Here is a 56,022-nt window from a genome sequence, read left to right on the forward strand (position 1 = left end):
TTTATGGGTAATGGCCGAGGGTATTATCTATGACATGTTTAATGAGGACATACACAAGGTTCCTACAGTTGACAGGCCTTACACTGAATATTATGTGTCCTGTGACTATGGTACTCAAAACCCTACTACCTTTGGATTGTGGGGAAAGTATCAGGGGAAATGGTATAAGGTGAAGGAATACTACTATTCGGGAAGAGATCAGGCAAAGCAAAAAACTGATGAGGAGTTCTACCGGGACCTTGAGAAGTTTGTTGGAGACTTAAAAATAAAAGCTGTTATAGTTGACCCGAGTGCTGCATCCTTCATAGCAACTATAAAGAAACATGGTAAATTTGCAGTTAAGAAAGCAAAAAATGATGTGCTTGATGGAATAAGGAACGTTTCAACGGCGCTAAATCAAGGAATGATACTCTTTAATGATTGTTGCACAAATACATTTAAAGAGTATTTTTCTTATGTTTGGGATTCAAAGGCAGCTCAGCGCGGTGAAGATAAGCCTGTAAAAGAAAATGACCATACATGTGATAGCGATAGATACTTTGTAAATACAATTCTGTTCAAAGGCAATTCAGTATCAGTTTTAAAATAAAGGCAGGTGAGGAAGATGTTTGGATTGGTTTTCAATAATAGCATAAATATGATGACAGATGAGGAAATACTGGCCAATGAGATAAAAATATTTAACAGCTCTGAGGAAAGGCAGTGGATGCTCATAGGAGATAAGTACTATGATGCCGACAATGATATCAACGAAAGAGTCATTCTTAAGCCTCTGCCGGATGGAGGGTATGAAGAAGATAGGTCCAAGGCAAACAACAAATTAGCCCATGGATTTATGAAGAATCTTGTTGATGAGAAAATAGCTTATCTACTTACCAAGGATTATACCCTTCAGTGTGAAGATAAGACAGTTATAGAGAAGGTTAAAAAGGTCCTTGGAAAGGACTTTGGATATATTCTTGCAGGACTTGGTTATGAGGCAAGTAATAAGGGTAAGGCTTGGCTGCAGCCCTATATAGATGAAAAGGGACAATTTAAGATGATGATAATACCGGCTGAACAGTGCTGCCCGATATGGAAAGATAACAGCCATACAGAGCTTGATGGAATGCTTAGGTATTATGTTATAGAAACTTATGAGGGCAGGCAAAAGAAAGATGTAACTAAGGTTGAGTACTGGACAGCTGAAGGTGTAACTTATTATATCCTTCAGGATGATAAGCTCATCCTGGACAGTGAGAAATACTTTGAAGTTGAAGAATATGGGCATTTTACTAAAGGGGATGAACTTAAAAGCTGGGGTAAGGTACCTTTCATATGCTTTAAAAACAACCGAAGAGAGCGCCCTGACATAAGGTTTGTAAAGTCCCTAATAGATAACTATGATAAATCTAGAAGTGACGTGGCAAATTTTCTTGAGGAGGTAAAAAATCTTATTTACGTGCTTAAGAATTATGGTGGACAAGATCTGGCCGAGTTTATGAGAGACCTTAATTACTACAGGGCAATAAAGGTTGATGATGATGGCGGAGTTGATACATTAAACCCTGAACTTGATATCACAGCAGCCAAGGAGCATTATGAGCAGCTTAAGAGGGATATCATAGAGTTTGGACAGGGAACTAATAAGGACCTTGATAAATTTGGTTCTAGTCCTTCAGGTATTGCCCTTAAATTTCTTTACAGTGGCCTTGATTTAAAGTGTAACCATCTAGAAACTGAGTTTAAAAGAGGCTTTAAGGAGCTTATGTACTTTGTGAATGTTTTCCTGGCTGAAACTGGACAAGGTTCCTTTGATGTTGATGTGGAGATAATTTTTAATAGAGATGTAACCATCAACGAGACAGAAGCAATCAATAACTGTGTGGCTTCCCAGGGAGTAATATCTGATGAAACTATAGTTGCTAACCATCCATGGGTAAAGGATGTTGAGGAAGAAATGAAGAAGGTTACTGCAGAGAAAAAACAAAAGCTAAAGGAGCAGCAGGAGGCCTTTGGAATGAATATAGAGAATAACCCTGCCGGTGGCGGTATAAATGAGTAAAGGCTATTGGGCTAAAAGGGCTCTCCGGAGAATGGATGAATATCACAGAGATGCGGACAGGGTAATAGGAAAGGTACTTGAAGCTTACCAAGGTTCTATAGCTGATATAAACGAGGAAATGATGAAGATACTTAACACTTATTCAAAGAATAGTAAACTATCACCTGAGGAAGCTAAGCAGTATCTCACTAACATTGAGAGCAAAGAGTACCTAAACAGGCTTAAGGAAAGGATAAAGACAATTACTGACGAGGACTTAAAAACTGAACTACTCAGAAGGATAAATGCTCCAGCATATCGGGCAAGGCTCACAAGGCTTCAGGCATTGAAGGAAAAGCTCAACATAGAAGTAAAAAGACTTGCGGATGTTCAAATAAGGGAAATGGAGCAAGGATTATTTAATACAGCTCATAGAGCCTATTACAGTACAATATTTGATATTCAAAGACGTACTGGTATAGGCTTTAGTTTTGCTGAAATACCTGCAAAGCAGATAGAGGAAATATTAAAGAATCCCTGGAGTGGAAAGCATTTCAGTAAAAGAATATGGGGCAACACTGATAAGCTAGCAGTGGAGCTTGAGCATATACTCACTAAGGGTTTTATGTCAGGGGCAAGCATTCAAAAAATGTCTAAGGAAATAGCTGACACAATGCAAGTTGGTGAATTTGCTGCTACAAGGCTTATAAGGACAGAGACAACATACGTAGCTAATATGGCAGAACTTGCAGCATACAAAGAGGCTGGGGTTGAAAAGCTTATGTTCTTAGCCACGTTGGATTCAAGGACCTCGGAGATATGCAGGAGCAATGATGGGAATATAATACCGGTAGATAAGGCGATTCCAGGTGAGAATATACCTCCTCTTCATCCTAATTGTAGAAGTACTACAATAGAAGTCTTTGAAGATGATGATTTAAGTAAACTTAAAAGAAGGGCAAGAGACCCTGTAACCGGGGAGAGCAAGACTGTACCTGCAAACATAACTTATAAAGAGTGGTATGAGGAGAATGTGGCCAATAACCCTAAAGCTCAGGCAGAGGAAAAGAAATTTAAGAATAGGGCATCGGATAAAAAGCAGTATAGTATGTATAGAGAAGTTTTAGGAGAAGATTTACCTGTAAAAGATTTTGCAGAGTTCCAGGATTTGAAGTATAATGATAATGAGGAATGGGAAAAGTTAAAGAGTGATTATAGATATAAAAACATGCTAAACAAAAGAAAAATAGTAAATGAGGATAAAAATAATCGTTCATTGCCATTAGAAAGCGAGCCTAACTCTATAACTGATTTAATTTATGACGGGAAGGTAAAACAACGTAGAATTTATGATGATAATGGAAAAGCTGTAAAAGATATAGACACCACTGATCATAATAAGCCTAAATATCATCCTATGGGAGCGCATAAACATGAGTATAACTACAATGATAAAAATCCTCGTGGTAAACCAGAATATTTTACAGAGGACGAGTTAAGGCAAAATAAAGATATTATTAAAGAAGGAGAGAATTATAATGGCAATAAATCTAAATGATTTTAAAAAAGCTATAGAGTTTGGTAGTGATATAGAGTTTAGATACAAAAATAAAGATTATACAATATTGCCGTGGACTGATGAAGGAATTGTAATTGGGCCTCAAAATACAGATGATGATACTATTTATAAAACAGCGGATGAATTAATTAATAATCATAAAATTGATGGGAAATATATCAAAGATATCATAAATGATATAGAAGTTTTATTAATGTAAAGGCACTTACTAAGTGAAAATAGTAGGTGCTTTTATTATGCCTGAAAGTGAGGTAAGAATAATGAGTGATAATTGGAAGCATAGAAGTGAGAGCATGAGATGTAAAACTTGTATATGGTTCTGCCCGAAAGAGAGTCTGGACGGGGTTACACATTTGGGGAGGTGTAGAAGACATGCTCCTACAATGAATGGATACCCTGTAGTATTTGTAAATGATTGGTGCGGTGACCATAAGCTAAATGAAAATAACTTTATAGAACCAAATGAATGAAAGTAAGTCTTAGCAATAAGGCTTTTTTATTTTCGCCTTTTTACAGTAGTTAATTGCAGGCGTAAAAGAACAAAGGCTACAAACTATCTCGTGGACACAACCACGGTAAAAAGTGAAGATAGGAGGTTTTGAAATATGGAGTGGTTAATTAAATTGCTTGAAAAGCATGGTGCCTCTGCTGAACTTATTGCAGCAATAAAAGAGGACACCAAGAATCAAAACTATATTCCCAAGGAGAGATTTGACGAGGTTAATAACTCCCTTAAGGAGCTCAAGGGGCAGTTAGCAGAACGAGACAAACAGCTCAAGGAACTTGGGGAGAAGGTAAAGGACAACGAGGAACTGACAAAACAGATTCAGGCCCTTCAGGAAGCTAATAAAAAGGCTGCTGCAGATTATGAGGCTAAGATTAGAAACATTACCCTGGACAATGCCATAAAGCAGAAGCTTACAGAGGGGAAGGCAAAATACACTGACCTTCTCATGAGTAAGTTTGACAGGGAAAAGCTTAAGATCAAGGATGATGGCAGCATAGAGGGGCTTGAAGAGCAATTTAACGCTATCAAGGAGAGTTACAAGGACCTATTTGAACAACCTATCAGTGGTAAAACACCAATCAATTCAGGTGGTTCACCACAGGGAGAGGAGCTTATAAGAACTCAAATAGCAAACGCTATAAACGGCAAATTTTAATTAAAGGAAAAGGAGATGTTAAATTATGCCTAACGTATTAGAGTATGCAAAGATATTTCAACAGGAACTAGACAAGCAGGTTGTTGCAGAGGCAACCTCAGGATGGATGGAAACTAATGCAGGTTTGGTTAAGTATAACGGAGGAAACGAAGTCAAGATTCCTAAGATGGTTATGGATGGACTTGGTAATTATGACAGGACCAATGGTTTCGTTGAAGGTTCTGTAACACTTGAATATGAAACCAGGACTCTTACTCAGGACAGAGGTAGGACATTCCAGCTTGATAGGATGGATGTTGATGAGACAAATTTCGTAGCAACCGCTGCAGCTGTAATGGGTGAATTCCAGAGAACAAAAGTTATACCTGAAATAGATGCATACAGATATTCTTCTATAGCATCTCAGGCAATAGCTAAGGGAAGGGCAGTTGGAGGATATACTGCTTCTGAGTCTGATATCATCAAGAAGCTTAAGTATGACATTGCAGAAATATATGATGTGGCTGGGGAAATACCTCTGGTAATCATACTGAGTGGAGCTATAGCTCAAATCCTAGATACATCTACCGAACTAACTAAGCAGCTTGGAGTTGTTGAGTTTACCAAGGGAACAATCAACACCAAGGTAAAAGCTATTGATGAAGTACCTATCCTAAAGGTTCCATCAGCAAGAATGAAGACAGCTTATGTGTTCAATGATGGTAAAACTACCGGACAAACAGCTGGAGGATTCGTTCCTGCAGCCGGTGCAAAGAATATCAACTGGATCATCTGTCCAAGAACAGCGCCTATAGCAGTATCAAAGACCGATAAGATTAGAATATTTGAACCTGATACCAACCAAAAGGCTGACGCTTGGAAAATCGACTACAGAAAGTACCATGACCTTTGGATACTTGATAACCAGTTTGACAACATCAAGGTTAACATCAAAGAAGCTCTTGCATAGGAGGGGATTCTGATTGTTTACGTTGCAAAGACTTAATGTAGTTAGAATAGTGGCTACTGAAGAAGAAAAGAAAAGGTTAATCGCGGAGGGTTTCAAAGAAGTAGCTTTGCAGGAGGAAGCAGAAGAAACTAAAAATAACAAAAAGGGTGGCAAATAGTCACCCTTTTCTATTTAAGGGGTGATTAATTTGACACAAATTGAAAGGTTAAAGTGCAAGCTTGGTATTGCGATTGATGATAATTCCCAAGACAACCTGTTGAATATTTATCTGGAGGATGCAGCGGATTTCATAACCTCTATTACAAATACTGATGAGGTTCCAGCTAAGCTGCTATCTACACAAGAGGATTTAGCTGTAATGGCTTACAATAAACAGGGCATAGAAGGGCAGACATCCCACTCAGAAGGCGGTATAAGCAGGAGTTTTAGTGATATACCTGAAAGTATGATGAAGAAGATAAGGTCCTTTAGAAAGCTTCCGAGGTGACAGTATGAGGCTTAGAAAAAGGGATTTAAGAACAGTGTATGTAAGGCCTAGGGTGTCGGTTAAGGATATTGAAGGAGATATCGCTAACGATTATGGTCAAGCTTATAGGGTGGATGCCTCTATACAACCTTTGAGCGGTCAGGTGGCTGCTGCTGAATATGGAGAAACTCTTAAATATATGCTTTCAATGAGGGTGGAGAGTATAGGAACCATTAAAGAGAAAGATGGCGTGTGTGTTTACGTTGCCCCTACTGAAAAGCCTGACTATGAGGTTGTAAGTATTAAGCCCTGGACTATTCCTGTATTGGAGCTTAAGAAACGAGGTGTTTAATTATGGCCAGGACAAGTATAGAAGGACTTGACGGGCTTCTTTTAAAACTTGAAAGTCTTGGAGGAAATACAGAAAAGGCTCTTGAGAAAGGCATAGATAAGGCTGTAAGGAGAGTTAAAAGAGATGCGAAGCTATTAGCTCCTGTTGATACTGGAAGGCTTAGAAATAGCATACAACATAAAACAACAAATGATTCAGGGAAAATAGAGGGGATTGTATCCACTAATGTTAAGTATGCTCCGTATGTTGAGTTTGGTACAGGTCAGCGCGGAGAAAATGCACAAATAGATAGACCTGAGGGAATATCATACAGGCAGGATTGGACAGGGCAAGATCCGCAGCCTTTTCTTTTTCCAGCACTGGTGCAAAATCAAAGCAATATCAAGAAGGATATCATAAGCGAAGTGAAAAAGGCTATAAAGGAGGTTTGTGAGAAGTGATTAACATAAAACCTCTGATTTTAAGTGCATTAGAAACAATATCCGGCATTGCTCAGATATGTAAAGATTTCCCCAAAGACTTTGCAAAGATGCCTACAATAACCTATAAGATAGAAGATAATAGCACTCACACCAGGGTAGACGGGAAAGAAGTGCTTTCAAACATTCGATTTCAGATTGATGTGTGGGCTGAAAGAGCAAGTGAAGGTTCGGCAATCTGTAGTAAGGTTGATGAAATTTTCTCTGGAATGGGTTTTGAAAGGAACTTTTATCAAGATATCGAGGATGGAGAACTAAATCACTCCATCATGAAATATCATGGCATTGTTGACAGTGAAATGAAATACGTATATCAAGAATAAGGAGGGAAAAAGATGTTAGCAAATGGAATAAAGCTTGGATATAAAGTTGGGGCTGAAACTACTTATACAAATTTAACTGGACTTCAGGAAGTCCCTGAATTCGGTATGGAACCTGAAAAGGTTGATGTAACTACACTTGATGATACTGTAAAGCAATATGAGTTTGGTATAGGTGATTACGGAGATCTAGAATTTACATTTAAATATGAAAATTCATCAGCTAACAGTCCTTATAGGATATTAAGGGAACTAGCTGATAATAAAACAGTAGCTGACTTTGAAATGACATTGCCAGATGGTACTAAGTTTAACTGGAAAGCCATGGTCAATGTTAAATTAAGCGGTGGAGGTGTAAATGCACCAATAACTTTTAAATTAACAATGGCTTTACAGAGCGAAATAACTGTAACAGATCCAGCATAATAGAGAGGGATATTCCTCTCTTTTTTATTTTTAATTAAGGAGGAATTAAAGTATGAAATATCATGTTATAAACATGGCAGGTAGAGAATTGAAATGCAGGTTAAACACACAAAATACTATAGCTGTTGAGAAAAAGCTTGGTGGAAAGAACATACTTAAGATTCTTATGGATGATCAGATTCCAAGTCTTGATATGGTTTTAAATATACTTCATGCTTCACTACAGGCGTTGGAGCATGGATATACTCTTGAAAAGGTTTATGAATTGTATGATGAGTACGTTGATGAGGGGAAGACCTATATTGACCTGGTTCCGGAACTTATCAATGTGCTTGAGGTAAGCGGTTTTTTCAAAAGACCTCCACAGGAGGAACAGAAGGATCAGGAGAACTAGAGGTAAATGAGAGTCAAAGAAAGCAATATAACAGTTTAACAGAAGCTATAGAAGATGTTTACCCAATAGCATTAGAGTGTGGTATATCTGCATTAGATTTTTGGATAATGACCTATGGAGAGGTACTGGATACTATAAGTGCCTATGTCAAAAAGGAGAAACAAAGGCAAAAGGAAGTAGCATCAAACATTTATACCCTAGCCTCTTTGATAAAGCTAGGAATAGGAAGCTTACTTGGCAAGGATGTACAGTATCCTTCTATAAATGAATTGTATCCTGGAATGTTTGATGAGGAAATAAAAAAGGCTCAGGAACAACAGGCAGAGAAAGAGCTTATCATCTGGAAGCAAAGGATGATTGAATATGCAGAATGGCACAATAACAATAGAAAGTGGGGTGAGAAGAAGTGACACTGGAAGAGTTGAAAGTAGTTATATCTGCTGAGACAGAACCCTTAAAACAACAGCTTAGCAAAATAAAGGATCAGATGAGCGGGCTTGAGAAAAGTACCAACCAAATAACATCAGGGATTAAAGGGGCTTTTAAAAAACTTTTAGCTGGAGTTATAGCCTTAAAAATAGGTCAGAAGATTGGACAAGCCATTACAAGCGGTGTAAGAGAGTCCTTAAAAGTTGAAGCAGCGATTCAGCAGATAAAAAGGATCATGGGGGAAAGCAGCAACCAGTTCTTAAAATGGGCTGAAACGCAGGCATTAGCATTTAATATGTCACAGGGGCAGGCTATAAGATATGGAGCAGTGTTTGGAAACTTAGTAAGTGGTTTTGCAAAGAATTCTCAGGAAGCTATGACCTATACGACTGACTTACTCAAAGCATCTTCCATAATTGCATCAAGCACAGGTAGATCTATGGAAGACGTTATGGAGCGTATCCGTTCCGGATTGCTTGGAAATACAGAGGCAATTGAGGACCTTGGCGTAAATGTAAATGTGGCCATGATAGAAAGCACAGAGGCCTTCAGAAAGTTTGCTAACGGCAAGTCATGGCAGCAATTAGATTTCCAAACACAGCAACAAATAAGGCTTATGGCAATTCTTGAGCAGACTACAAAGAAATATGGGGATACTGTTGCTCAAAATACAAGTTCACAGCTTCAGCAACTTGTTGCAATACTAGATAATGTAAGACTAAAACTTGGGCAGGCATTTACTCCGATACTTCAGATAATCCTTCCTGCTCTTACAGCTCTAGCTCAGAAACTTTATTATGTTACGGACATCATAGCTCAATTTTCTCAGGCCTTGTTTGGTAAGACAAATAACCAGGGTGGAGTGACACAAAAGCAGATACAAAACACAAATAATCAAGCTAAAGCAATGACCAAGCTTGGAAATGCTACCGAGAAGGCTGGTAAACAGGCAAAGGGGGCACTGGCTGGATTTGATGAAATAAATAGCCTTAGTAAAGGTTCATCCAGTGCGGGAGATGAAGGTACTGCTGGCCCAGTAGGAGGTGTAGCGAGTGCAGTTCCTGGCTTTGATACAGGGGGCTTTGCAAGTGCAACTACAGAGGTATCTGAAAAAGTAAAAAATATGGCTGATTCTATTAAAAAGGCTTTCAAGGATATTAGCAACACACTTAAGAAAAATAAAAATCAAATAGTATCTTCACTTTCTGGAATTGGAGCAGGTATAGGTACTTATCTGATAGGTACACATTGGGACGATATCATGAAGATAGTTCCTAAGGCTATGGAGGTAGCTAAAAAGGCATTAACATCAATCAATGGTCCTATTTTAGTTGCGTCAGTATTTGTAGCGTTATTCACTAAGGCTGTAATCGAACTATGGCAAGAAAATGAGGAATTTAGAGATAACATTATAAAGGCTTGGAACGGGATTAAAGATACTCTAAACAACATATGGAATATTGTTTTAAAGCCTATCTTTGACGCATTTGTTGATATGCTACTTGATATATACAACGAAGGTATAAAACCACTATGGGACAAGTGGAAAGAGTTTGTTAATCAGATTGTATTGTTAATGACAGATTTATGGAATAATGGCATGAAGCCTGTGGTTGATTGGATAGTAAAAACATTTGGACCTAATATTGTTGATACTTTTAAATGGTTATTTAACGAAATAAAAAGAGTTGTATTATTGATAATTGATATAGTATCAAATATTTTAGGCACATTTTCAGGTGTAATAAGTGGTGTTAGGCAAATATTTAATGGACTAATAGACTTCGTGGCTGGAGTATTTACAGGGAATTGGTCCCGAGCTTGGAATGGTATAAAAGAGATATTTAGTGGTGTATTCAACATCCTGAAAAGTATAGCAAGTGGCGTATTTAATTCTATAGGCGACATTATATTCTGGGTAGTAGACAGAATAAAATCTAATATTAGTGGAATTAAAAATACTTTTAGTGGTGTATTCAACAGCTTATATTCAATAATAAAAGCTCCGTTAAATAATGTGATTAGTGCTATTAATAATTCCCTTGGCAAAATTCGTATTGATATTCCTTGGTGGGTTCCAGGAATAGGCGGAAGGACATTTTCGGTTCCTAAGATTCCTTACCTTGCACAAGGTGGTTATGTAGGAGCTAACAATCCTATGTTAGCAGTAATAGGCGATAATAGGACAGAGGGTGAAATCGTTGCTCCTGAATCTAAAATATATGAACAAACGTATAGAGCTATAAAAGATGCGCTTGGTAGTAATAGCGGAGATAAAACGTTGGTTCTAAATTTAAATGTTGGTAATTCTACTATAGCAAGAATCGTAATTGATTCTCTAAGGGAATATGCAAGGCAGCATGGAGAAATACCTATACCAATATAAGGGAGTGGTAATATGCTGAAAGTGAACGGGGTGGTAATTGCCACTCCTAAAACTTTTAAGGTAACAATCAGTGATTTAGACGGAGAAAGTAACAGAAATGCAAAGGGAGAGCTTATAAGAGATAGGATTGCAGTAAAAAGAAAACTTGAATGTGAATGGCCTCCTCTTACTATGGCTGAAATATCTGCAATACTACAGGCTGTCAAGGATATATATTTTCAAGTAGAATACCCTGACCCAATGGAGGGTACCATGGTAACTAAAACCTTTTACGTAGGGGATAGGACTTCCCCAATGTATAGAAATAATAATGGGAATATACTTTGGGAAGGCTTAAGTATGAATTTTATTGAGAAATAGGGAGGAGGCATACAATGTACAACACGAGTTTAGACTTTAAAAACTATATAAAAATGCCATCACGTACCCTATCATCAAGATTAGTTGTAGGGTACAATACCTATACAGATACAGATATAGTAGATATGTCTTTAGAGAGTAACTTAGTCCCTGGGGAAGAATTTACCCTAGGGACTACTATTTGCAATAAGTTTGAAGCTACGATAATGACTAGTAATAATATATTGGCACTTAATGTAGTTGAGCCATATATAGGCTTAGATATCGGGGGCACAGTAGAGGAAGTCCCTCTAGGTGTGTTTATCGTAGATGATGTTAAGACTGTAAAAGGGACTAAACAGATAGTAGCCTATGACAACATGATTAAATTTGAAAAAGCTTATTTCAGCGATTTGGTTTATCCCGCAACTATACAAGCAGTTGCAACGGAGATATGTCAAAAAGCTGGAGTAAGCTTTAATTCTACTCTCCCAAACTATACTATAGATAAAATTGAAGGTAAAACCCTACGTGAAGCTATAGGAATAATAGCTGGTATATGTGGAGGATTTGCAAGGATAAATCGAACTGGAGCGCTTGAAATATTTGGGTTAACATCAACAGATATAAACATTACATCAGAAAACTTCTTTGGAAGTATAGAAAAGGCAGATAAGGATTTTACAATTAAAAAGATAACTGCCATACGGGAGGGCAACTCCACAATAAGCTCTGGAAGTGGTTTAGCCAGCGAAGAAGTTACTTTTAGTAACAATTTCATTACTCAGGCTCAATTAGATACTATCCTAACTACCTACAATAATTACAGCTATAGACCATTGAAATTAAACTGGCAGGGCAACCCTGCTCTTGACGTAGGCGATAAAATAACCATAACTGATATAGACAATACAGTATATACAATTCCAGTAATGCGATTAAAACTAACATATTCAGGAGGGCTAAAGAGTGAAATATCCTCCGTTGCAAAGAGTGATAGTAAAAGTGAATACAACTATAAGGGCTCTATAACTAAAAAAGTTGAAAACATAGTTACAGAGCAGGCTAATATTAAAGTACTTTTAGCAAAAAAAGCTACTATTGAAGATTTAAACGCAGTAAATGCTAGAATAGATAATCTAACAGTTAGTACTGCTATGATTGAAGATGCATCAATAACAAGCGCAAAGATACAAGATGGGGCAATTACTACCGCTAAAATAGGTGATGCTCAAATAACAGGAGCAAAAATAGCCAGTGCCACTATTGATACTGCGAATATAAAAGATGCAGCAATAACGAATGCAAAAATAGCAACAGCAGCAATAGAAACCGCAAATATAAAAGACGGTGCTATCACAAACGCTAAAATCGCAAACGGCGCAATTGACAATGCCAAAATAACCAATGCAGCGGTTGATACCGCTAATATAAAAGATGCAGCTATAACTACTGCAAAAATTGCCGTAGGTGCTATTGATACAGCACTAATCAAAGATGGTGCAATAGGCACAGCGCAGATTGCAGATGGTAGTATAACGGATGCTAAAATTGTTGGGCTTACAGCAAGCAAAATCACGGCAGGAACTATTGATGCTTCTGAAATAGAGGTTATCAATCTAAAGGCCGCAAATATAACTGTAGGCACAATAAATGGACATCAAATATCTGATGGAGCTATAACTGTGGAAAAAATAGCACAGGGAGCAGTGACAGGAGATAAAATTGCAGCTGGAGCTATAACAGCTGATAAAATTCCTGTAGGAACTATAACCGAGGAACAGGTTAATTGGAAAACACATTTATTATTCTAAGGGAGGGGTAATATGAGAAAGAAAAGAGAGCAAAGTATTGATTTTAAGCAGTTCATTAGTGATGTAATTGATGAGGCTTTAGATAAAAAATTTAAAGCGATTTTGGATGACATAACTTATAGAATTGGCGTACTATATGACGTCGCTAATGGTACAAGGGTAACCTCAACCGATTTAAATGTGGCGTTTCATGTTTTAGACGGTTTTTTGTTTGAAGATAATAAACCTACTCCAGGTTATGTACAATGGACAGACTGTAATATCGTTTACAAAGGAACAAAAGTAACTATTCAAAACGGTAATACAAATAAGAAATATATATGGTGGGATTATGATGCTAACCCAAATAACGTATTCCAGTGTTCTGATACTAAACCTACTCTAACAGATGACGACGTTTTAGTATGTGTAAATGAAGGTGGAATACATTATTTAACAATAGGTCAAGGGAAAATGAGGCATGGTGCAACTTTAGTAGATAGTTCGGTAGATTCAAATATAATTAAGGATAATGCAATAACTGCAACAAAAATATTAGATGGTGCTATAGGTGCCACAAAAATAGCATCGGGTGCTGTAGGAACAGCCCAGCTAGCAGCAAATGCAGTTGATAGCACAAAACTTGCTAATAGCGCGGTTACATCTGCGAAGTTAGCATCAGGTGCAGTCACCTCAGCTGCTATTGCTTCTGGAGCAGTAACTTCAAGCGCATTAGCATCAGGAGCAGTAACCTCTACTGCGTTGGCTTCCGGAGCAGTTAATACTACTCATTTAGCAAATAATGCTGTAGATGGTACAAAAATAGCATCGGGTGCTGTAGGAACAGCCCAATTAGCAAACAATGCGGTAGATAGTACAAAGTTAGCAGATGGTTCAGTAGTAAGTTCTAAAATTGGTGCAGGAGCAGTTGCAACAGATAAATTAAATTTAGCGCAACATCTACTATTCTAAAGGATGTGGTTTCGTGATACCTTCACTTTTTCTTAATATTAATCATCATTTAATAGATGGCTACCTTGTGCAGGATAATACCCCTGCACAAGGTTTTATTTCATGGTCAGATTTGCATATAACTTACAAAGGAATTACCTATAATATCCAAGATGGTTACACTAACTACAAATATGCCTGGTGGGATTACGATTATCCAAACAACTTAGTTGTTGGGGATACATTGCCTACATTAACAGATGATGATGTGCTGCTGTTTTTCAATAAAAATGGTATTCACATGACGATACCAAAAGCCACTGTTATTGATGGTGGTTTAATTGTATCAGAAAGCATTATGACTAATGCTATAGCTGCTAATGCTATCACCTCTGAAAAAATAGCTGCGGGTGCGGTTACTGCAAGCGAAATAGCCGCAAATGCTATACAGTCTATGCACATAGCGGCAGGTGCTATTACAGCTGATAAGATTGCGGCTAACGCTATCGGAGCGAGCGCTATAGCTGCTGGGGTAATTACTGGTGATAAATTAGTAGCAGATACAATAACCGCTAGAGAAATAGCCCCAAGAACGATTACAGCTAATGAAATAGCAACAAATACAATAACAGCGGCTAGTGGAGTAATAGCTGATGCGGCTATTACTACTGCAAAAATTGCTGATGGTGCTATAACAAATACTAAGATAGCTAATGCCTCAATAGATAACGCAAAAATAGCAAACGTAGATGCTTCAAAAATAACAACGGGAACGCTTGATGCAAATAGAATAGGTGCAGGAAGTATAACTGCTGATAAAATTTTAGTTGGAAACTTTACAAATTTAGTTGAAAATGGTGGATTTGAATTGGATAGTGCCGGTTGGTCATTACCCACAGGTGCAAGTATAGATACTACATCTCCACATACCGGAAATAAATGTTTGAAGATTACTGGTGGCGGTACAATAAGAGATGCTTTAAACAATACTAATTTAATAGAAGTTAAAGAAGGGGAAACTTATTATTTAGAAGGTTGGTATAAGTGTGATACTGGAACAAATGGAACTGGATATGTTTTGGGATTGTTTGTGTATGATAAAAATAAGTCAATAATTTCATATCAAGGTTTAGGTAGTACCACTACTATTACAACAACATGGACAAAGAAAACTGCGACATATACAATTCCAACTGGAGCTTGCTATATTAGACCTTGGTTATCTGTTCGTTCTGATTGCACTACAGGTGCATGGTATTTTGATGACTTTGTAGTTAGAAGAACGGTTGAAGGTTCTCTAGTTATTAATGGAACTTTGGATGCAAGTAAGGTGAATGTAATCAATCTTAATGCATCAAATATAACAACTGGCACTTTATCGGCGGACAGAATACAAGGTGGTACATTAGCGTTAGGTGGTGCATCAAACGCCAATGGTATTTTAAAAATCAAGGATAGTTCAGGCAATGACGTTGTTGTAGGGGATAATACCGGGATAGAGGTAAGTCATAGTGACGTAGGTACTAAAACAAGACAATCTGCCGATGGGTTTAAAATCATACGACTTTCCGATGATGAAACTATTGGCGACTTTTCACTTGATACTAATAATGATAGCAAGCTAAATATTGGGTCAATCAATGCAAAAAAGATTTATAGCCCAAATATTATAACCATTCTACCATCAACTGTAACTTACTATGTAAATGGTGACACTGGTAATGATAATAACCCAGGCACATCTTCGCAACCTTTTAAATCAATATATAAAGCATTAAGTAAAATAGATAAATTTATACCATATGGTACAACTGCTTATATCTATGTATCTGGAACATGTAACAGTGAGCCAAACGGTCTTGTTGTTATAGATGGATATATGGGTGGAGGCTCTCTCCAGATTATTGGAGACAGAAACGGGACACTTAACGGTGCAATGAAGTTATATAACAATACATGCTTTATATCTCTTGATGGCGGACGAACTTCCTATAATTCTGGTAGGGGCTTTTATGTAAGAACACAATCAAATAGTGGTTATAATACTCCCATTGATGTTCTTAGGTGTTCAGATGTGTATATAAGAGGAATATCAATGTATGGACAAGGATTGCCTACATGGTGTGCAGGAGTATATTTTGGTGGTGCTAAAGGTTATATAGAACTTTGTGATATAAGTAATACGTATGTAGCGGTTTCTGTGGATTATGAGAGTCAAGTTTTATATTACGATTGTATAGGTAGTAATAACGGTTACTCTATTCTGGTCAACCATGGTAGTTATTGTGGTATAAACAGTAATGGTGGTAATGTTTCCATTGCTCAATATTCAAATTCAGATGTATGGGTTGGAAACGGTTCAACACTTGTCAAAAATGCAACATTTACTCAATATGCTAGCCAGATTAACCCACCTGCTACACAAACTTATACAAAAACTTATACTGCAACTGCTACAAAGTCCTGGAGAGATTCTGGATATGGCTGGCGAAGTGATAACAATTATATCTATCAAGGAAACTATGGATACGGTACACACAGAGGGTTCGCATACTTTGACTGGCAGACTATTAGGAATGACCTTGCAGGAGCAACTATAAATTCTGTATCAATCTATCTACAAAGGCGAAATTCAGGTGGAAGTTCGGCGGCACAAAACATCCATATATATACGCATAATTACGGTTCTTATACTGAAGGATATGCCCTAGGAACAGATTTGGGTATAGTTGGAAGTTTGGCATGGGGTGAAGGCAAATGGTTCAATGTATCTACTACTCTAGGTACTATGCTACGAGATGGGACAGCAAAAGGATTTATGATATATAACGGAACAGACCCATACGTCATTTGTGAAACAAATGCGCAAATGTCAATAACTTATACAAAATAAATTTAACGAGGTGAATGATAATGATTAATGAAATCGTAAGACTTGAAGATAGTTTTTCCATGGCAGATATAAATGGTAATGAGTATGTAGTATTGAGAATGGATTGTACAATTACAAAGGGAAGGTCGTGCTTTATGTCATTTGATATATTGCATGAACAGGGCTACCAAAATAACAAGGATGTATGTATGCAGAAAATGGCAGAGTTCAAAGCAGTATGTGAAGCTAAAGCCAAAGAAATGGGTGTAGATATAATTTAATGCGCGGAGGTGCAGCATGGAGAGTGAAGTAATCAAATTAGCAATGTCACAAGGTTTATGGGCAGTACTCTTTGTTGTACTGCTTTTTTATGTGCTCAAAGAAAACTCAAAGCGTGAAAGTGAGTTAAGGGCCATCATTGATAAGTTGACAGATAAATTTGAGGACATCAAGAAGGAAGTTGAAGAAATCAAAATTAGAATAACAGGGAGGTAATATTATGTTCAAAGTTTGCATTGACCCCGGCCATGGTGGAAGTGACAGGAGTAACAGAGGCCCAAGCTGTTACGTTGAAGCAGATGGCGTTTTGGCCATAAGCAAATATCTAAAAGAGGAACTTGAGTCTACAGGACAATTTCAGGCGATTCTGACGAGGGACAGAGACAAGACACTCACACTCACTGAAAGAGGAAGGATAGCAGCCAGAAACAAAGTGGATCTTTTCATATCCCAGCACACCAACGCCGGTCCGAAAGGAGCTGGAGGAACAGAGGTTTACTACTCCGTTGATATTCCTGGGGACAGGGAGCTTGCTGCAAAACTATCGGCAGCAGTAGCTCAGGTACTTGGTATCCAGGATAGAGGCGCAAAGACAAGCGAAAGTACAAGGTATCCTGGAGAGGATTATTATACGGTAATAGATAAGGCCCAGGATGGCGGAGTTCCCCATGTACTCTTGATAGAATCTGCCTTTCATTCAAACCCTGATGAAGAAAGGCTCCTTCTTCAGGATGAAAACTTGAGGAAGATTGCACAGGCGCAAGCGAAGGTTATATGTGAGTTTTTTGGAGTACAATATTCACAGCAAGCAAATGTTTATATAGTTCAATCTGGAGATACTCTCTGGGGAATAGCACAGAAATTCAAAACTACCGTTGAGGAAATTGTAAAGCTAAACAGTATTAGCAATCCAAGTCTCATACATCCAGGACAAGAACTTATAGTTGGTAGTATAGAAGTTGATAAGGTTCAACCAGCTCCACAACCTGAGAATGGGGATGAGAAAGTTAGAGAACTGCAGCATATACTCAATATGCTTCATATCACTGATACAAACGGCAAGGTATTAGTAGAGGATGGATTGTATGGACCAGCTACAACATCAGCGGTTAAAAAGTTCCAGGGTATAGCTGGTATTCAGGTCGATGGTTCAGCAGGGCCTCAAACGATGGGAGTTATCAAGCAGATACTTGCAATGCCTGTAACAAAGAGAGGCTCAAAGGGGGCTGTAGTACGATACATCCAGTTTAGAGTTGGAGTCGGAATAGATGGCATCTTCGGGCCAAAGACAGAGGCAATAGTTAAGAAGTTTCAGAGTGCCAATGGACTCGTGGCAGATGGTATAGTTGGCTCAAAAACATGGAAAGAACTAATAGGTTAAGGAGGATATATTATGAATATATTATCATTAATAATTATAGCCCTTATAGGTGAAGCCGTATGGGAGACACTTAAAATGACATGGCAGCAGGGTAAGGTAAGCATAGATAGAATAGGGGCCTTAATAATTGGCCTTCTTCTTGCTCTTGGTACAGGACTTGACCTTATGGCTATGATAGGTGTCCCTATGAAGGTTCCTTATGTAGGGATGATATTAACTGGGCTTCTCATATCCAGAGGAGCAAATTTTGTGCATGATATATTGGCAAGTATCAATAACATACAGCAGAATACAAAATAATTTTAGCCCTGGGGAAACCCGGGGTTTATTTTTATTTTTTGCAACCTATGAGCAAATTTTGATAAAAAAAAGAAAAAATTACATAAAAATCATTGACATATTTTACTACATGTAGTATAATATAATTAAAGGAAGGAGGTGAGGAAATGAAGTTGGTTGACAAAATAAAAGAAGTCGGCAAAGTGATGGACGCACTTACCGACTTGGCTTTAAAAGTAGGCACCCTACTTACAGTAATAAAAATGATAGTGGATAGCCTACGATAACCGAGGGGAGGAAACTCCCCTATCTAAGATAAATATATCACTTAAACCAACTTCAATCAATATGAAAGAAATAAAAATTATATTATCAACTTTAATTAAAATAATATGGTTTTTAATTGTAGTTGTAGGCTTATTTGTATTATTTACTAAATAAGGTGGTGACACTATGGCAGAAAAATCAAAGCAGACGATAGCCAACCAAAAATGGGAAGCTAAAAATAAAGAGTATGCAAACTATTTGAAGTTAAGAACAAGTGCAAGAAGTTTTATCAGAAATAAGGCTACTCTTGAGGATATTGAAGAATTAAAGCAGCTTGTAAAAGAAAGGGAAGAGTTTTTAAAAAAAGGTGAGTAATTGTTGCCCTGGTACTGTCGAAAGGCTGGTGCCAGGGCTTTTTTATTTTTTGGAGAGAAATATAAAAAAATGTTGAAAATTATGGTAAATGGGATTAAAATAAAAAAGAAACTACTGCGACGGCTAAATCAGCAGTAGTTTTCTATGCACATGTATTTCCAAGCAACTTTACCTCCATTGTACAATAATGTGCTTGGTAATACAAGATTGAATGGAGGAAAATAATCTTATGATACCTAAAGTCGAGGTAATTTTGGGGAAAGTTGGGACTGGAGTAACTGAACCATTGCATGGAATCATTGATAATAATCACGTTATTATTAAAACTTTTAATAACGAAGAATCAAATAGGGTTTTAATAAATGAATTTGTTAGTCATAGAATGGCAAAGGCTTTAAGTTTGCCAATACCTGATGGTGGTATTTGTTTGATAGATAAACAAACAAAGATAGATGAGAGCTTATGCTTTCAAGAGGAAAGATATGGTTTAGGTTTTTACACAAAGAGACTTGATAAAGTTACAAATATTGTAAGTTCTCCTTTGTTACTAAGTAAATATATTGCTAATAAAGATGACTTTATTAAAATAATACTATTTGATAATTTAATATATAATAAAGATCGACATAAAGGTAATGTGCTTATTAATATTGGCAAAAAAGGTAATAATAAATTGTATATAATAGATCACACACATGTATTTAATATTGGAGCTCTATGGGATAAATATCAACTTAAAAGAATGATTGATAGTGAGGACTATAATTCAGATGAAGTTATGCAATATAATGAGGCAGTTTATAACTTATTGATTGAAGCAATTACTATTGATAAAGATGGAATACTTAAATTAGCAGAAAACTTTAAAACCATACTCAGTAAAGATTTTTTGCAAAATTTGGTTAGAGATATACCTGATGTATGGAATATTGACGAAGAAGAGAAAACAATGTTGTTTAATTACTTATTTTACAGGGTAAAAAATATAGAAAATATATGTAATGTAATATATAATTATATAAGAAATAGGTCCAGGAGGTGGTAAAGGTGAAAGTATTGTTTTCGGTATTAAGTTATTATCCATCATTTATAACAAATAAATCAATCAATGTTGGAATACTGTTTCATAATATTGATAATGATGTTAGAATTTTAGAAACCACTAATAACTGGGCTAGAGTTAGGAATTTTGATGATGAAGTTGATATAGAATACCTAAAGTTGATTCTAAAAGGTATAAAAGAAGAAATAAGTAATGAAAATCTTTTTAATTATAAAGAAAAGTTTAATTTAAAGAAGTATACTCACTTTTTTGTAAATGAATTAAAGTTTTCTGATATAGTATCTGTAAATACTGATAATTTTGAGAATTTTGTATCTGAAACTAAAAAAATATTTTTAAGATTCGATTATGATAAAAAAGATAGACCTACTCATCAGCAACAGTTAGCGTATATTAAGAACTTATTAAAAGACAATGAGGTTGAGTATACAAGCAGGCAAATAGAAGGTGCCTATAGAGAAAATATATCTTTTGATTATATTATTGATGGATATGCATTTAAGTTATTTACTTTTGAAAATAAAAACTTAAACAAATTGGTATCTTCTGCTAAAAGTTGGGCTTATACAGCAGAAGAAATGAAAGATGTATATAAGACTATTTTTATATACGATATTGAATTAGAGAACAACGAATACTTTGAGGCAATTTTAAAAATATTATCTAAATCTGCATACAAAGTTGTGAAAATGAATGAAGCAATAGACTTTATTTTAAAACTTAAAGCTAATGGATTTAAAAGGGATAGTTTTTTAAGACAAAATATTATAGCTGAGTCTGTAAATAAATAGTCAATTGAAGAAAAAGGTGTCCAGCTCCAGCTGGCTTCTTTTGTATCGTACATAAAAGAAATAAAGCTCCAAGAGTCCCAGCCACTACTCCTGGGCTTTATTTTTGTATTTAATTTACTCCTTTTACCCTCTTCTTGGCCAAACCCGATACCGCCTAATCGCCTCATACAGCCCGTTTTTGAACCTTAGCCAATGTATTATACCTCTCAAAAAACTTACAAGCAGGAATTTCCATATAAACATAGAATAATTCATATATTACTAATGAGGGGTGATGGGGTTGGCTGTTAAGAATAGGTTACTTGAAATACGTTTGAAGATGGGGTTTAAGAAACAAAAGGATTTTGCTGATTATTTAGAGGTTCCTAGGAATCAATATAATAGATATGAAAATAATACTAATCAACCTTCCATAGAGGTTTTATATAGAATATCCAAGAAGCTCGGTTGTACACTGGATGAGCTTGTCTACGATGAAGAAGAGCCATAGGCTCTATTTTTTTATGTTCAAAATTCCAAAAGAGTATAAAAAATAAATTAAAGTGGAATAAATTCATATAAATATTAATAAGTATATACTAAGACATACAAAATGAGGTGGTTAAGTATATAAAAATATTAAAAAGGGGGTAAAAGTATATATGATTATCGGGGTTGATGCTGGGTACTATGCAACAAAGACCAGTGAGGGTATTATATTCCCCTCTAGGATAACCACACAAGAGAGTATTATCGGAGATGGCTGCAGCATTATGATAGGAGGTAAAAAATACACAGTTGGAGAAGGAGAGGTAACAGTTGAACTTAATAAGATTAATCAAGAACTCACTAAGGTATGTATCCTATATGCCTTGGCAAAGAGTTCGGATGATAGTGAGTTTTCAATTGTAACAGGCCTCCCGGTGGGGCAATACTCAAAACAAAAAGATGCACTTAAGAATATGCTCCTAAGTAGTAGATTCAATGATGTTCAGATAGGTAACCAAAAGAGGCTTATTCTGATAAGAGATGCAGAGATATTTCCACAAGGAGCCGGGGCCTTATTTAGTACAAATATAGAAGGTGAAGCAGTCCTTGTTGATATCGGAGGACGTACAGTGGATATATGCCTCTTTGAAATGGTAAACGGAAAGAGAAAGCTCACAAAGTACAGTACAATCCTTGAAGGCACCTTAAGTCTATACAGCAAGGTTGTACACCTTATCAACAGCAAATATGAAACAGGATTGAAATTAGAAGATGGCGAGAAGATCCTTAAGAGTGGACTGGAAATATACGGAGAGAAGCAGGATTTAAGTTTTCTTAAACCTGTAATAGAAGAACATACAGAGGCGATATTTAAGGAACTCACACTTAATTATCCTATTAAGACTACAAATGTTGCTCTGGCAGGTGGTGGAGCTTACCTGCTGCAGGGAATATTCCAGAAGAGGATACCAAGTAGTAGGCTTATTCCTGATGCTCAGTTTGCGAATGCAAACGGTTTTAGGAAGGTGGGTGAAAGCTTGTGGCAAAGATTTTAGTTAGTTTCAAACAGAAGGAAATGCACTTATATGAGTTGGTTAAGGCACAAGGGGACCAATCCAACTTTGTGAAAGATGCTTTGAAATTCTATTTGGAACACAAAAACAACAGTGCCCCAGCTGTGAAAACCGAGGCAACTATAAAAAGTGATGAAATTTTAGATATTCTCAGTGGGGTGTAGTACCCCTAAGATGCTTTAGCAAATGCTTTTGCTAAAGCATATGCGAGCCTGTGAAAAAATATTCCTGTTTTATTGAAATAACATTGCTATTTTTGCCAATAATGAAGATAAGACTATAAAAATTAATCCGATACCAAAGTCAACAAGCATGCTATCAACTCCTTTATTTGGAGTATTGACATTAAAGGGGGTTTTTATTCATGTTCTTAATATTTGCAGTGTTATCATTAATCGCATTAACCACGGGTGCTTGGTTTATTCTGAGAGGAATTTATAAGGGATTTAAGGGGAGGTTTTTTGAATGAAGGGGTTTGATAATTTCTTCGATAAAATATATTCAATATTGACGACACTGGTTTATGGGATTAGCAGAATAAGTTGGATAGCCCTTGTTACTATGCTCTGTATAAGTGGAATTTTATTGTTAATCGGTAATGAACATGCGGCTAGGAAGCTGTGCAGGAACGCGCTTTACGGTTTTGGATTAATTCAACTGGCCAATATGCTCCTGTAGGTGATGCTATGAAACTCCAGATAATACCGGATATTAATATTGATAATACTAAAGTCTTAGGCATGATTGAAAATATACATTTCTATAGACCACTTTTACAAAGAATTCAAAGAATGAAGGGTTCAATCACAATAGAAAAGCAGTATTACTTTGCATATGAAATTCTCATTTCAAAAGATAACGTTTCATTCTATCTGATCTTCGATGATAAACTTAAGGATAATATAGAAACAGAGTTGAATATATGCTGGAAGAATGCAACATATAAGCCTACGAAAGATGTATTTTGTTTTCAATATATTAGAGAATTGGAGTTAGCTGAGCATTATTTCTTATCACTAAAGACAGATTTACGTGGGGAGTATCCTTTATCGAACATCATTGAAACACAAACAATATTAAGAAATGATGAAAAGATATTAATTAGGCTTGAACTACATCCCGTAAGCTATACATGGTACCGGGAAGTAGAAGAGTGTATTAAAGACTTTGAAAAGGGTAAAATGACTTTAAAATCAACATTAACACCAAAGGAGATAGGTTTTAAACTTGCTGAGGCAGCTCTGGATGTTTTATATTTTGCAATGGATTTCGTAAACGACTTAATAACAGATATACCACTTCAGCATGAAAAAATAACGAATAGTAAGTATTCAAAGTTATTCAGAACAGGGTTAAGTAAAGATACTAAAACAAAATCTAAATACAATGGATACTTAACACGCATAATTGTAAGTACAAATTCAATTAGGAAAGAAATGCTGTTTAGAAACATTGAAAAAGCTTTCAATTCAATGGCCGGAGATAATAAGTTTATAATGGTTGATAAAAGTAACTATGACAATATATTGTGTTCAAAGGAAATAGCACAAATCATGCAAATGCCAACTAAGCATTACCAGACTATATATAAAATAAATAACATTGATAACAGAGAAGTAGATATTCCGAAGGAGCTCCAGGGAGGGGTTATCCCTGTGGGTACTGCAGAACAGAAAGGTAAAACGATATCCGTCTCCTGGCCACAGGATAAAAATATATGTGCGCTACCTAAAATAATCATTGGTCCTCAAAATGCTGGCAAATCAAGTTATACAGAAAATTTTGTAGTAGGTACCCACAAAGCTGGTGATGCAAATATCGTCCTGGATTATATCCAAGACTGTGAACTATCTAAATCTATAGAAAAGTATATACCAGCTAACGATATCAAAATTATAGATATATCGGACCAGACTAAATTATTTGCCCTGGCATATACCGAAGCTTCAAAACAAATAACAGAAGAATCTTCAGCATGGGATAGGCTTAGAATCGCAAACTTATTAAGCAGCCAAGTTGAGTATCTTATCAATTCAATTACAGATGAAACTACAGGAGAACTTACAGCCCCTATGCTCAGGTATTTGTATGCTGCCGCCATGGTTGTATTTATCCACCCGAGCAAAACTATCGACGCTGTATTTCAGACCCTGCGGAAATGGCAGGTAAGGAATGAATATATCAGACAGGCAAAATATTCAGGGTGTTTCCGGGATGATGACGAGATATTTTACGACTTAGATGAGTTACATGAGCGAGATAAAAACGGAAAAATTATAGGTACCAGGGAGAGTCTTATAATCGGCATACTGAACAGGATAACTGCATTGAATAAAAACATCTATGTCAAGGCAATGCTTAAAGCGGCACCAAACAATGACATTGATTTTATAAAGTATATTGAAGAAGGCAAAACAGTTCTGGTGAGGATTCCCCAGACAGTATTCCCCGATGTGAAAATAAGAGACACCTTAACAACCTACTTTATGAGTCGTATATGGCTTGCAGTACAGTTGAGGAAACAGAAAGATAATAGATTGTGTCACGTAATCATTGATGAAGTACATCAGATACCTACATGTGCTAATTTTATTAAAAATCATATTACTGAATTTAGAAGGCACCGGTTAGGTACTTTGTTTACAGTACATTACCTAAAACAGTTTAGGTCCTTAATGGATGCTGTCAAATCCGTCGGGACCTCATATATGCTTCTAGCCGGAACAGAAAAAGAAAACCTCAAAGCACTTGAAGAAGAGTTAAAACCATTTACGATAGAGGAAGGGCTAAACCTTAAATCATTTTACAGCTTAAATATTATTAACTATGGGAATCAGTATGCAAAGTTTATATCAAAACTTCCACCGCCGATAAAATAGGAGCTAGAGAGCTCCTTTTTTTATGTTGACAACATAATGACAACGCACGAACTTCAACGATATGATATGAAATGATACGAAATAGTATATTAAGATTGTGAAAAGCATTGAAAAATCTAACTCACTGATATAAGAAAATATGACATGATACAAGCTGATATATAGGAAATATGGTTCGGGACCATGAGGTCGCAGGTTCGAGCCCTGTCACCCCGACCAGTAAAGGAAGATGGCTTCGCTTTGCGAAGCCATCTTCCTTTATATATGTCTTTCTCTTCTTCTGTAGCTATATATCAAAAATCCTATCCAGCCGATAATACCTGCAAGGCTTACAAGCTGAGCAGCTCTCAGGGGACCCACCATAAGGCTGTCGGTTCTTAGGCCTTCTATAAAGAATCTTCCAATTGAATAAAGGCCTATATAGGAAAAGAGAACCGTTCCATCCCTTTTAGACCTTCTTAATATGATGAGAAGTATGAAGAATACAACAAGGTTCCATAGGGACTCGTACAAAAACGTAGGATGCCAGTACTGGCCTTCTATAAACATTCCTTTTTGTATAAACTCGGGAAAATGACTTATGAATTCACTGGACACAGGATCGCCGTGGGCTTCCTGGTTAAAGAAGTTTCCCCATCTTCCGATGGCCTGGGCGATTATTATAGATGGAGCAGCCACATCAGCATATTTAATAAGGTTTATGTTTTTATATCTCGTATACAGATAGGCAGCCAATATGCCAAATATAAGCCCTCCATGTATTGCAAGGCCTCCCTGCCTTATGTTGAATATGTCAGCAAGGTTATCCCTGTACAGGTCGAATTTGAATATTACATAATACAACCTTGCCCCTATAATGCCTGCAGGTATAGATATGAGAAGGATATCTAAAAGCCTATCATAGCTTATACCCTTTATCCTGGATGTATGGGAAGCTATAAGAATTCCTATAAGCATTCCTGAAGCTATAAGTATTCCATACCATCTTATACCAATACCAAATATAGAGAAAGCAATGGGATTCATATTCAGCACTCCTTTTTAACTTGTTTTGGGCTATTTAAACATAACTATACAATATATTATAAACGTATGGATTGTATATTGAAATATAAAATATATGTTAATTTATTTTGTAGGTTTTATCCTCTAAAAACGCTGCGATAAAAAATATATTTCATTCACCAGTATGCTAAGCAAAGAAGTTCTAAGGCTTGAGATTTGAAAAATCAAGAACTTTCGTTAAACTTGCCTCTCTTAAGTCACGAAAGTTCTAGGATTTTTCTGCATCCCTTCGCCTGGAACTTCTAATTGCCCGCTTTATGTGAATTTCATATATTTTTTATCTCCGCTTTCTTGGCAGAAAAAGCAAAATATTGTCAAATTAATTGCGACATTATTATATGCAAAAAATAAAATGGCTCCATGGAGAGGGATTGAACCTCCAACCCGACCTTTGAACTGTCGGTTTGCGATAAAAAAAAATTTAAAATTAAAACGCTGCTGGCTTTCCAGCAGCGTTTAACTAGGCCTTGTTTAAATACATTTCCCCTATTCTGTAAACGTCCCCTGCGCCCATGGTAATTAAGAGGTCGCCGGGCTTTAGATTTTCCTCAAGATAATCAACTATTTCTTCAAAGCTCTTTATATAAATTGAATCAATACCCTTCGCAGCTATGGCATCATTAAGCATTGATGAATTTACAATTCCATTATCCCTTTCCCTGGCAGCGTATATGTCAGCTAAAATAAGCTTATCAACACCATAGAAGGCTTCGGTAAATTCATTAAAGAGGGTTATAGTTCTGCTGTAGGTATGGGGCTGAAATACGCAGTAGAGTTTTCCTGTGTGGCTAAAGTTCTGTGCTGCCTTTATCGTAGCCTTAATTTCCGTTGGATGGTGTGCGTAGTCGTCTATAACTGTAACTCCATTTTTTTCACCCAGCTTGTCAAACCTTCTGTGGGTTCCCACAAATTCCAAAAGGCTTGAAGCTATAATGCCCTTATCCACTCCGAGAAAATGTGCAGCAGCAATTGAAGCGAGGGCATTTAAAATGTTATGCTCTCCCGGAACTTTGAGGGCGAAATCACCGAAAACTTTCCCATTATAGAGAACGGTAAAGGAGGCACAACCTCTAGAGTCATATTTAATATTTCCTGCAGTATAATTTCCCTTATTGATTCCATAGCTTATTGTATTACAATTTACCTCATCCATTATTTTAGCAGCCCTCTCGTCCTCAGCACAGCCTATTAGAAGACCATTTTCAGGTATGAGGTTAGCAAACCTTAAAAAAGTATCGTATATATCATCTATATCCCTGTAATAATCGAGATGATCTGCATCAACATTAAGAATTATTCCTATGTATGGATAGAATTTTAAAAAGCTTCCCTTATATTCGCAGGCTTCGGTGATAAAGTATGGGCTTTTTCCAGGCCTTGCGTTTCCTCCAATTGCATCAACTTCTCCACCAACGAGTATAGTAGGATCAAGTCCTGCCTTTAGAAGTATCAAGGAAAGCATTGATGTGGTAGTTGTTTTTCCGTGGGTTCCAGCAACTGCAATGCTTTTAGAATATTCTTTCATTATATATCCTAAAAATTCTGCCCTGTCGTAGGTAGGAAGGTTTAGCCTTTTAGCCTCCTGATATTCTGGATTATCCTCCCTAATGGCGGCGGTATAAACTACAATATCTGCACCGTGTACATTTTCAGCATTATGGCCTATATGAACCTCTGCTCCCATTCCCTTTAGTTTATTTGTTATCCTGGATTCAGATCTATCCGAGCCTGAAACTTTATATCCATATATTAAAAGTATTTCTGCAAGGCCGCTCATGCTTATTCCGCCAATTCCTATAAAGTGAACCCTTTTACCTGCGTCTTTGTGTAGATTGAACATATTATCACTCCTACAAAATGCTTATTAACATTATAGACAAAAATATTATAACATAATACATAAGCTGTCAGGTAAAAATATAAACTTATATTTAATAGTAGATGCGGTGTTTTGTATTTTAAATAAAACGGGAGCTTGCCATATAGTGGTTGAAAATAAATCATTTTTAAACTAGAATGAATATTAAAGGGAAAAAATATGATAAATATTCGTATTTTTAACATTATATTTTAGAATATGTATAAAATTTTACTAATATGACAAATATATTAAATAATGGATAGGAGTGGTATTTTGGAACGCCTGCAGAGAAAAGAAAGAGTAGCAGCCATAGTTAAAATACTATCAGACAACCCTAACAAGGTTATTAGCCTTGGATATTTTTCTGAGCTTTTTTCAGCTGCAAGATCTACCCTTAGTGAGGATATAGCTATAGTTAAAAGGGTTATTGAAACACTTGAGAGCGGCAGAATTGAAACTTTAGCAGGGGCCTCAGGAGGAGTAAAGTATATACCTGGCATGGCTAAAAGGGCTGAAGAGGAATTTTTGCAGGAGCTATGCTCAATGCTTAAAAATCCTGAACGAATAATACCCGGGGGATTTTTGTATATGAATGATATAATTTACTCTCCTGAGATATCAAGTAAGATAGGGACAATTCTTGCAGGCTATTTTATAGATAGAAATCCGGATTATGTACTTACGGTTGAAACAAAGGGAATTCCAATTGCAATTATGACTGCCAGGGCATTAAACGTTCCACTTATTATAGTGAGAAGGGACAGCAAGGTTACTGAAGGTTCTACTGTAAGTATAAACTATGTTTCAGGATCCTCTAAAAGGATACAGACAATGAGTTTATCCAAGCGTTCGGTTAAAAAGGGAAGCAGATGTATATTTGTTGATGATTTTATGAAGGCCGGAGGAACTGCTGCTGGTATCATAGACCTTATGAAGGAATTCGACAGCACCGTTGTCGGTATAGGTGTTCTTGTTGAAGGTGAAGCACCTGTAAAGAAGCTTGTACAAAATTATGTATCGCTTATGAGGCTTGAATCGGTGAACGAGGAAAAGGGAGAGGTTATTATTTATCCCTCCAATATCGGGGTAGTTCGTTAGAAGTCAAAAAAATAAAAGATTTTGAAATTTTTAGAAGGAAATTTTAAAAAGATGAAGAATATATTATTAAGCAACTGGAAGGTGGTGAAAGCATGCAAATTACCGATGTAAGGGTAAGAAAAATAACAAACGAAGGCAAGATGAAGGCAATTGTTTCAGTAACATTCGATAATGAATTTGTTGTACACGATATCAAGGTAATAGATGGGCAGAATGGTCTTTTCATTGCAATGCCAAGCAGGAAGACACCGGATGGTGAATTTAAAGACATTGCTCATCCAATAAACACTGAAACAAGGGAAAAGATTCAATCAGCAATACTTGCAGAATATGAAAAGGCAAAGAACGCTGCTGATACCGAAACATCAGGGGAATAAAAAGGGAGTCTCAAGGGGCTTCCTTTTTATTTTTTATTGTGATGAAGGCCTTGTTATGATAGAATATTTCGAAAATATGTCAGTTTTGCTTTTTTGACCTAATATAATTGAATTAAATTGTTTGTTGCAATATAATATAATAGGTTAAAATTTGTGAAAATATATTATTTGAGGTGCTGGAGATGGAAAACTGTTATGGTCTTGTACTTGCAGCGGGAGAAGGCAAGAGAATGAAATCAAAGCTCCCGAAGGTTTTACATAAAGTATGTGGAAAGGCTATGATCGATCACGTCATAAACGCACTTATGGGCGCAGGAGTAGAGGACTTTCAGGTTGTTGTAGGGCATAAAGCCGATGAAGTAAAGGCATATCTTGGAGATAATATAAAAACCTCCTATCAAAGTGAGCAGCTTGGAACAGGGCATGCTGTAATGTGCAGCAGAGATTTTTTAAGAAACAAGGAAGGCACAGTAATAATACTTGCAGGGGACGCTCCTCTTATAACGGCCGAAACCATATCCAAGGTTTTTGAATATCATAACAGCAAAGGCTACTCAGCAACGGTCCTAACCGCTGATACAGAAAATCCAGAAGGTTTTGGAAGAATAGTAAGGGATGAGCATGGAGATATTAGAAAAATAGTAGAACATAAGGATGCATCTCATGAAGAAAGGCTAATCAAAGAAATAAATTCAGGAACATACTGCTTTAATATAAATGATTTATTAAATGCCCTTAATAAACTTACAAACAATAATGCCCAGGGGGAGTATTACTTAACGGATGTTATTGAAATACTTAAAAATGAAGGCAGGAAGGTTGGAGCATATAAATCAAGCTTTACAGAATTTATGGGTGTAAATACAAGGGCTCAGCTTTATGAAGCAAATGAGGTCATGAGAAAGAGAATACTTATGAAGTTAATGCTTGATGGGGTGACCATAATAGATCCGTCATCAACATATATAGACGATGGCGTTGTTATTGGAATGGATACAATTATTTATCCTGGAACTATAATAGAGGGAAAAAGCGTAATTGGTGAAGACTGTGTTATCGGTCCAAACAGTAGAATAGTCGACAGTGAGATTCAAAATGGTGTAGAGGTACAATCCTCTGTGGTTCTTGAAAGCAAAATAATGGATAAAGCAAAGGTTGGGCCATTTGCTTATATAAGGCCTGGCAGCCAGATAGGTAAAAAGGTAAAGATAGGTGATTTTGTTGAAATTAAGAAGTCTGTAATAGGCGATGGAACTAAGGTTTCACATCTCACATATATAGGTGATGCAGAGGTTGGAAGTGACTGCAACTTCGGGTGTGGTACAGTCGTTGTGAACTATGATGGTACAAGAAAGTATAAAACAAAGATAGGCAATCATGCTTTTATTGGATGTAATACAAACCTGGTTGCTCCTGTAGAGCTGGGAGATAATGCCTATGTAGCAGCAGGTTCTACAATAACTGAGGATGTACCCGAAGGGGCACTTGCAGTGGCAAGATCAAGGCAGGTTAATAAGGAAGGCTGGGTAGATAAAAAAGGCATATGGAAAAAATAGTATAGGAGGATTACTTATGATTACACATGGAAAAAACATAAAAATATTTTGTGGAAATGCCAACCCGGAACTGGCAAAGGAAATTGCTGACATTATCGGTATTAATGTAGGAAACGCAGAGGTTGGTAATTTTAGCGATGGAGAAATATCTATAAACATCAATGAAACTGTAAGGGGAGCAGATGTGTTTGTTGTTCAGCCAACATGCGCACCTGTAAACGACCACCTTATGGAGCTTCTTATAATGATGGATGCCTTTAGAAGGGCTTCTGCAGGAAGAATAACAGCGGTTATTCCATACTATGGTTATGCAAGGCAGGACAGGAAAGCCAAGGCCAGGGATCCAATTACAGCAAAGCTTGTTGCAGATTTAATTCATGCAGCAGGAGCAGACAGGGTTCTTACAATGGATCTCCATGCTGCTCAGATACAGGGATACTTTAACATTCCCGTTGACAACCTTCAGGGGGAACCTATACTTGCAAAGTATTTCCGAAACCTTAATATACCTGATGATGAACTCGTTGTGGTTTCACCTGACATAGGTGGAGTTACAAGGGCTAGAAAGTTTGCGGATAGACTTCATGCACCTATTGCAATAATAGATAAGAGAAGGCCAAAGGCAAACGTTTCTGAAGTTATGAATGTCATTGGTGATATAAAGGATAAGACGGTAATAATGATAGACGATATGATAGATACAGCAGGAACCATTACAAATGGGGCAAAGGCCCTTATGGAACTTGGGGCTAAAGAGGTATATGCATGTTGCACGCACCCTGTTTTATCGGGCCCTGCGGTAGAGAGAATACAGAATTCAGTTCTTAAGGAAGTTGTAGTTTTGAATACGATACCTCTTCCAGAGGCCAAGAGAATAGATAAGATAAAATCCTTATCTGTAGCTCCAATATTTGCTGAGGCTATTAAGAGAATATATGAGGATCTTTCAGTAAGTAAACTCTTTGAATAAAAAGCTTCGGGTGTTTGACCCGAAGCTTTTATAATATTTTAAATGGTTTTCAACATAGAAAACTCGATACCATTAATTTTGATACCATATATCCAATTTGTAAACTTAATTTTAATTTCATTTTAGATAATGGGCATAATATTGTAAATAACATGTATAAATGAGAAAATAAAGTTAAGAATTTTTAAAAGCAAAAGTATAAATTTTCCTGGAGGGATAATATGATAGAAACAAGAATACTTGTTGTTGATGATGACAGCAATATATGTGATCTTATAGAGCTTTATCTTCAAAAGGAAGGCTATAAGGTTTTTAAAGCATATAATGGTAGCGAGGCATTAAAAGTTTTCAAAGAAAAGCAAATTGACCTCATTGTACTTGATATAATGATGCCTGAACTTGATGGATATGAGGTTTTAAAGGAGATTAGGAAAAGCTCCCAGATACCCGTACTTATGCTTACTGCAAAGGGAGAAACCTTTGACAGGGTTTTAGGTCTTGAACTTGGAGCGGATGACTATATAGTAAAACCCTTTGAGCCTAAGGAGCTTATAGCACGAATCAGGGCAGTATTAAGAAGATATAAACCTCAATCTCAGAACAGAGTCATTGAGTTTACAAACCTTAAAATTGATGCAGATTCATATATAGTGGTATTTAATGGGAAGGAAATAGAAATGCCTCCTAAGGAATTTGAACTGCTCTATTTTTTAGCTTCAAATCCAAACAAGGTGTTTACAAGGGATCAGCTTCTTTACGAGGTATGGGGATATGATTATCCCGGCGACTCAAGAACTGTTGATGTTCATATAAAGAGGATAAGGGAAAAACTAAGTGAAGAAAATGAATGGCATATAAAAACCGTTTGGGGCGTGGGTTATAAGTTTGAGGTGAAGTAGATGAAAAAGAGTCTTTTTACAAAGCTTATGTCAACCTACTTCATAATTCTTGTAATATCCTACAGCCTTGTTGCAATTTTTTTATCCTTCTGGTTTTATGACCATTATTATAAGCAGAGGGCAGCTGCACTTATAAGGGAGGGGGAAATGCTAAGCAAGATAGTTATAGATTATGTTGAGGACAGGGCCGATAACGATGACCTGAAATTTGAACTTTCAGTAATAGACAGGTTTTTAAATGCAAGGATATGGCTGGTTGACAGATACGGTTTTGTTTATGGATACTCAGGCGACGAAAAGGACGATGTTTTAGGTAAGCAGCTTACGAATCGTGAAATAAGTGAGGTTATTAGCGGCAGTCTCATAGTGAAAACTGGAGGTTTTTCAGAAATAGTTAAAACTCCGGTTTTAACCGTTGGAATACCCATATATATAAATGGTCATGTGCAGAGCGCTGTATTTCTTCATTCTCCCCTGGATGAAATCAAAAGTGCACTGAAAAGGGTATATTTTGTAATCTGGATGTCGGCCTTTTTTGCAATAGTTATATCTGCCTTTATAATCTACTATTTCTCAGAGAAGATACTCATAAAACCCCTTGGAAGAATAAACTACACAGCCAAGAGTATAGCAAAGGGAGATTTTAACCAGAGGGTTGATATAAATTCCGATGATGAAATTGGAGACCTTGCAGTATCCTTTAACTATATGGCAGACTCCCTTCAGAATCTTGAAAACATGAGAAGAAGTTTCATCGCAAATATATCCCATGAACTAAGGTCACCTATGACCTCTATAAATGGATTTATAGGCGGAATTCTCGACGGTACAATACCAGCGGAAAAGTGGGAGTATTATCTTAATATAGTGCATGATGAGATTAAAAGGCTTATAAGGCTTATAAATGACCTTCTAGACCTTGCAAGGCTTGAATCAGGGGAGTTTTCGCTTAGCATGGGTGTTTTCGATATAAATGAACTCATTCGTCAGAGGATAATAAAATTTGAGGACAGGATAAATAAGAAAAACATTAATGTCAATGTTATACTTATTGAGAATAAGTTAAATGTAAAGGGTGACAGGGACAGAATAGACCAGGTTATTACAAACCTTCTTGATAATGCAATAAAGTTTGTGCCAGAAGGTGGCAAAATAGAAATTAAGACTGAGATAAAGGAGAATAAACTTCTTGTAGGTGTATATAACGACGGACCACCAATACCGAGGGAGGAAATCAAGTATATATGGGATAGATTTCACAAGGTTGATAAAGCAAGGTCTAAAGGTGGAGGAACAGGTCTTGGCCTTTCTATTGCAAGACAGATAATAAACCAGCATAGGGAAACCATATGGGTTGAATCAGGAGATAAAGGCACTAAGTTTACCTTTACCTTGAGCCTGGCTTAGGAAACAAATCCAAAATCAGCGCAGCAAGTTAAATTATTCATTTTTTTAATTTTTATTCATACTTTATTTAAAAAGCACCCTTATAATTAAATTATCGGGAGGTGTAAATATGGAATTCAATAATAATTCCTGGCAGAGCGGGGTAAAATTTGTTGAAGAGAAAAAAACAAGGAAATTCATGAGGATACTTGGGGTTCTTTTAATGGTTTTCTTTTCGGCATCAATTGGAGGAATAATTGGCGGATATTATGTAAAGAAGAACTATGAAGGACAGTACATTTATCAAAACTCTGCAGCCAATGGACAAAATAATATAAATAATCTCAATCCAAATTCAACGGGTACTTCGCTGCCTAAGAATTCTATAACAAAGGTTGCCGAGACTGTTGGTCCGGCAGTAGTTGGTATAAACAACAATATAAGAACGCTAGGGGGAGATATTAAGCGGGTTAGTGGTTCGGGAATTATATTTGATAAGGATGGATATATAGTAACAAACAATCATGTAGTAGAAGGGGCTTCAAGTGTAACAGTCACCCTTCCCGGGAATAAAAAGGCTGTGCCTGCAAAGATAATAGGCACAGACCCAAGGACAGATCTTGCAGTGCTTAAAATCGATGTGAAAAACCTTCCCGTTGCAAAGTTTGGAGACTCATCCAAGGTAAAGGTTGGGGATGTCGCGGTCGCTATAGGCAATCCAAAGGGACAGGAGTATGCAGGAACGGTAACTGCAGGAGTTATAAGTGCTGTGAACAGAACGATGACGGTTGATGCAAAAACCTTTAAGCTTATTCAAACGGATGCATCAATAAACGAAGGGAATAGCGGAGGAGCATTGGCCAATGAAGCAGGAGAAGTTATTGGAATAAATACTTTAAAGCTCATGGACGCAGAGGGAATGGGATTTGCAATTCCAATAAACGAAGCAAAGCCAGTAATTGAAGCTTTAATGAAAAACGGTTATGTATCAAGGCCATTTCTCGGAATAACATATGGATTTGTTGACGAGGATGCAGCAAAGGAAAATAACGTTCCCGTGGGTGTATACATTTATCAGGTAGAAGCAGGAAGTGGGGCTGAAGCTGCAGGTATAAAGCCAGGGGATATGATAGTACAGTTTGATGGAGTAGATATTAAAGATGAGAATGACCTTCCAGATACCCTTAATAAACATAAAGTCGGGGATGAGGTTTCTGCAAGGGTATACAGGGATGGAAAGTACTTTAATGTTACTATAAAACTGGGAGATTACAGGGGAAGATAGATAAATAAGGGATGAAATTTTCATCCCTTATTTATTTTTTTGTATATTTGAGGCAAATTATGGAAAAGATTCTTAATGACAATGTAACAATGGAGGTAAAAATATGAAAAGGAGAAAAATAATAATTGCAGTTGCCTTTATTGCTGTAATTACTGGTATCAGTGCATATGGAGGGCTATTTAAACCTAACAGGTGGAGGGTTATATCGAATATTACAAAGTCAGTACTAAAGATAAGAAAGGACAAGGTGTGGGTTAGTAATACTTATAATCATGATACTCCGGGCTGGAATATAACTCATTTTAATGATATTCAATCTGCAGTTGATGCTTTGCATGAGAATGGAGGGACTGTTTATGTAGAGCCCGGAACATATTATGGTGCGGATATTAGATACAGCAACATTACGATAAAAGGTCCAAATGATAATAGAAAGCCGGATAGCATCGATAGTTTTGATGTTCAGGAGGAAAGGGAAGCAGTCATAACTGGATATCTTACGATTAAAGGCGGCATTAAAGATATAAACATAAGGGGTTTAATGTTTAAAGGGACATCGGGTGTAAAATCTGTGGAGCAAAATTCCAATGTGGTGATATCAAATAACTGCTTTTTTACAAATTCATCTGCACTGGACATCTCTACAGACACCCATGATGGCTGGATAATAGAGGAAAACAGGATTGAATTTACAGGAAGCCCTGACAGCGAGATTGGAATGAAATTAAGTAATGTATCAAATCTCATAGTGCAAAACAACATATTGAATGGAATGGGAAGTCAATCTGCAGTTGAAGGAATACTTATAGACAATGTAGTTGGTACAAAGAATGGGGCGAATGTGAAGAATAATTTAATAAATAATTTTTTCACAGGAGGTATATATGTTGGAGCAAATGTAGAGAGTTTAAATATTGAGAATAATATGATGTCTAAAATTGGTAAGGGGAATGAAGGGAATAAAAACAGAGGAGCTATAGTTATTTATGGCATTTTAAACGTTAATCCTAAAAAGGGAAGTATAGATATACTGAAAAATACTATAAAGGACTCCTTCAGCGGGGTAACCATTGCAGAAAAGAACAACGTTTCAAATTTTATGATCAATATTTCGGATAACATATACGATAATAATGATTTTATAATATATCATAATGGAACCGAAACCTTAAAGGTAAATTCAAATAACTTTGCCGGTAAGGATAACTTTGAAATTGAGAGGCTTATTTATCATGGAGTAGATGATGCCAGAAAGGCTCTTGTTACATGGGTGGATAAAAACATATATTTGCGCAGCGATATGGATATTGGAAAGGCTATAATTGTAGCGGAAGATGGATATATTATTAACGTTCAAGCAGGGACCTATGGTGCTGGATATAATAGCATTACTATAGGTAAACCTCTTACTCTACTTGGGCCGAGTTATAATAGTTCAAGCAATACAGCTTCACAAAATTCGTTGGAGGCAGCAATAGTGTGCCCAATAGATTTTGGAAACTCTCAGGCAAAGGATATCACCATAAAGGGATTTAAATTTATCAACTCTTCAATCGATGCCAGTGGTGCAGGAAATAATCTCAATATTAGTTATAACAGCTTTGTGAAATCCAACTCATCATCTCCATACTATGCTATTTCCAATTCAAGAAGTTCAAACGGTATTAAAAGTGGATGGAAAATAGAACATAACAGCATATACGGAAATGATAGCGAGTATGGAATAGAGCTTAAAAATTTGAGCGGATTAGTTCTAAGCAATAATGAAATATCGAATTTATCCGATACAGCTGTTTATATAAATGGAGTGTCAGACTCAACAATATCAGGAAATACAATAGAAAATATCGGATTGGATGGACTTCGCTTTTCTGAAATTACAGGGAGCATTGCAGTTACAGATAATATAATCAATAAAACTAATAATGGTATTACGCTGGAAGGAGCAAATGCTCAAAATACACCTATTTCCATAAAAAATAATAGTTTTATGGAAAATAGAAATGCAGGAGTCAATTATAAAGGAGAAGGTAGATTGGATGCATCCCAAAATTGGTGGGGAGACGAATCCGGTCCATCAGGCGATAAGCTCATGGGTGAAGGTGATAATGTTGCAGGCGATGTAAATGTTAAGCCCTGGTATACAGATCCTGATAAAACTACCCTTGCAAGCGTGACTTTAACATGGAATAATCCATCGGGTGAAAAGTCCCTTAATGAGGAGAACCATATAACTATAACAGCAAATACACCAATGGATATAAGAAATGTTAGATATTTATTGAAATTTATGATAGGTAATATGGAAACGGACAGTGTAGAGGTCATGGTAGGTGATGAGAAAATAAAACCTGCAGAAGGAAATAAAGGCTACTATTATATTGGTGGTCCATCCGAACTCAAAGCAGGGATACCATATAATATCGATGTAACTGTAAAATATTTGGAAAGTGCGGAGTATATTGTAAAGGCCTATGCAATATATGATCCCCAGGAAAATTAGAGAAGAATTTTTAATATAATGTGACAAGAAGTCCCCCATTCTCTTCAGGTGGGGGGTGAATTGTTGCTCCATTCCTACTATACAGTAAACATTTAAGGCTCGGGCTTTTTCTTTTTACCTTTATCCCTTTTGTGATATACTATAATAAGTAAATTTAGCTAAGGAGTGTTTGCAATGTATTTAGTAGCTGGACTTGGCAATCCCGGAGGGGAATATGAAGGTACAAGGCATAATGTAGGATTTGATGTTATAGATTATCTTTCAGATAAGCTGGGCTTTCAGGTTAACAAAATAAAATTTAAAGGAAGCGTTGGGGAGTATATAGTTAAGGGAGATAAGGTCTTATTCTTAAAACCTTCAACCTTTATGAATTTAAGCGGCGAAAGCATAAGGGAGGCCGCAGACTTCTACAAAATACCCGTTGAAAATATAATCGTTGTATACGATGATGTTGCAATAGACGTTGGGAGGCTCAGGGTAAGGCCCTCTGGAAGCGATGGAGGCCATAACGGTATGAAGAGCATCATATATCAGCTGAGCAGCGATAAATTTCCAAGGGTTAGGGTAGGAATTGGAGCCTCAAAGGGGGATATGATATCCCATGTCCTTGGAAAGTTTTCTCAGGAGGAGAGGAAACTGATCGATGAAGTAATAAAAGCTGCGGCAGACGCTGTAATGGAGATAATAGAAAATGGCGTACAAAGTGCAATGAATAAGTATAATAGTTTTAAAGTAAGTCAAGAATAATAAATAAAAGCCCAGGGAGCAATTTCCGGGCAATTGAAATGTGCAGAGGGGGTGAATTTTTGAAGTTTAAGGGATTAAACGATATATTTAAAAGATCTGAGGAATATAAAGGCCTTTTTGAGGCTATAAAAAAGGGCAAAACGCCATGCCAGATTCATGGACTTTCAGAATCTCAAAAGGCCTATGTTTCCTATTGCCTTTTTGAGGACTTCGGAGGACAAACTCTGGTTTTAACCCACAACGATATAGAGGCCAGAAAAATTTATGAGGATATAAAGACCTTCACTGATCAGTGTTTATATTTTCCTGCAAAGGAGATGGTATTTAACGTTGATGTCACATCTGGGGAAATAAACGCTGAGAGGCTGAGGGTTATAAACAGAGTTATATCAGGCGAAGAAGTTATAGTTGTAGCCTCCGTTGATGCCGTGCTTTACAGGATGCCTCACAGGGATATATTTAAGAAAGCTGTGTTTGATATAAAAACCGGTGATATTTTGGACATACTTGAACTTTCATCAAGGCTTATAGACCTTGGATATGAGAGAGTTGAAATCGTTGAAGGCAAGGGGCAGTTTGCTCAAAGGGGAGGAATAATAGATATCTTTTCGACCTTTGAGGAACTTCCCATAAGAATAGAATTCTTTGATGATGAAGTGGACACCATAAGACCCTTTGACGTTATTACCCAGCGAAGCATGGACAGAATATCACAGTTTAGAGTATATCCCGCAAGGGAGGTTCTTGTTGACAAGGACAGCATATCCAGTGTTGTTGAGAGAATAAACAGGGACCTTGATACGAGATATAAAGCCTACTCTAAAAAGAATAAAGATGCTGCCGAGAGGCTAAAATCCAGGGTCAAGGAAAACGTTGAAAGGTTTAAAAACCTGAGGTATTTCGAGGGAATTGACAGCTACATACCATACATTTATTCTGTTACAAACAGTTTTATAAGTTATTTTAATAGTCCACTGGTTATACTGGATGAGTCAGGGAGGGTGGCACAGAGAATAAAGACGGCCTTCGACGAGTTTCAGGAAGTATATAAATCAATGCTTGAAAAGGGAGATGTCCTTCCACTTCAGGGTGAATATATGCTTGAACCGGAGTATATTATGTATTTGATAAAGTCCAATAGTATTGCTGCCCTTAATATGCTCCCGAGAATAGTCGAGGATTTCAGGCCGCAATATATAGGAAATTTCAATGCAATATCCATGAACCCGCTGTCAGGTAATATGGAGTATTTGCTTGATGAAATAAGGCAAAGGACTGATAAAGCCTACAGCATCCTCATAATGGCAGGAACGCCGGCCAGGGCTGAAAGGCTTACAAAATCCCTGAAAAATGAAGGCTTTAAAGCCTATTACAAAGAAGATATAGACAGCATACAGGAAGGAACAATTGTCATAACCTCTGGAAGCGTAAGCAGGGGTATGGAGTTTCCGGATGTAAAGCTGTCAATCATATCCGATAAAGAAGTATATAAGGAAAGTAAAAAGGAAAGGAAGAAGACCTTTACCAAAAGGTCAAGGAAAATCGAAAGCTTTACCGATATAAAGCCCGGGGACTATGTTGTACATGTAAATCACGGTATTGGAATCTTTAAAGGGATAAAGGAACTTATAATAGAAGGGATAAAGAAGGATTACCTTGTACTGCAGTATAAGGCAGGGGATACTTTGTATGTACCTGTTGAGCAGCTTGACATGGTACAAAAATATATTGGCGGAGATGAAAATCCTCCAAAGATAAACAAGCTTGGCGGAAATGAATGGGCAAAGACGAAAAATAAGGTTAAAGAATCCCTTAAGGAAATGGCGGAGGATCTGGTAAAACTGTATGCAGAAAGAAGTACCTTAAAGGGACATGCATTTTCAAAGGATACCCCATGGCAGAGACAGTTTGAGGAGGAGTTTCCGTATCAGGAGACACCTGACCAGTTAAGCGCCATAGAGGAGATTAAAAAGGATATGGAAATGCCAAAGCCCATGGATAGGCTTTTGTGTGGCGACGTGGGATATGGAAAAACTGAGGTTGCCATGAGGGCTGCCTTTAAGGCTGTTATGGATGGAAAGCAGGTGGCAGTCCTTGTACCAACAACGATACTTGCAGAGCAGCACTATAATAACTTTGTTCAGAGGTTTAGGGATTTTCCCATAAAAATAGATATGATAAGCAGGTTTAGAAGCAGGGAGCAGCAGAAGAAAACTTTAAAGGAGCTTGCAGCAGGAAACGTTGATATAATAATTGGAACTCACAGGCTTCTTCAAAAGGATATTAAATATAAGGATTTAGGGCTTTTGATAGTGGATGAGGAGCAGAGGTTTGGAGTAAGCCATAAGGAAAAAATCAAGGCTTTAAAGAAAAACATCGATGTATTGACCCTTACTGCAACCCCAATACCCAGAACCCTCCACATGTCCCTCATTGGCGTAAGGGACATGAGCATCATTGAAACCCCTCCAGAGGAAAGGTATCCCGTACAGACATACGTTATGGAGTATAACGAAGGGATAATAAGGGATGCAATAATAAGGGAGATATCAAGGGGAGGACAGGTTTTCTTTGTATATAACAGGGTTGAGACAATAAAGGATATGCAGATATCCCTTTCACGCCTTGTTCCAGAAGCTAAAATTGTTGTAGCCCACGGCCAGATGGATGAAAAGGAGCTTGAAGAGGTTATACTTTCCTTCATTCAGGGGGAAGGGGATATACTCCTCTGCACGACAATCATTGAGACAGGAATAGATATACCAAATGTAAACACCCTTATAGTATATGATGCCGACAGGATGGGACTTTCTCAGCTCTATCAGCTGAGGGGAAGGGTCGGAAGATCCAACAGGTTGGCCTATGCATACTTTACCTATAGAAGGGATAAGGTTTTAACGGAAGTTGCAGAAAAGAGGCTCAAGGCTATTAAGGAATTTACCGAATTTGGTTCAGGATTTAAGATAGCTATGAGGGATCTTGAAATAAGGGGAGCTGGAAATCTCCTTGGAACGCAGCAGCATGGTCACATGGCTGCGGTAGGTTATGACCTTTACTGCAAGCTTCTCGAAGAGGCGGTGAGGGAGCTTAAGGGTGAAGAAAAGGAAGAATATATCGAAACATCCATAGAGCTTACAGTTAACGCCTATATACCTGACGATTATATCGATGATGAGATGCTCAAGATTGAAATATACAAGAAAATAGCTTCAATAGAAAACCTTGAAGACAAGATGGATATTGAAGAGGAATTAATAGACAGATTCGGCGAACCTCCAAGGCCCTTAGAGAGCCTTATTAATATTGCATATATAAAGGCAATTGCAAGAAAGCTTAAAGTGCTTACTATAAAGCAAGTTGACAGGGACATATTCCTTCACTTTAAAGATGGTGAATACATTGGACTTGAAACTATACGACAGCTTAATGAGAAGTTCCAGGGAAGGATCTCCTATTCAAGCAAAGAGAACTCGATAATAAAAATAAAATCAGGAAGTGCAGGGGCATCGGAGGTATTAAAAATTCTAAAGGATATTCTGGAATATATAGGTAGATTGCACAATGAATAAAAATAGATTATAATTATTTTTAAGCTAATGGAGGGAGAGGGTTAAGTTGAAAAGGATGAAAAAATTGGTTGCACTGCTTGCATCCGTTTCAGTAGTAGCGGGACTTTCTGGATGCGGACTTATAACAAAAACTCCAGAAGGTATAAAGGCTACTGTTGTGGCAAGAATTAACGATCAAAAGATAACAAAAGGGGAATTTGATAAGAAATTTGAAAGCCAGCTTGAGCAGCTTAAAATGATGTATGGTCAGAATTTTGCAGATAAGAAGGAAAATCAGGAATACATCAAGCAAATGAAGGAGGATTTCCTGTCATCCCTTGTTGAGGATGCACTTCTTGTGCAGGAAGCGAAAAAGGAAAATGTAATAGATGATAAGTCACTTGAAGACGAAGTTAAGAAGCAATACGATGAGCAGGTTAAGGCTGCAGGAGGAGAAGAACAGTTTAAAAAACAGCTTGAGGGAATAAAATTTTCTACTGAGGATTTTAAAGAATACCTGAAAATAAACATATTAAAGGATAAGCTTTATGAGAAGACAACGCAAAATGTAACTGTTAGCGATGAGGATGCCAAAAAATATTATAATGATAATATATATCAATACACAGAAAAGCCAAACAAGATGAATATATCCCACATTCTTGTTGCCACAGAAAAGGAAGCACAGGATATAAAGGCAAGACTGGATAAGGGAGAAAAGTTTGAAGATCTTGCAAAACAGTATAGTACAGATCCAGGCTCAAAGGACAAGGGTGGGGAACTTGGTGAATTTGAATATGCTAACAACAACCTAGACAAGACCTTCTTTATAAATGCTATTGCTGTTCCAGAAGGGAAGATAAGCGCTCCCTTTAAGACGCAGTTCGGATGGCATATTGTAAGGATGAATAAAAAGGAAGAATACAATCCAAAGCCATTCGATACAGTAAAGGAAGAAATAAAGAAGACTATGCTGGATAGCAAGAAGCAGGAGGAGTTTAAGAAGAAGATTGAGGAGTGGAAGGATAAGGCTAAAATAAAGGAATATCCTGAGAGATTATAGGACTGCCAGATGGCAGTCTTTTTTATAAATATTTTTAGATTGTTATTTGTATCCTGTATTGGTGAAATGGTAAATTTTTTGCATATATATCCTCAATTTAACGAAAACTATTAACATTGTAAGAACACAGATATTGCGCGAGTATACTAGAAATATATGCTAATACGAAAAATACGATAAATACCGCTTCATTGAAATATAGTACATGAAAGTTTTATATAAACAATAGAATTTATAGTGCAGTATGTAATATATTTTAGAGAAGCTATATATAAATATAATTTAGATAATACAAATTATTTTAAAAATATTATGCATCAAATGTATAATGGATAAAAAGGTTGAGAAGGGAGGGAAAAAGATGGATTCGTTTATTAATGTAACCTCCGAGATAGGCAGACTAAAGAAGGTTATGCTCCATCGCCCGGGAAGAGAAATTGAAAACCTTGTACCGGAATATCTTGGAAGACTCCTGTTCGATGATATACCCTATCTTAAGGTGGCCAGAGAGGAGCATGACAGATTTGCAGAGATACTAAGGGAAAATGGTGTTGAGGTTTTATATCTTGAGGAGCTTGTATCTGAAGCAATAGATGATGAAAGTGTAAGGAAGGAGTTTGTAGAAGAATTCTTAAGGGAAAGCGGTATAACCTCTCCAGGATATACAGAGGCCCTTTCTGAATATCTTTTGTCTATGTCGATCAGGGATATGATAGATGCTGCTATGACAGGTGTTAGAAGGGGAGAGGTAGAAATAAGGGAACCAACATCACTTGTAGATTTAATGATGGACGAATATCCATTCCATCTTGATCCAATGCCAAACCTTTACTTTACCAGGGACCCAGGGTCGATCTTAGGAAACGGCCTGTCACTTAATAGAATGAGGATGGAGGCAAGAAGAAGGGAAACCATATTCTTGAAATATATATATAACTATCATAAACTGTTCAAAAGTTCAAATATACCTCTATGGTACGACAGAACGAATCTCTTTCCAATAGAAGGCGGGGATATACTTGTGCTGTCGGATAAAGTTCTTGCAATAGGCTGCAGCGAAAGGACTTCAGCAGAGGGCATAGAACATCTTGCAAAAAATCTATTTGATGCCCCAACTACATTTGAGAGGATACTTGTTTTTGAAATTCCAAAAATAAGAGCCTTTATGCATCTTGATACTGTGTTTACCATGTTGGATTATGATAAATTTGCAATTCATCCAGGCATACAGGACCCCCTCAGCGTTTACGAGGTAACAAGGGGCTCAAAGGGAGCATTGAAGTTTAGAAAGAATACGAGTTCCCTTGAAGATATATTAAAAGATGCATTGAATCTCCCTGCGGTTGAGCTTATAAAGTGCGGGGGAGGTGATCTTATGATAGCGGGAAGAGAACAATGGAACGATGGTTCGAACACCCTGGCCATCGCTCCTGGAGTGGTAATAACCTACGAAAGAAATTACATTACAAATGAAATTCTCGATAAAAAAGGTATAAAGGTTTTACCAATACCAAGCTCTGAGCTTTCAAGGGGCAGAGGCGGACCAAGATGTATGAGTATGCCCATAGAGAGGGATAGTTTAACTTAAAAATGCATTTTACCTCTGCATATTCAGATAATACAATAGAACCCAAGGAAATAGGAGGAATTATAATGCCGGTAAACTTAAAAGGAAGAAGCCTGTTGACGCTTATGGATTTTTCACCACAGGAAATAAGATATCTGCTCGATCTTTCCCATGATCTGAAATCACAGAAAAGAGCAGGAATTAGAAACGAATTATTAAAGGGAAAGAACATAGTTCTTTTATTCGAAAAAACATCAACAAGAACAAGATGTGCATTTGAGGTTGCAGCTCTTGATGAAGGTGCCCATGTTACATTCCTCGATTCAGGGAGCTCTCAGATGAATAAAAAGGAATCCCTTGAGGACACTGCAAAGGTGCTTGGAAGATTCTATGATGGTATTGAATACAGAGGTTTTGACCAGAAGGTTGTTGAAGATCTTGCGAAGTTTTCAGGGGTTCCCGTATGGAATGGTTTAACCGACGTTGACCATCCAACCCAGGTGCTTGCAGATCTCATGACAATTGAGGAGCACGTTGCTAAGCCATTAAACAAAGTTAAGCTTGTATTCGTAGGAGATACAAGAAACAATATGAGCTATGCCCTTATGTATGGCTGCGCAAAGATGGGAATGCACTATGTTGCATACGGACCGAAGGAGCTTCATCCATCCCAGGAAGTAGTTGCAAAGGTTCAGGAAGTTGCAAAGGAAACAGAAGCCGTTATTGAGATAACAGACAATATAGAGGGAATTAAAGGGGCAGACGTAATCTATACCGACGTTTGGATATCGATGGGAGAAGAATCAAAAATGGAGGAAAGGGTAAGGCTTTTAACTCCTTACAGAGTAACCATGGATATGATTAAGGCAACGGCAAATCCTGAAGTCATATTTATGCATTGCCTGCCTTCATTTCACGATTTTGAAACAAAGGTTGCAAAGGAGGCACAGAATAGGGGGCTTGATGTAAGGGAAGTTACCGACGAGGTATTTAGAAGCAAACATTCAGTTGTATTTGATGAGGCTGAAAACAGGATGCATACGATTAAGGCTGTAATGGTTGCCACATTATGATGAGAGGAGAGTTATGATGGCAAGGATAGTGGTTGCCCTTGGAGGAAATGCCCTCCAGGCAGATCCAAAGGATATATCTGCTGAGGCACAGCTTAGAACGACTCGTCATACAGCCAGGGCTATAGTTGATTTGATAGAGGATGGCCATGAAGTTATAATTGCCCATGGCAATGGACCGCAGGTTGGTCAGATAGTTGCAACATACGAGGCTGCAGCGTCACAGGATCCATCAAAGCCATTAATGCCATTTCCTGAATGCGGTGCAATGAGCCAGGGTTACATAGGATATCATCTTCAGCAGGCACTTAGGGAGGAAATGATAAGAAGAGGACTCAAGAAAAGCGTTGCTGCGATAGTTACCCAAGTGGTAGTCGATGAGGATGATCCAGGATTTGAAAATCCCACAAAACCGGTAGGTTCCTTCTTTACGGAGGAGCAGGCTAAAAAGCTCATAAATGAAAAGGGATATGTAATGAAGGAAGACGCAGGAAGAGGATGGAGAAGGGTTGTAGCCTCTCCCATGCCAAAGGCTGTTGTTGAGGAAGAAATAGTAAGAACCCTTGTAAGCGCAGGGCATGTTGTAATAACCGTTGGAGGTGGAGGAGTTCCTGTAATTGAAAAGGAAGATGGAGGCCTTAAGGGTGTTGCGGCAGTTATAGATAAAGACCTTGCCTCTGAAAGGATTGCAGAACTTCTCGATGCAGATGAACTTGTAATACTCACAACAGTTGAAAAAGTTGCTTTAAATTTTAATAAACCTGAACAAAGGAACCTCTCCTCAATGACTGTAGATGAAGCCAAAAAGTACATGGAAGAGGGGCACTTTGCTCCAGGATCAATGCTTCCAAAGGTAAAGGCTGCGGTTATGTTTGTAGAATCAAAGAAGGGAAGAAAAGCCATAATCACATCCCTTGAAAAGGCAAGGGATGCCCTTTCTGGAAAAACTGGTACAGTTATAACAGGCTAAATAAAAAAATAAAAAGGCAAACTCCTTTAAATTGGAGTTTGTCTCTTATTTTTTATCGCAGCGCCTACCTGTATATATTTTCTGCTTTTATTCCAACGGACTTTTCAGAGTAACTCTGCATGAAACAAAATTCAGCATAATATTATGAAAACAGTTTCTAGATTAATCCCTTGTTCCAGTTCAAGAACTAAAGCTGAGATAAAAAATATATGCAGGCCGCATTTTAGCAAGCAATTAGAAGTTCTTGGCACATAGGATGAAGCAGAGCCTTAGAAGGGTTCGTGGTGTCTGAGCAAGAGCGAGTTTATAAGCCTTCTTAGGCTGTGCGAATCCGGTGCCATAGAACTTCTTTGCGAAGCGTAGTAGCGGCTGGAATATATTTTTATCTCAGCGTCGGTCTGTAGATATTATCTACCTTTATTCCAATGGGATTTTCAGAGTAGCACAACAAGTAAATTTATTTACGATATACTTAATATGTAAGCAAGCTTATTTGATATTAACAAAATATAGATAAGTCTATTATTAAATATTTAATCAAAAACATGTATAAATAATTAAGTACATCAATATTATAATATTATAACTGGAAAATTTCTAAAGGTTTATCAAATCGATTTATGGAGGTTTATATATGATTAAACGTGAATATGGAAGCAGTACTGAATATAGGGATATAAACAGAAGCCCACACAGAAATATGCCGAAGAGCTGCGCTTACTGTGGCTATAGATACAGACCATCATCATCTGGATACAGCTGTACCATATACTGCATCAAATATATGAAACAGTTAAACAAAAAATATTAACAAACCCTCAGGAAGATACCCCTGAGGGTTTGTTTGCTAATTTTTTTATTTTTTTACTTAATTTTGGGTATAATTTTTATATTTTTGAAGAAATTATAAATAAGGCAGTTTTACATAAGTTTAATAGATTTTTTTAATTATAAGGAGGGGCAATGATGAAAGCAACTGGAATTGTTAGAAGAATTGACGATCTTGGAAGAGTTGTTATACCAAAGGAAATTAGAAGAACTCTCAGAATAAGGGAAGGGGATCCACTTGAGATATTTACTGACAGAGAAGGGGGAATAATACTTAAAAAATATTCACCCATAGGTGAATTAAGCGACTTTGCAAAGGAATATGCAGAGGCACTCCAGCAATCTATAGGCCATGCAGTGCTTATTTGCGACAGGGATACAATCATATCAGTTGCAGGGACTGCCAAGAAAGAATATCTGGAAAAGAGGGTAAGCGAGGATGTTGAAAGGATCCTTGCTGAAAGAAGAACAGTAATGAATAATGCAAAAGAGGGAGGAAAGGCCTTTCCTATTACAAATGATGAAGAGAATGGCTCAGCCTATTCATCTCAGGTCATTTCTCCAATAATTGCAGAGGGAGATGCAATAGGTGCGGTGATTATAATGTCAAAGGACCCAAACGTGACAATGGGTGAACTGGAAAGAAAGCTTTCTGAAACCGCTGCATCCTTCCTGGGAAAACAGATGGAGCAATAATTAAAGCAGCCCTAGGCTGCTTTTTGCATATAATCCCCGACTTTCTAATATCTTTATATGGAAAGGAATAGGGGGGATTGATATGAAGAAAAAAAGCCTTGTTAAAGGTACCTTGATGCTTGCACTGTCTGGAATAATTGCAAAATTCCTTGGTTTCTTTTTTAGAATACCTTTAATATATATGATCGGGGAAAGGGGAATAGGTTTATATCAGCTTACATATCCGCTTTATACATTTCTTCTTGCACTTGCAGCAGGTATTCCAACTGCCATATCAAAGATGATATCAGAAAGGATTGCTTTAAATAAAAGAAAAGAGGCCCATAATATATTTAAGATTGCACTTTTTATTATGATTATTTTTGGATGCTTATCAAGCCTTGGGCTTATGGTTTTCTCCAGAGAGATAATAAAGGTATCTAAATGGCCCGAGGATGCTTACTACTCCATAATAGGTATATCCTTTGCGCCGATTTTTACATGCATTTTATCGGTTTATAGAGGGTATTTCCAGGGGCTTCAGGAGATGGCTCCGCCGGCTGCATCCCAGATAATAGAACAAATAATGAGGGTGGCTGTTGGAGTTGGGATTGCGTATCTCCTGCTTTCAACTGGAATACCGGAAGCAGCAGGAGGAGCAGCCTTTGGAGCTGCGGCTGGTGCTGTCTCAGGGCTTTTATTGATGCTCATCTGCTATAGGGGAAATAGAATAGAGTATTCTGCCTTTGAAAAATCATCTCCTAGAAGATTTCTATTTGGAGAGATTTTGAAAATTGCAATACCCGTATCCATTGGCCAGGCAATTGGATCCATCATGGCCTTAATAGACTCTATGATAGTTCCGGGCCTTTTAATGATTTCAGGGTACAGCGAATATACTGCAACTATACTCTTTGGACAGCTTACAGGAAAGGCCCATGTTCTTATAAATGTTCCCCTGACCCTTTCCGTGGCCCTTGCACAAAATGTTGTTCCTGCAATATCCTCAGCCTATGCCGTTAAAGATACCATTAGGTTGAATAGAAACGTTAAAATTGCATTTAAATTTGCGATGTTGCTTGCTCTTCCAAGCTGCGCAGGCCTTTATGCCCTTGCGGCGCCGATACTTTCCATGATATTTCAGGGCATGGGGGATGGATGGGAACTAATGCAGATACTTGCCATAGCTTCAATATTTATAATAATTGCTCAAACCGCAACAAGTGTGCTCAATGGAATAGGTAAAACGGTACTCCCTGTTTTAGCGATGGTTATAGGCTCAGGAATAAAGGTTATAATAAATATCGTATTCATTCCTTTTCCGCAGCTTAACATTAAGGCTGCTGCCTACAGCACACTGGTGGCATATATTTTTATTGCAGTTTTAGATATTGTATTTGTAATAAAGTCAACAGATGTGTGTATTAACTTGCAGGAACTTTTTATAATGCCAGCTATATGCACAGTTGTTATGATACTTTCTGTGCTTCTCATATACGGAAAAATGTTTGATTTAACAGGGAGCAATAACAAATCAACCTTTAGTGCTGTTTTAGCGGGAGCGGCAGTTTATGGTATAATGTTGTTGATAACAGGAAATCTTTCAATAAAAGACATTAAAAACTATATAAAAAGATAGAATTTACTTATTCACAAGGAGTGTGAACAGATGATAAAAGTAGTAGGACTTGGGCCTGGAAATATTAGCGACCTCACCATAAAAACCCTTGAGGTTATGAGGGAGGCGGAGGTTCTCTATCTTAGAACCAGCAAACATCCTAATGTAGAATATATAAAATCCCTTGGAATAGATTTTAAAACATTTGACGAATATTACGACAGGGGAGAGAACTTTGATGAGATATATGAAAAAATGGCAAGGAAAATAGTCTCTTTAAAAAATGTCGTATACGCAGTTCCAGGAAACCCCCTTGTTGCAGAAAAGTCTGTGCAGCTAATATTGGAATATGCAAAGGATGAAGGTATAGATGTTGAAATAGTACCGGCCCTGAGCTTTATTGATGCAGTTTTAAACATCTTAAAGGTTGATCCTGTTGAGGGCTTTAAAATAATTGACGGGCTTCAGCTTGAGGTTCAAAGACCAGATACAGCGGTGGGAAACGTAGTAACCCAGGTATACAGCAGGCTTATTGCTTCGGATGTTAAAATAAGGCTCATGGAATACTACGATGATGAACATGAGGTCTACCTCATAAGGGCTGCAGGAGTTCCAGGCCTTGAAAGGGTTGAAAAACTCCCACTTTATGAAATAGACAGGGTGGATTGGGTGGATTATTTAACAAGTCTTTATATACCTCCGGTTAAAAACAAGAAAAAATACGATTTTCAGGATCTTATAGATGTTTTGGAAACATTAAGAAGTGAAAAAGGATGTCCCTGGGATAGGGAACAAACCCATGAGAGCCTAAAAAAATATCTCATAGAGGAAAGCTACGAGGTTTTAGATGCCATAGACAGGGATGATATGGAAGGGCTCTGCGAGGAACTTGGGGATGTTCTTCTCCAGGTAGTTTTCCACAGCCAGATAGGGAAGGAGTTTGGTGAGTTTGACATAAGGGATGTAGTTCACGGAATAACAAATAAAATGATAAACAGACATCCCCATGTTTTTGGTGATGTAAAGGCAGAAACTGCCGATGATGTTCTATACAACTGGGAAAGCATAAAACGTGATGAGAAAAACATTGAATCCCATACGGAAAGCCTAATGTCAGTTCCAAGAGTGCTTCCTGCCCTTATTAGAAGCTATAAGGTTCAGGAGAAGGCCTCAAAGGTTGGTTTTGACTGGGACAATATAGATGATGCAATTTCAAAGGTTTGTGAAGAATTAAATGAATTTTTAGAGGTATATAAAACACAAAAAAATGGAAGAATAATAGAAGAATTGGGGGATTTGATATTTTCTATCGTCAATGTTGCCAGATTTTTAAAAGTAGATCCTGAATTTGCCTTGACAAAAACGACAGAAAAGTTTATAACAAGATTTAAGTACATAGAAAGCGAGGGAGCAAAACGAGGTAAGAAACTTGAGGACATGACTTTAGACGAAATGGATGAATTATGGAATAGGGCTAAAAAAGGTTAAAACTAATATTTTTAATAAATTTTGCTTCAAAAAGCAGGATTTTGAAAACTTTTGAAGAATAAACTACTGTAATTTATGTTAAGAACTAAGGAGGGAATAATTGTGAATAAGGCAGATCTTATCACATCAATTGCAGAAAAAAGTGGTTTAACAAAGAAGGATGCTGAAAAGGCTTTAAAGGCTTTTATGGAAAGCGTTGAAAATGCGCTTGAAAACAATGACAAGGTTCAGCTTGTTGGATTTGGAACATTTGAAGTAAAGGAGAGGGGAGAAAGGAAGGGCAGAAATCCAAAGACCCTTGAAGAAATTATAATTCCAGCATCAAAGGTTCCTGTATTCAAGGCAGGCAAGGAATTAAGGGAAAAGGTAAATAAGTAATAGGAAAATCAGGTCTTGTACCTGATTTTTTAAATAAGAGGGATGTGGTTTTAATGAGGCTTGATAAATTTCTTAAGCTCTCGAGGATAATAAAGCGAAGAACAGTTGCCAAGGAAGTTTGCGATACAGGTAAAGTGCTTGTAAATGGTAGAGTGGCAAAGCCCGGTACCGATGTAAAGATAGGTGATATAATAGAAATACAGTATGCAACAGGTGCTGTAAAGGCTGAAGTTTTAAAAATATCAGAGCATGTAACCAAAGAAAATGCAAAGGACCTTTATAGAATAATTACAGGTAAGGAAATTGAGTAAGCATATATGTACTGTACAAAAGTACAGTGCATATATGCTTTTATTTATACACAGATTGTGGATAACTATGTGAATAACCTGTGCAAACAATGTGGGTTGATGTTAATAAATACAAGTAATAAAAGGTATATTAGTCTCATATTATTTATATGAGATTGGAGGGTTATTATGGAAAATAATAAAAACATCAAACAACAATCTAGTCATATAGTTCATATAGATAACAGGAGGAGCCTTGATATTACAGGTGTGACAAAGGTTTTGACATTCAACGAGGAAGTTATAATTCTAAGTACCGTTATGGGGGGCCTTACTATAAAGGGAAAGGGTATGAAGGTTAACAAGCTTAATGTTGATAGTGGGGATATGTCGATAGAGGGAGAAATAATAAGTCTTGTGTATAATGTAAAGGAAAGCCCAAATAGAGAAAGCCTTCTTAAGAAACTGTTTAAATGATGGAACTTAATTTTTTAAGGAGGTTTTTAGATGATCTTGCCCATTGATGTGCAGATTTATTACTTTTTGTCCACCATTATAGCAGGCTCCGGAATTGGAGTTATGTATGATGTTTACAGAATACTCAGGGGGTTTAAAAGCCCTAGAAAGTTTATAACTGCAGTGTCCGATATATTATTCTGGACATTTGCTGCTATAATAACTTTTATATTTTTCCTTTATACCAATCACGGGGATTTAGGATATTACACATTTTTGGGACTTAGCATAGGTTTATTGATTTATTTTAGGATCGTAAGCAAGTGGTTCATCAAAATTTTAAGATGGATACTTTATTACATATTAAAGACTATAAGAATTTTTTCTATACTTATTTTATACCCTTTTAAAATGCTTAAGTATGGAGCTAATTTTATAGTATATAAAATCAGGGAATTGATGGGGACGGGTATCAAAGCAACTAAAACAAAGTTTAAAAAAATTATTAAAACTAAAAAATAAAGAAGGAAAAAAAGAAATCATAAAGAATAAAGAAAATAAAAGAACAAAGGAGCATTTGATATGAAGGTGAATAGGAAGAAAGCTTTTCTTTGGGGTGTTATCATACTGGTATTTGGAAGTATTTTTGTGGAGCAGCAGTTTATCATAAACAGGCTTAACAAACAATATAAAGTCTATCAGGAACAGCTTAAAAATCTTAAATCTAAAAATGATAATCTGAAGGAGGAGCTTAAACAAATTCAAAGGAAGGACTACATCGAAAGGGTTGCAAGGGAAAAGCTTGGACTTATTAAACCCGATGAAGTTCTGATAAAGGATAGAAATAAAAAGAAATAATAGATGCGTTGAAAGATATCAATCCTTAAGGGATTATATACATAATTTTCCAATTGTGAATGATAATTTTCTAATTGGAGAATTATAAAAAATTGACTGTATATTTAAATTCATATATAATTATATCATCAAAATCATTTAAGGAGGAATCTTTTTAATATGACCCTGCAGGTAGGAAATATATTAGAGGGCACCGTAGTAAATATTACAAACTTCGGAGCATTTGTAGAAGTATCAGGAAAGACAGGCCTTGTGCATATATCAGAGGTTTCTGATAACTATGTAAAGGATATAAGACAACATCTTAAGGAGCAGGATAAGGTAAAGGTAAAGGTTATAGGAATCGATGAACAGGGGAAAATAAGTCTTTCGATAAGGCAGGCAAACCCGGGTAAGAAAAGCTTTAGACCGGCAGAAATAGATTGGGATTCAGAACGCAAAAAGACAGCAAACATGTCCTTTGAAGACAGATTATCCAAATTCTTAAAGGAAAGCGAAGAAAGAATGCAGGATCTTAAAAAGAATCAGGATTCAAAGCGCAGCGGAGGATATGCTAGAAGATAAGTATATAGAAAAATACAGGTATTTTACCCTATGGTAAGATGCCTTTTATTTTTTGTATACTATAAATATATCTTCAAAAATGAGGTGAATCATATGATAAGAATAGGGGCAGTGGATCTTGGTACAAATTCGATAAGAGTTTTAATAGCAGATGCGGGTATGGATGAAGTGAATCCTGTATTTAAAAAAGCAGTTACAACAAGGCTTGGTCACAGGGTATATGAAACCGGTGTTATTGGCAAGGAAAGTATAGACAATACGGTTCAGGCCATAATGGTATATAAACAGATTATGGAGGAATACGGCGTTAAACAGAGCTTTGGTATGGCAACAAGCGCCGTGAGATCTGCTCAAAATGGGAAGGATGTTATAAGATATATAGAAGAGAGGACCGGTATTAAGATAAGTATACTCTCAGGGGAAGAGGAAGCTTATCTGGGATACCTTGGAGTAAGAACCGTTATTAAATCTGACAAACCTATTCTTGTTGTGGATATAGGGGGTGGGAGTACGGAGTTTGTTCTTGGAAGTGGGAGGGATATATTTTACAGAGAAAGTCTGCCCCTTGGATGTGTTAGGATAACAGAAAGCTTTTTTGGAGAAAATACCTGTAAGGCTGTAGATGATAAAATAGTTGATAATATGAGGCAATATATAAATGATTCTCTGAATAAAACGGCCAAAAACATACTTGATATATCAGATGATTTCAAGATAATTGCCATAGGAGGAACTGCAACAACCCTTTCAGCCATAAAGTTTGGAATAGAAGGTATGGAAGGTGGAAAGTTATATAACAGGGATTTAACAGAGTTTATCGATAAGCTTATCGTCAGGGATGAGGAATTGGTAGAAAAAATCAATTGTATTGAAAGAGGAAGGGATGATATAATACTTGCAGGAGTTCTTGAGCTTCAATCCATAATGAGGCTTTTAGGCAGAGATTTTCTTATTGCTAGCGAAAGGGATAGCCTTGAAGGAGCAGTTTATTATAAAATCAATAACTTCTAAAAATTTACACAATAAATAATCTTAAATTGCAATATTAAATGCAACACTTAGTGAAAAATCATGTTGAATAGGGTAAGATAGCCCATACTTAACCTTAAGCCCATCTTAATTACTA

59 protein-coding genes (1 of these 59 running past the window's edge) are annotated in these 56,022 nt (G+C 36.9%); 57 read left to right on the forward strand and 2 right to left on the reverse strand.

All coding sequences use genetic code 11. From position 1 onward, the window contains the following. The 32 genes from EDD71_RS02025 to EDD71_RS02175 all read left to right on the forward strand — a co-directional run. Nucleotides 1–589 carry the end of a PBSX family phage terminase large subunit gene (locus tag EDD71_RS02025; RefSeq protein ID WP_133627062.1) on the forward strand. It extends 692 nt beyond the left edge of the window, so 589 of the gene's 1,281 nt are visible here — the last part of the coding sequence; the start codon falls outside the window, past its left edge; the stop codon is at nucleotides 587–589. A gap of 15 nt (nucleotides 590–604) precedes the next feature. Continuing rightward, the gene (locus EDD71_RS02030) at nucleotides 605–2,044 is read left to right on the forward strand and encodes a phage portal protein (protein ID WP_133627063.1); all 1,440 of its coding nucleotides are present in this window, start codon (nucleotides 605–607) and stop codon (nucleotides 2,042–2,044) included. Next, nucleotides 2,037–3,581 (forward strand): minor capsid protein, encoded by a 1,545-nt coding sequence (locus tag EDD71_RS02035; RefSeq protein WP_133627064.1) that lies wholly within the window; start codon nucleotides 2,037–2,039, stop codon nucleotides 3,579–3,581. The genes EDD71_RS02030 and EDD71_RS02035 overlap by 8 nt, the downstream gene beginning before the upstream one ends. Continuing rightward, nucleotides 3,562–3,801 carry a hypothetical protein gene (locus EDD71_RS02040; protein WP_133627065.1) on the forward strand — a complete coding sequence of 80 codons (240 nt, stop codon included), beginning with the start codon at nucleotides 3,562–3,564 and terminating at the stop codon, nucleotides 3,799–3,801. The genes EDD71_RS02035 and EDD71_RS02040 overlap by 20 nt, the downstream gene beginning before the upstream one ends. 61 nt (nucleotides 3,802–3,862) lie before the next feature. Further along, on the forward strand, nucleotides 3,863–4,072 hold the full coding sequence (locus tag EDD71_RS02045; protein WP_133627066.1) for a hypothetical protein: 210 nt from the start codon (nucleotides 3,863–3,865) through the stop codon (nucleotides 4,070–4,072). 135 nt (nucleotides 4,073–4,207) lie between these two features. After that, nucleotides 4,208–4,765 (forward strand): phage scaffolding protein, encoded by a 558-nt coding sequence (locus EDD71_RS02050; RefSeq protein WP_133627067.1) that lies wholly within the window; start codon nucleotides 4,208–4,210, stop codon nucleotides 4,763–4,765. Nucleotides 4,766–4,790: 25 nt separating this feature from the next. Then, nucleotides 4,791–5,714, forward strand: a complete 924-nt coding sequence (locus tag EDD71_RS02055; protein ID WP_133627068.1) for a hypothetical protein — start codon at nucleotides 4,791–4,793, stop codon at nucleotides 5,712–5,714. Nucleotides 5,715–5,727: 13 nt separating this feature from the next. After that, nucleotides 5,728–5,871 (forward strand): hypothetical protein, encoded by a 144-nt coding sequence (locus tag EDD71_RS15165; protein ID WP_166636295.1) that lies wholly within the window; start codon nucleotides 5,728–5,730, stop codon nucleotides 5,869–5,871. Nucleotides 5,872–5,901: 30 nt separating this feature from the next. Further along, nucleotides 5,902–6,201, forward strand: coding sequence for a phage head-tail connector protein (locus tag EDD71_RS02060; RefSeq protein ID WP_133627069.1), 300 nt, complete (start codon nucleotides 5,902–5,904; stop codon nucleotides 6,199–6,201). A gap of 4 nt (nucleotides 6,202–6,205) precedes the next feature. After that, nucleotides 6,206–6,532, forward strand: a complete 327-nt coding sequence (locus tag EDD71_RS02065) for a hypothetical protein (RefSeq protein WP_133627070.1) — start codon at nucleotides 6,206–6,208, stop codon at nucleotides 6,530–6,532. A 2-nt stretch (nucleotides 6,533–6,534) separates the two neighbouring features. Beyond that, nucleotides 6,535–6,972: an HK97-gp10 family putative phage morphogenesis protein gene (locus EDD71_RS02070; protein ID WP_133627071.1), complete on the forward strand. Its 438-nt coding sequence runs from the start codon at nucleotides 6,535–6,537 to the stop codon at nucleotides 6,970–6,972. Further along, the gene (gene gp17, locus EDD71_RS02075; protein ID WP_133627072.1) at nucleotides 6,969–7,334 is read left to right on the forward strand and encodes a tail completion protein gp17; all 366 of its coding nucleotides are present in this window, start codon (nucleotides 6,969–6,971) and stop codon (nucleotides 7,332–7,334) included. The genes EDD71_RS02070 and gp17 overlap by 4 nt, the downstream gene beginning before the upstream one ends. 12 nt (nucleotides 7,335–7,346) lie before the next feature. Continuing rightward, on the forward strand, nucleotides 7,347–7,757 hold the full coding sequence (locus EDD71_RS02080; protein ID WP_133627073.1) for a phage tail tube protein: 411 nt from the start codon (nucleotides 7,347–7,349) through the stop codon (nucleotides 7,755–7,757). A gap of 52 nt (nucleotides 7,758–7,809) precedes the next feature. Next, nucleotides 7,810–8,151: a DUF6096 family protein gene (locus EDD71_RS02085; RefSeq protein ID WP_133627074.1), complete on the forward strand. Its 342-nt coding sequence runs from the start codon at nucleotides 7,810–7,812 to the stop codon at nucleotides 8,149–8,151. Nucleotides 8,152–8,258: 107 nt separating this feature from the next. Next, nucleotides 8,259–8,561, forward strand: coding sequence for a hypothetical protein (locus EDD71_RS02090; RefSeq protein ID WP_133627075.1), 303 nt, complete (start codon nucleotides 8,259–8,261; stop codon nucleotides 8,559–8,561). Beyond that, on the forward strand, nucleotides 8,558–10,966 hold the full coding sequence (locus tag EDD71_RS02095) for a phage tail protein (protein WP_133627076.1): 2,409 nt from the start codon (nucleotides 8,558–8,560) through the stop codon (nucleotides 10,964–10,966). The genes EDD71_RS02090 and EDD71_RS02095 overlap by 4 nt, the downstream gene beginning before the upstream one ends. Nucleotides 10,967–10,978: 12 nt before the next feature. After that, complete coding sequence (locus EDD71_RS02100; RefSeq protein WP_133627077.1) at nucleotides 10,979–11,326, forward strand: DUF6711 family protein; 348 nt, start codon at nucleotides 10,979–10,981, stop codon at nucleotides 11,324–11,326. A gap of 14 nt (nucleotides 11,327–11,340) precedes the next feature. Continuing rightward, nucleotides 11,341–13,119, forward strand: coding sequence for a hypothetical protein (locus EDD71_RS02105; protein WP_133627078.1), 1,779 nt, complete (start codon nucleotides 11,341–11,343; stop codon nucleotides 13,117–13,119). Between the two features lie 12 nt (nucleotides 13,120–13,131). Continuing rightward, on the forward strand, nucleotides 13,132–14,070 hold the full coding sequence (locus tag EDD71_RS02110; RefSeq protein ID WP_133627079.1) for a TrbL/VirB6 family protein: 939 nt from the start codon (nucleotides 13,132–13,134) through the stop codon (nucleotides 14,068–14,070). A 13-nt stretch (nucleotides 14,071–14,083) separates the two neighbouring features. Beyond that, nucleotides 14,084–16,942, forward strand: a complete 2,859-nt coding sequence (locus EDD71_RS02115; RefSeq protein ID WP_133627080.1) for a carbohydrate binding domain-containing protein — start codon at nucleotides 14,084–14,086, stop codon at nucleotides 16,940–16,942. Nucleotides 16,943–16,962: 20 nt separating this feature from the next. Next, nucleotides 16,963–17,202, forward strand: coding sequence for a hypothetical protein (locus tag EDD71_RS02120; RefSeq protein ID WP_133627081.1), 240 nt, complete (start codon nucleotides 16,963–16,965; stop codon nucleotides 17,200–17,202). A gap of 16 nt (nucleotides 17,203–17,218) precedes the next feature. After that, nucleotides 17,219–17,416, forward strand: coding sequence for a BhlA/UviB family holin-like peptide (locus EDD71_RS02125; RefSeq protein ID WP_133627082.1), 198 nt, complete (start codon nucleotides 17,219–17,221; stop codon nucleotides 17,414–17,416). 4 nt (nucleotides 17,417–17,420) lie between these two features. Next, a complete protein-coding gene (locus tag EDD71_RS02130; protein ID WP_133627083.1) occupies nucleotides 17,421–18,581 on the forward strand; it encodes an N-acetylmuramoyl-L-alanine amidase in 1,161 nt (386 codons plus the stop codon). A 12-nt stretch (nucleotides 18,582–18,593) separates the two neighbouring features. Then, complete coding sequence (locus EDD71_RS02135; RefSeq protein WP_133627084.1) at nucleotides 18,594–18,881, forward strand: hypothetical protein; 288 nt, start codon at nucleotides 18,594–18,596, stop codon at nucleotides 18,879–18,881. Nucleotides 18,882–19,313: 432 nt separating this feature from the next. Beyond that, nucleotides 19,314–19,502, forward strand: a complete 189-nt coding sequence (locus EDD71_RS02140) for a hypothetical protein (protein ID WP_133627085.1) — start codon at nucleotides 19,314–19,316, stop codon at nucleotides 19,500–19,502. 229 nt (nucleotides 19,503–19,731) lie between these two features. Continuing rightward, the gene (locus EDD71_RS02145) at nucleotides 19,732–20,547 is read left to right on the forward strand and encodes a HipA family kinase (protein ID WP_207669258.1); all 816 of its coding nucleotides are present in this window, start codon (nucleotides 19,732–19,734) and stop codon (nucleotides 20,545–20,547) included. A 2-nt stretch (nucleotides 20,548–20,549) separates the two neighbouring features. Further along, a complete protein-coding gene (locus EDD71_RS02150; protein WP_133627087.1) occupies nucleotides 20,550–21,356 on the forward strand; it encodes a DUF3037 domain-containing protein in 807 nt (268 codons plus the stop codon). A gap of 280 nt (nucleotides 21,357–21,636) precedes the next feature. Then, nucleotides 21,637–21,846 carry a helix-turn-helix domain-containing protein gene (locus EDD71_RS02155; protein WP_133627088.1) on the forward strand — a complete coding sequence of 70 codons (210 nt, stop codon included), beginning with the start codon at nucleotides 21,637–21,639 and terminating at the stop codon, nucleotides 21,844–21,846. A gap of 151 nt (nucleotides 21,847–21,997) precedes the next feature. Beyond that, nucleotides 21,998–22,879 (forward strand): ParM/StbA family protein, encoded by an 882-nt coding sequence (locus EDD71_RS02160; RefSeq protein WP_133627089.1) that lies wholly within the window; start codon nucleotides 21,998–22,000, stop codon nucleotides 22,877–22,879. After that, nucleotides 22,864–23,061 carry a hypothetical protein gene (locus tag EDD71_RS02165; protein ID WP_133627090.1) on the forward strand — a complete coding sequence of 66 codons (198 nt, stop codon included), beginning with the start codon at nucleotides 22,864–22,866 and terminating at the stop codon, nucleotides 23,059–23,061. Before EDD71_RS02160 ends, EDD71_RS02165 begins: the two co-directional genes overlap by 16 nt. Before the next feature lie 301 nt (nucleotides 23,062–23,362). Beyond that, a complete protein-coding gene (locus EDD71_RS02170) occupies nucleotides 23,363–23,575 on the forward strand; it encodes a hypothetical protein (RefSeq protein ID WP_133627091.1) in 213 nt (70 codons plus the stop codon). A gap of 8 nt (nucleotides 23,576–23,583) precedes the next feature. Then, a complete protein-coding gene (locus EDD71_RS02175; RefSeq protein ID WP_133627092.1) occupies nucleotides 23,584–25,776 on the forward strand; it encodes a hypothetical protein in 2,193 nt (730 codons plus the stop codon). 258 nt (nucleotides 25,777–26,034) lie between these two features. On the opposite strand, the gene lgt is transcribed toward EDD71_RS02175, so the two are convergent. Next, entirely contained in the window at nucleotides 26,035–26,802 is a 768-nt protein-coding gene (lgt, locus tag EDD71_RS02180) for a prolipoprotein diacylglyceryl transferase (protein WP_133627093.1), read from the reverse strand. 499 nt (nucleotides 26,803–27,301) lie between these two features. After that, a complete protein-coding gene (gene murC / locus EDD71_RS02185) occupies nucleotides 27,302–28,681 on the reverse strand; it encodes a UDP-N-acetylmuramate--L-alanine ligase (RefSeq protein WP_133627094.1) in 1,380 nt (459 codons plus the stop codon). Nucleotides 28,682–28,975: 294 nt separating this feature from the next. Between murC and purR the strand changes: the two genes are divergently transcribed. From purR to EDD71_RS02305, 25 genes are all read left to right on the forward strand, one after another. Then, entirely contained in the window at nucleotides 28,976–29,800 is an 825-nt protein-coding gene (purR, locus tag EDD71_RS02190) for a pur operon repressor (RefSeq protein WP_133627095.1), read from the forward strand. Nucleotides 29,801–29,892: 92 nt separating this feature from the next. After that, nucleotides 29,893–30,177 (forward strand): septation regulator SpoVG, encoded by a 285-nt coding sequence (gene spoVG, locus EDD71_RS02195; protein ID WP_133627096.1) that lies wholly within the window; start codon nucleotides 29,893–29,895, stop codon nucleotides 30,175–30,177. Between the two features lie 182 nt (nucleotides 30,178–30,359). Further along, complete coding sequence (gene glmU, locus EDD71_RS02200; RefSeq protein ID WP_133627097.1) at nucleotides 30,360–31,733, forward strand: bifunctional UDP-N-acetylglucosamine diphosphorylase/glucosamine-1-phosphate N-acetyltransferase GlmU; 1,374 nt, start codon at nucleotides 30,360–30,362, stop codon at nucleotides 31,731–31,733. A gap of 16 nt (nucleotides 31,734–31,749) precedes the next feature. After that, nucleotides 31,750–32,703: a ribose-phosphate diphosphokinase gene (locus EDD71_RS02205; RefSeq protein ID WP_133627098.1), complete on the forward strand. Its 954-nt coding sequence runs from the start codon at nucleotides 31,750–31,752 to the stop codon at nucleotides 32,701–32,703. Between the two features lie 221 nt (nucleotides 32,704–32,924). Further along, entirely contained in the window at nucleotides 32,925–33,602 is a 678-nt protein-coding gene (locus EDD71_RS02210; RefSeq protein ID WP_133627099.1) for a response regulator transcription factor, read from the forward strand. Further along, nucleotides 33,603–35,009, forward strand: a complete 1,407-nt coding sequence (locus tag EDD71_RS02215; protein WP_133627100.1) for a sensor histidine kinase — start codon at nucleotides 33,603–33,605, stop codon at nucleotides 35,007–35,009. A 109-nt stretch (nucleotides 35,010–35,118) separates the two neighbouring features. After that, nucleotides 35,119–36,273, forward strand: a complete 1,155-nt coding sequence (locus EDD71_RS02220; protein WP_133627101.1) for a S1C family serine protease — start codon at nucleotides 35,119–35,121, stop codon at nucleotides 36,271–36,273. A 103-nt stretch (nucleotides 36,274–36,376) separates the two neighbouring features. Continuing rightward, nucleotides 36,377–38,776, forward strand: a complete 2,400-nt coding sequence (locus EDD71_RS02225; protein WP_133627102.1) for a right-handed parallel beta-helix repeat-containing protein — start codon at nucleotides 36,377–36,379, stop codon at nucleotides 38,774–38,776. Between the two features lie 174 nt (nucleotides 38,777–38,950). Continuing rightward, the gene (gene pth, locus EDD71_RS02230) at nucleotides 38,951–39,523 is read left to right on the forward strand and encodes an aminoacyl-tRNA hydrolase (RefSeq protein WP_133627103.1); all 573 of its coding nucleotides are present in this window, start codon (nucleotides 38,951–38,953) and stop codon (nucleotides 39,521–39,523) included. 59 nt (nucleotides 39,524–39,582) lie between these two features. After that, the gene (gene mfd / locus EDD71_RS02235) at nucleotides 39,583–43,092 is read left to right on the forward strand and encodes a transcription-repair coupling factor (RefSeq protein ID WP_133627104.1); all 3,510 of its coding nucleotides are present in this window, start codon (nucleotides 39,583–39,585) and stop codon (nucleotides 43,090–43,092) included. A gap of 55 nt (nucleotides 43,093–43,147) precedes the next feature. Further along, the gene (locus EDD71_RS02240) at nucleotides 43,148–44,134 is read left to right on the forward strand and encodes a peptidylprolyl isomerase (protein ID WP_207669259.1); all 987 of its coding nucleotides are present in this window, start codon (nucleotides 43,148–43,150) and stop codon (nucleotides 44,132–44,134) included. Nucleotides 44,135–44,495: 361 nt separating this feature from the next. After that, nucleotides 44,496–45,722, forward strand: a complete 1,227-nt coding sequence (arcA, locus tag EDD71_RS02245) for an arginine deiminase (protein WP_133627106.1) — start codon at nucleotides 44,496–44,498, stop codon at nucleotides 45,720–45,722. Nucleotides 45,723–45,787: 65 nt separating this feature from the next. Further along, nucleotides 45,788–46,774 (forward strand): ornithine carbamoyltransferase, encoded by a 987-nt coding sequence (gene argF, locus EDD71_RS02250; protein WP_133627107.1) that lies wholly within the window; start codon nucleotides 45,788–45,790, stop codon nucleotides 46,772–46,774. A gap of 16 nt (nucleotides 46,775–46,790) precedes the next feature. Beyond that, complete coding sequence (arcC, locus tag EDD71_RS02255) at nucleotides 46,791–47,741, forward strand: carbamate kinase (RefSeq protein WP_133627108.1); 951 nt, start codon at nucleotides 46,791–46,793, stop codon at nucleotides 47,739–47,741. 634 nt (nucleotides 47,742–48,375) lie between these two features. Continuing rightward, a complete protein-coding gene (locus tag EDD71_RS15170; RefSeq protein WP_166636296.1) occupies nucleotides 48,376–48,552 on the forward strand; it encodes a hypothetical protein in 177 nt (58 codons plus the stop codon). A gap of 155 nt (nucleotides 48,553–48,707) precedes the next feature. After that, on the forward strand, nucleotides 48,708–49,265 hold the full coding sequence (gene spoVT / locus EDD71_RS02260; RefSeq protein ID WP_133627109.1) for a stage V sporulation protein T: 558 nt from the start codon (nucleotides 48,708–48,710) through the stop codon (nucleotides 49,263–49,265). Nucleotides 49,266–49,347: 82 nt separating this feature from the next. Continuing rightward, nucleotides 49,348–50,883, forward strand: coding sequence for a putative polysaccharide biosynthesis protein (locus tag EDD71_RS02265; protein ID WP_133627110.1), 1,536 nt, complete (start codon nucleotides 49,348–49,350; stop codon nucleotides 50,881–50,883). Nucleotides 50,884–50,913: 30 nt separating this feature from the next. Next, on the forward strand, nucleotides 50,914–52,350 hold the full coding sequence (yabN, locus tag EDD71_RS02270; RefSeq protein WP_133627111.1) for a bifunctional methyltransferase/pyrophosphohydrolase YabN: 1,437 nt from the start codon (nucleotides 50,914–50,916) through the stop codon (nucleotides 52,348–52,350). A gap of 102 nt (nucleotides 52,351–52,452) precedes the next feature. Next, nucleotides 52,453–52,728: an HU family DNA-binding protein gene (locus EDD71_RS02275; protein ID WP_133627112.1), complete on the forward strand. Its 276-nt coding sequence runs from the start codon at nucleotides 52,453–52,455 to the stop codon at nucleotides 52,726–52,728. 53 nt (nucleotides 52,729–52,781) lie between these two features. Continuing rightward, the gene (locus EDD71_RS02280; RefSeq protein WP_133627113.1) at nucleotides 52,782–53,039 is read left to right on the forward strand and encodes an RNA-binding S4 domain-containing protein; all 258 of its coding nucleotides are present in this window, start codon (nucleotides 52,782–52,784) and stop codon (nucleotides 53,037–53,039) included. A 168-nt stretch (nucleotides 53,040–53,207) separates the two neighbouring features. Then, nucleotides 53,208–53,495: a sporulation protein YabP gene (gene yabP, locus EDD71_RS02285; protein WP_133627114.1), complete on the forward strand. Its 288-nt coding sequence runs from the start codon at nucleotides 53,208–53,210 to the stop codon at nucleotides 53,493–53,495. Between the two features lie 30 nt (nucleotides 53,496–53,525). Then, entirely contained in the window at nucleotides 53,526–53,996 is a 471-nt protein-coding gene (yabQ, locus tag EDD71_RS02290; protein WP_133627115.1) for a spore cortex biosynthesis protein YabQ, read from the forward strand. Between the two features lie 60 nt (nucleotides 53,997–54,056). Continuing rightward, nucleotides 54,057–54,332 (forward strand): FtsB family cell division protein, encoded by a 276-nt coding sequence (locus EDD71_RS02295; protein ID WP_133627116.1) that lies wholly within the window; start codon nucleotides 54,057–54,059, stop codon nucleotides 54,330–54,332. Between the two features lie 159 nt (nucleotides 54,333–54,491). Beyond that, nucleotides 54,492–54,896, forward strand: a complete 405-nt coding sequence (locus EDD71_RS02300) for a S1 domain-containing RNA-binding protein (protein WP_133627117.1) — start codon at nucleotides 54,492–54,494, stop codon at nucleotides 54,894–54,896. A 93-nt stretch (nucleotides 54,897–54,989) separates the two neighbouring features. Beyond that, a complete protein-coding gene (locus EDD71_RS02305; protein ID WP_166636297.1) occupies nucleotides 54,990–55,907 on the forward strand; it encodes a Ppx/GppA phosphatase family protein in 918 nt (305 codons plus the stop codon). Nucleotides 55,908–56,022 lie beyond the last annotated feature (115 nt).

Origin of the sequence: Fonticella tunisiensis (assembly GCF_004364155.1) — a bacterium.
Lineage (GTDB): Bacteria > Bacillota > Clostridia > Clostridiales > Caloramatoraceae > Fonticella > Fonticella tunisiensis.

Coding starts and splice junctions, on each gene's coding strand:
- EDD71_RS02030 (WP_133627063.1), top strand. CDS start 605: ATGTTTGGATTGGTTTTCAATAATAGCATAAATATGATGACAGATGAG.
- EDD71_RS02035 (WP_133627064.1), top strand. CDS start 2,037: ATGAGTAAAGGCTATTGGGCTAAAAGGGCTCTCCGGAGAATGGATGAA.
- EDD71_RS02040 (WP_133627065.1), top strand. CDS start 3,562: ATGGCAATAAATCTAAATGATTTTAAAAAAGCTATAGAGTTTGGTAGT.
- EDD71_RS02045 (WP_133627066.1), top strand. CDS start 3,863: ATGAGTGATAATTGGAAGCATAGAAGTGAGAGCATGAGATGTAAAACT.
- EDD71_RS02050 (WP_133627067.1), top strand. CDS start 4,208: ATGGAGTGGTTAATTAAATTGCTTGAAAAGCATGGTGCCTCTGCTGAA.
- EDD71_RS02055 (WP_133627068.1), top strand. CDS start 4,791: ATGCCTAACGTATTAGAGTATGCAAAGATATTTCAACAGGAACTAGAC.
- EDD71_RS02065 (WP_133627070.1), top strand. CDS start 6,206: ATGAGGCTTAGAAAAAGGGATTTAAGAACAGTGTATGTAAGGCCTAGG.
- EDD71_RS02070 (WP_133627071.1), top strand. CDS start 6,535: ATGGCCAGGACAAGTATAGAAGGACTTGACGGGCTTCTTTTAAAACTT.
- EDD71_RS02080 (WP_133627073.1), top strand. CDS start 7,347: ATGTTAGCAAATGGAATAAAGCTTGGATATAAAGTTGGGGCTGAAACT.
- EDD71_RS02085 (WP_133627074.1), top strand. CDS start 7,810: ATGAAATATCATGTTATAAACATGGCAGGTAGAGAATTGAAATGCAGG.
- EDD71_RS02090 (WP_133627075.1), top strand. CDS start 8,259: ATGACCTATGGAGAGGTACTGGATACTATAAGTGCCTATGTCAAAAAG.
- EDD71_RS02100 (WP_133627077.1), top strand. CDS start 10,979: ATGCTGAAAGTGAACGGGGTGGTAATTGCCACTCCTAAAACTTTTAAG.
- EDD71_RS02105 (WP_133627078.1), top strand. CDS start 11,341: ATGTACAACACGAGTTTAGACTTTAAAAACTATATAAAAATGCCATCA.
- EDD71_RS02110 (WP_133627079.1), top strand. CDS start 13,132: ATGAGAAAGAAAAGAGAGCAAAGTATTGATTTTAAGCAGTTCATTAGT.
- EDD71_RS02120 (WP_133627081.1), top strand. CDS start 16,963: ATGATTAATGAAATCGTAAGACTTGAAGATAGTTTTTCCATGGCAGAT.
- EDD71_RS02125 (WP_133627082.1), top strand. CDS start 17,219: ATGGAGAGTGAAGTAATCAAATTAGCAATGTCACAAGGTTTATGGGCA.
- EDD71_RS02130 (WP_133627083.1), top strand. CDS start 17,421: ATGTTCAAAGTTTGCATTGACCCCGGCCATGGTGGAAGTGACAGGAGT.
- EDD71_RS02135 (WP_133627084.1), top strand. CDS start 18,594: ATGAATATATTATCATTAATAATTATAGCCCTTATAGGTGAAGCCGTA.
- EDD71_RS02140 (WP_133627085.1), top strand. CDS start 19,314: ATGGCAGAAAAATCAAAGCAGACGATAGCCAACCAAAAATGGGAAGCT.
- EDD71_RS02145 (WP_207669258.1), top strand. CDS start 19,732: ATGATACCTAAAGTCGAGGTAATTTTGGGGAAAGTTGGGACTGGAGTA.
- EDD71_RS02160 (WP_133627089.1), top strand. CDS start 21,998: ATGATTATCGGGGTTGATGCTGGGTACTATGCAACAAAGACCAGTGAG.
- EDD71_RS02170 (WP_133627091.1), top strand. CDS start 23,363: ATGAAGGGGTTTGATAATTTCTTCGATAAAATATATTCAATATTGACG.
- EDD71_RS02175 (WP_133627092.1), top strand. CDS start 23,584: ATGAAACTCCAGATAATACCGGATATTAATATTGATAATACTAAAGTC.
- lgt (WP_133627093.1), bottom strand. CDS start 26,802: ATGAATCCCATTGCTTTCTCTATATTTGGTATTGGTATAAGATGGTAT.
- murC (WP_133627094.1), bottom strand. CDS start 28,681: ATGTTCAATCTACACAAAGACGCAGGTAAAAGGGTTCACTTTATAGGA.
- spoVG (WP_133627096.1), top strand. CDS start 29,893: ATGCAAATTACCGATGTAAGGGTAAGAAAAATAACAAACGAAGGCAAG.
- glmU (WP_133627097.1), top strand. CDS start 30,360: ATGGAAAACTGTTATGGTCTTGTACTTGCAGCGGGAGAAGGCAAGAGA.
- EDD71_RS02205 (WP_133627098.1), top strand. CDS start 31,750: ATGATTACACATGGAAAAAACATAAAAATATTTTGTGGAAATGCCAAC.
- EDD71_RS02210 (WP_133627099.1), top strand. CDS start 32,925: ATGATAGAAACAAGAATACTTGTTGTTGATGATGACAGCAATATATGT.
- EDD71_RS02215 (WP_133627100.1), top strand. CDS start 33,603: ATGAAAAAGAGTCTTTTTACAAAGCTTATGTCAACCTACTTCATAATT.
- EDD71_RS02220 (WP_133627101.1), top strand. CDS start 35,119: ATGGAATTCAATAATAATTCCTGGCAGAGCGGGGTAAAATTTGTTGAA.
- EDD71_RS02225 (WP_133627102.1), top strand. CDS start 36,377: ATGAAAAGGAGAAAAATAATAATTGCAGTTGCCTTTATTGCTGTAATT.
- pth (WP_133627103.1), top strand. CDS start 38,951: ATGTATTTAGTAGCTGGACTTGGCAATCCCGGAGGGGAATATGAAGGT.
- EDD71_RS02240 (WP_207669259.1), top strand. CDS start 43,148: ATGAAAAAATTGGTTGCACTGCTTGCATCCGTTTCAGTAGTAGCGGGA.
- arcA (WP_133627106.1), top strand. CDS start 44,496: ATGGATTCGTTTATTAATGTAACCTCCGAGATAGGCAGACTAAAGAAG.
- argF (WP_133627107.1), top strand. CDS start 45,788: ATGCCGGTAAACTTAAAAGGAAGAAGCCTGTTGACGCTTATGGATTTT.
- arcC (WP_133627108.1), top strand. CDS start 46,791: ATGGCAAGGATAGTGGTTGCCCTTGGAGGAAATGCCCTCCAGGCAGAT.
- EDD71_RS15170 (WP_166636296.1), top strand. CDS start 48,376: ATGATTAAACGTGAATATGGAAGCAGTACTGAATATAGGGATATAAAC.
- spoVT (WP_133627109.1), top strand. CDS start 48,708: ATGAAAGCAACTGGAATTGTTAGAAGAATTGACGATCTTGGAAGAGTT.
- EDD71_RS02265 (WP_133627110.1), top strand. CDS start 49,348: ATGAAGAAAAAAAGCCTTGTTAAAGGTACCTTGATGCTTGCACTGTCT.
- yabN (WP_133627111.1), top strand. CDS start 50,914: ATGATAAAAGTAGTAGGACTTGGGCCTGGAAATATTAGCGACCTCACC.
- EDD71_RS02280 (WP_133627113.1), top strand. CDS start 52,782: ATGAGGCTTGATAAATTTCTTAAGCTCTCGAGGATAATAAAGCGAAGA.
- yabP (WP_133627114.1), top strand. CDS start 53,208: ATGGAAAATAATAAAAACATCAAACAACAATCTAGTCATATAGTTCAT.
- yabQ (WP_133627115.1), top strand. CDS start 53,526: ATGATCTTGCCCATTGATGTGCAGATTTATTACTTTTTGTCCACCATT.
- EDD71_RS02295 (WP_133627116.1), top strand. CDS start 54,057: ATGAAGGTGAATAGGAAGAAAGCTTTTCTTTGGGGTGTTATCATACTG.
- EDD71_RS02300 (WP_133627117.1), top strand. CDS start 54,492: ATGACCCTGCAGGTAGGAAATATATTAGAGGGCACCGTAGTAAATATT.
- EDD71_RS02305 (WP_166636297.1), top strand. CDS start 54,990: ATGATAAGAATAGGGGCAGTGGATCTTGGTACAAATTCGATAAGAGTT.